At 39.8% G+C, this 57,671-nt stretch carries 50 protein-coding genes and 2 tRNA genes (2 of these 52 only partly in view); 20 read left to right on the top strand and 32 right to left on the bottom strand.

All coding sequences use genetic code 11. The features are described from left to right. On the top strand, positions 1 to 436 hold the 3' end of the coding sequence (locus tag AC0IWT_RS05660; RefSeq protein WP_471796361.1) for a GMC oxidoreductase. 1,001 nt of this gene lie to the left of the window's left edge; only the last 436 of its 1,437 coding nucleotides appear in the window; its start codon lies off the left edge, out of view; its stop codon occupies positions 434 to 436. A gap of 2 nt (positions 437 to 438) precedes the next feature. Next, a complete protein-coding gene (locus tag AC0IWT_RS05665) occupies positions 439 to 867 on the top strand; it encodes a hypothetical protein (RefSeq protein WP_471796362.1) in 429 nt (142 codons plus the stop codon). A 129-nt stretch (positions 868 to 996) separates the two neighbouring features. Here the strand turns inward: AC0IWT_RS05665 and AC0IWT_RS05670 are convergent, their stop codons facing one another. From AC0IWT_RS05670 to AC0IWT_RS05680, 3 genes are read right to left on the bottom strand one after another with little or no spacing between them, the layout of a single operon-like run. Beyond that, complete coding sequence (locus AC0IWT_RS05670; RefSeq protein WP_056872571.1) at positions 997 to 1,986, bottom strand: hypothetical protein; 990 nt, start codon at positions 1,984 to 1,986, stop codon at positions 997 to 999. 20 nt (positions 1,987 to 2,006) lie between these two features. Continuing rightward, positions 2,007 to 3,701, bottom strand: a complete 1,695-nt coding sequence (locus tag AC0IWT_RS05675) for a GMC oxidoreductase (protein ID WP_471796363.1) — start codon at positions 3,699 to 3,701, stop codon at positions 2,007 to 2,009. Between the two features lie 3 nt (positions 3,702 to 3,704). Further along, positions 3,705 to 4,277: a gluconate 2-dehydrogenase subunit 3 family protein gene (locus AC0IWT_RS05680; RefSeq protein ID WP_056872569.1), complete on the bottom strand. Its 573-nt coding sequence runs from the start codon at positions 4,275 to 4,277 to the stop codon at positions 3,705 to 3,707. 459 nt (positions 4,278 to 4,736) lie between these two features. Between AC0IWT_RS05680 and AC0IWT_RS05685 the strand changes: the two genes are divergently transcribed. Then, complete coding sequence (locus AC0IWT_RS05685) at positions 4,737 to 6,041, top strand: hypothetical protein (protein ID WP_471796364.1); 1,305 nt, start codon at positions 4,737 to 4,739, stop codon at positions 6,039 to 6,041. Positions 6,042 to 6,142: 101 nt separating this feature from the next. Here AC0IWT_RS05685 and AC0IWT_RS05690 read toward each other — a convergent pair whose 3' ends face one another. From AC0IWT_RS05690 to AC0IWT_RS05700, 3 genes are all read right to left on the bottom strand, one after another. After that, positions 6,143 to 6,580 carry a hypothetical protein gene (locus tag AC0IWT_RS05690; protein ID WP_471796365.1) on the bottom strand — a complete coding sequence of 146 codons (438 nt, stop codon included), beginning with the start codon at positions 6,578 to 6,580 and terminating at the stop codon, positions 6,143 to 6,145. A gap of 133 nt (positions 6,581 to 6,713) precedes the next feature. Further along, on the bottom strand, positions 6,714 to 7,595 hold the full coding sequence (locus AC0IWT_RS05695) for a glycosyltransferase family 8 protein (protein WP_471796366.1): 882 nt from the start codon (positions 7,593 to 7,595) through the stop codon (positions 6,714 to 6,716). 54 nt (positions 7,596 to 7,649) lie between these two features. Continuing rightward, a complete protein-coding gene (locus AC0IWT_RS05700; RefSeq protein ID WP_471796367.1) occupies positions 7,650 to 9,011 on the bottom strand; it encodes a lipopolysaccharide biosynthesis protein in 1,362 nt (453 codons plus the stop codon). Positions 9,012 to 9,622: 611 nt separating this feature from the next. On the opposite strand from AC0IWT_RS05700, the gene AC0IWT_RS05705 reads away from it, so the two are divergent. After that, on the top strand, positions 9,623 to 10,447 hold the full coding sequence (locus AC0IWT_RS05705) for a glycosyltransferase family 2 protein (protein WP_471796368.1): 825 nt from the start codon (positions 9,623 to 9,625) through the stop codon (positions 10,445 to 10,447). Here the strand turns inward: AC0IWT_RS05705 and AC0IWT_RS05710 are convergent. From AC0IWT_RS05710 to AC0IWT_RS05760, 11 genes are all read right to left on the bottom strand, one after another. Beyond that, entirely contained in the window at positions 10,444 to 11,577 is a 1,134-nt protein-coding gene (locus tag AC0IWT_RS05710) for a glycosyltransferase family 4 protein (RefSeq protein WP_471796369.1), read from the bottom strand. The genes AC0IWT_RS05705 and AC0IWT_RS05710 overlap by 4 nt on opposite strands. A 2-nt stretch (positions 11,578 to 11,579) precedes the next feature. After that, complete coding sequence (locus tag AC0IWT_RS05715) at positions 11,580 to 12,770, bottom strand: glycosyltransferase (RefSeq protein ID WP_471796370.1); 1,191 nt, start codon at positions 12,768 to 12,770, stop codon at positions 11,580 to 11,582. 3 nt (positions 12,771 to 12,773) lie between these two features. Beyond that, entirely contained in the window at positions 12,774 to 13,979 is a 1,206-nt protein-coding gene (locus AC0IWT_RS05720; protein WP_471796371.1) for a glycosyltransferase, read from the bottom strand. Between the two features lie 10 nt (positions 13,980 to 13,989). Beyond that, positions 13,990 to 14,769, bottom strand: a complete 780-nt coding sequence (locus tag AC0IWT_RS05725; protein WP_056872560.1) for a glycosyltransferase family 2 protein — start codon at positions 14,767 to 14,769, stop codon at positions 13,990 to 13,992. Continuing rightward, positions 14,769 to 15,404, bottom strand: a complete 636-nt coding sequence (locus AC0IWT_RS05730) for an acyltransferase (RefSeq protein WP_056872559.1) — start codon at positions 15,402 to 15,404, stop codon at positions 14,769 to 14,771. Before AC0IWT_RS05730 ends, AC0IWT_RS05725 begins: the two co-directional genes overlap by 1 nt. Before the next feature lie 112 nt (positions 15,405 to 15,516). After that, positions 15,517 to 16,629: an O-antigen ligase family protein gene (locus AC0IWT_RS05735; RefSeq protein ID WP_471796372.1), complete on the bottom strand. Its 1,113-nt coding sequence runs from the start codon at positions 16,627 to 16,629 to the stop codon at positions 15,517 to 15,519. Positions 16,630 to 16,847: 218 nt separating this feature from the next. Beyond that, entirely contained in the window at positions 16,848 to 18,986 is a 2,139-nt protein-coding gene (locus tag AC0IWT_RS05740; RefSeq protein WP_471796373.1) for an exopolysaccharide transport family protein, read from the bottom strand. 12 nt (positions 18,987 to 18,998) lie between these two features. Next, positions 18,999 to 19,679, bottom strand: coding sequence for a TolC family protein (locus tag AC0IWT_RS05745; RefSeq protein ID WP_056872556.1), 681 nt, complete (start codon positions 19,677 to 19,679; stop codon positions 18,999 to 19,001). Positions 19,680 to 20,157: 478 nt separating this feature from the next. Then, positions 20,158 to 20,231 (bottom strand) — tRNA-Pro (locus tag AC0IWT_RS05750). An 88-nt stretch (positions 20,232 to 20,319) separates the two neighbouring features. Continuing rightward, a tRNA-Ser gene (locus AC0IWT_RS05755) sits at positions 20,320 to 20,406 on the bottom strand. A gap of 79 nt (positions 20,407 to 20,485) precedes the next feature. Continuing rightward, positions 20,486 to 22,564: an HD family phosphohydrolase gene (locus AC0IWT_RS05760; protein WP_471796374.1), complete on the bottom strand. Its 2,079-nt coding sequence runs from the start codon at positions 22,562 to 22,564 to the stop codon at positions 20,486 to 20,488. A gap of 117 nt (positions 22,565 to 22,681) precedes the next feature. On the opposite strand from AC0IWT_RS05760, the gene AC0IWT_RS05765 reads away from it, so the two are divergent. From AC0IWT_RS05765 to AC0IWT_RS05800, 8 genes are all read left to right on the top strand, one after another. Next, positions 22,682 to 23,539 (top strand): SPFH domain-containing protein, encoded by an 858-nt coding sequence (locus AC0IWT_RS05765; protein WP_056872554.1) that lies wholly within the window; start codon positions 22,682 to 22,684, stop codon positions 23,537 to 23,539. Between the two features lie 4 nt (positions 23,540 to 23,543). Continuing rightward, a complete protein-coding gene (locus tag AC0IWT_RS05770; RefSeq protein WP_471796375.1) occupies positions 23,544 to 24,065 on the top strand; it encodes a hypothetical protein in 522 nt (173 codons plus the stop codon). Between the two features lie 3 nt (positions 24,066 to 24,068). Then, positions 24,069 to 24,236 carry a type II toxin-antitoxin system antitoxin gene (locus tag AC0IWT_RS05775; RefSeq protein WP_471796376.1) on the top strand — a complete coding sequence of 56 codons (168 nt, stop codon included), beginning with the start codon at positions 24,069 to 24,071 and terminating at the stop codon, positions 24,234 to 24,236. Between the two features lie 134 nt (positions 24,237 to 24,370). After that, positions 24,371 to 25,546, top strand: a complete 1,176-nt coding sequence (locus AC0IWT_RS05780; protein ID WP_056872552.1) for an acetyl-CoA C-acyltransferase — start codon at positions 24,371 to 24,373, stop codon at positions 25,544 to 25,546. 9 nt (positions 25,547 to 25,555) lie between these two features. After that, positions 25,556 to 26,449 carry a hypothetical protein gene (locus AC0IWT_RS05785; protein ID WP_471796377.1) on the top strand — a complete coding sequence of 298 codons (894 nt, stop codon included), beginning with the start codon at positions 25,556 to 25,558 and terminating at the stop codon, positions 26,447 to 26,449. A 147-nt stretch (positions 26,450 to 26,596) separates the two neighbouring features. After that, the gene (locus tag AC0IWT_RS05790; protein WP_471796378.1) at positions 26,597 to 28,192 is read left to right on the top strand and encodes a peptide MFS transporter; all 1,596 of its coding nucleotides are present in this window, start codon (positions 26,597 to 26,599) and stop codon (positions 28,190 to 28,192) included. 66 nt (positions 28,193 to 28,258) lie between these two features. Next, positions 28,259 to 29,740: a peptide MFS transporter gene (locus tag AC0IWT_RS05795; protein WP_471796379.1), complete on the top strand. Its 1,482-nt coding sequence runs from the start codon at positions 28,259 to 28,261 to the stop codon at positions 29,738 to 29,740. A gap of 113 nt (positions 29,741 to 29,853) precedes the next feature. Beyond that, on the top strand, positions 29,854 to 30,582 hold the full coding sequence (locus AC0IWT_RS05800) for a polyprenol monophosphomannose synthase (RefSeq protein ID WP_471796380.1): 729 nt from the start codon (positions 29,854 to 29,856) through the stop codon (positions 30,580 to 30,582). 1 nt (position 30,583) lies between these two features. Here AC0IWT_RS05800 and AC0IWT_RS05805 read toward each other — a convergent pair whose 3' ends face one another. From AC0IWT_RS05805 to dinB, 3 genes are read right to left on the bottom strand one after another with little or no spacing between them, the layout of a single operon-like run. After that, positions 30,584 to 31,093, bottom strand: coding sequence for a YdeI/OmpD-associated family protein (locus tag AC0IWT_RS05805; protein WP_471796381.1), 510 nt, complete (start codon positions 31,091 to 31,093; stop codon positions 30,584 to 30,586). Positions 31,094 to 31,118: 25 nt separating this feature from the next. Continuing rightward, on the bottom strand, positions 31,119 to 34,130 hold the full coding sequence (gene dnaE, locus AC0IWT_RS05810) for a DNA polymerase III subunit alpha (protein WP_471796382.1): 3,012 nt from the start codon (positions 34,128 to 34,130) through the stop codon (positions 31,119 to 31,121). A 4-nt stretch (positions 34,131 to 34,134) separates the two neighbouring features. Then, on the bottom strand, positions 34,135 to 35,418 hold the full coding sequence (gene dinB, locus AC0IWT_RS05815) for a DNA polymerase IV (RefSeq protein WP_471796383.1): 1,284 nt from the start codon (positions 35,416 to 35,418) through the stop codon (positions 34,135 to 34,137). A 156-nt stretch (positions 35,419 to 35,574) separates the two neighbouring features. Here dinB and AC0IWT_RS05820 point away from each other — a divergent pair, with 156 nt between their 5' ends. Together AC0IWT_RS05820 and AC0IWT_RS05825 are read left to right on the top strand one after the other, a co-directional pair. Then, a complete protein-coding gene (locus tag AC0IWT_RS05820; RefSeq protein ID WP_471796384.1) occupies positions 35,575 to 36,456 on the top strand; it encodes an SDR family oxidoreductase in 882 nt (293 codons plus the stop codon). A gap of 19 nt (positions 36,457 to 36,475) precedes the next feature. Continuing rightward, entirely contained in the window at positions 36,476 to 36,661 is a 186-nt protein-coding gene (locus tag AC0IWT_RS05825) for a hypothetical protein (protein ID WP_471796385.1), read from the top strand. A gap of 49 nt (positions 36,662 to 36,710) precedes the next feature. Here the strand turns inward: AC0IWT_RS05825 and AC0IWT_RS05830 are convergent, their stop codons facing one another. Continuing rightward, positions 36,711 to 37,358 carry a response regulator gene (locus tag AC0IWT_RS05830; RefSeq protein WP_471796386.1) on the bottom strand — a complete coding sequence of 216 codons (648 nt, stop codon included), beginning with the start codon at positions 37,356 to 37,358 and terminating at the stop codon, positions 36,711 to 36,713. 395 nt (positions 37,359 to 37,753) lie between these two features. Here AC0IWT_RS05830 and AC0IWT_RS05835 point away from each other — a divergent pair, with 395 nt between their 5' ends. Both AC0IWT_RS05835 and AC0IWT_RS05840 read left to right on the top strand, forming a co-directional pair. Continuing rightward, positions 37,754 to 38,284 (top strand): DinB family protein, encoded by a 531-nt coding sequence (locus AC0IWT_RS05835; protein ID WP_471796387.1) that lies wholly within the window; start codon positions 37,754 to 37,756, stop codon positions 38,282 to 38,284. A gap of 17 nt (positions 38,285 to 38,301) precedes the next feature. Further along, the gene (locus AC0IWT_RS05840) at positions 38,302 to 38,802 is read left to right on the top strand and encodes a GNAT family N-acetyltransferase (protein ID WP_471796388.1); all 501 of its coding nucleotides are present in this window, start codon (positions 38,302 to 38,304) and stop codon (positions 38,800 to 38,802) included. 127 nt (positions 38,803 to 38,929) lie between these two features. On the opposite strand, the gene AC0IWT_RS05845 is transcribed toward AC0IWT_RS05840, so the two are convergent. Then, positions 38,930 to 39,145 (bottom strand): hypothetical protein, encoded by a 216-nt coding sequence (locus AC0IWT_RS05845; protein ID WP_157274998.1) that lies wholly within the window; start codon positions 39,143 to 39,145, stop codon positions 38,930 to 38,932. 232 nt (positions 39,146 to 39,377) lie between these two features. Here AC0IWT_RS05845 and AC0IWT_RS05850 point away from each other — a divergent pair, with 232 nt between their 5' ends. Next, a complete protein-coding gene (locus tag AC0IWT_RS05850; RefSeq protein ID WP_471796389.1) occupies positions 39,378 to 39,725 on the top strand; it encodes a hypothetical protein in 348 nt (115 codons plus the stop codon). Positions 39,726 to 39,736: 11 nt separating this feature from the next. On the opposite strand, the gene AC0IWT_RS05855 is transcribed toward AC0IWT_RS05850, so the two are convergent. Next, complete coding sequence (locus AC0IWT_RS05855; RefSeq protein ID WP_471796390.1) at positions 39,737 to 40,774, bottom strand: glycoside hydrolase family 43 protein; 1,038 nt, start codon at positions 40,772 to 40,774, stop codon at positions 39,737 to 39,739. 286 nt (positions 40,775 to 41,060) lie between these two features. Here AC0IWT_RS05855 and AC0IWT_RS05860 point away from each other — a divergent pair, with 286 nt between their 5' ends. Next, a complete protein-coding gene (locus tag AC0IWT_RS05860; protein WP_471796391.1) occupies positions 41,061 to 41,924 on the top strand; it encodes a DUF808 domain-containing protein in 864 nt (287 codons plus the stop codon). 4 nt (positions 41,925 to 41,928) lie between these two features. Here the strand turns inward: AC0IWT_RS05860 and AC0IWT_RS05865 are convergent, their stop codons facing one another. Both AC0IWT_RS05865 and AC0IWT_RS05870 read right to left on the bottom strand, forming a co-directional pair. After that, positions 41,929 to 42,771 (bottom strand): metallophosphoesterase family protein, encoded by an 843-nt coding sequence (locus tag AC0IWT_RS05865; protein WP_471796392.1) that lies wholly within the window; start codon positions 42,769 to 42,771, stop codon positions 41,929 to 41,931. A 26-nt stretch (positions 42,772 to 42,797) separates the two neighbouring features. Beyond that, complete coding sequence (locus AC0IWT_RS05870; RefSeq protein WP_471796393.1) at positions 42,798 to 45,233, bottom strand: alkaline phosphatase family protein; 2,436 nt, start codon at positions 45,231 to 45,233, stop codon at positions 42,798 to 42,800. A gap of 272 nt (positions 45,234 to 45,505) precedes the next feature. Here AC0IWT_RS05870 and AC0IWT_RS05875 point away from each other — a divergent pair, with 272 nt between their 5' ends. After that, positions 45,506 to 47,089: a Na+/H+ antiporter gene (locus AC0IWT_RS05875; RefSeq protein ID WP_471796394.1), complete on the top strand. Its 1,584-nt coding sequence runs from the start codon at positions 45,506 to 45,508 to the stop codon at positions 47,087 to 47,089. A gap of 107 nt (positions 47,090 to 47,196) precedes the next feature. Here AC0IWT_RS05875 and AC0IWT_RS05880 read toward each other — a convergent pair whose 3' ends face one another. Continuing rightward, positions 47,197 to 47,343 carry a DUF2256 domain-containing protein gene (locus tag AC0IWT_RS05880; RefSeq protein WP_471796395.1) on the bottom strand — a complete coding sequence of 49 codons (147 nt, stop codon included), beginning with the start codon at positions 47,341 to 47,343 and terminating at the stop codon, positions 47,197 to 47,199. Between the two features lie 153 nt (positions 47,344 to 47,496). Here AC0IWT_RS05880 and AC0IWT_RS05885 point away from each other — a divergent pair, with 153 nt between their 5' ends. Then, entirely contained in the window at positions 47,497 to 48,528 is a 1,032-nt protein-coding gene (locus AC0IWT_RS05885) for a basic secretory protein-like protein (RefSeq protein ID WP_056872533.1), read from the top strand. Between the two features lie 23 nt (positions 48,529 to 48,551). Here the strand turns inward: AC0IWT_RS05885 and AC0IWT_RS05890 are convergent, their stop codons facing one another. The 6 genes from AC0IWT_RS05890 to AC0IWT_RS05915 form a co-directional block, all read right to left on the bottom strand. Continuing rightward, the gene (locus AC0IWT_RS05890; protein ID WP_471796396.1) at positions 48,552 to 49,742 is read right to left on the bottom strand and encodes a winged helix-turn-helix domain-containing protein; all 1,191 of its coding nucleotides are present in this window, start codon (positions 49,740 to 49,742) and stop codon (positions 48,552 to 48,554) included. A gap of 75 nt (positions 49,743 to 49,817) precedes the next feature. Further along, positions 49,818 to 50,456: a class I SAM-dependent methyltransferase gene (locus AC0IWT_RS05895; RefSeq protein ID WP_471796397.1), complete on the bottom strand. Its 639-nt coding sequence runs from the start codon at positions 50,454 to 50,456 to the stop codon at positions 49,818 to 49,820. A gap of 236 nt (positions 50,457 to 50,692) precedes the next feature. Continuing rightward, positions 50,693 to 52,528: a glycoside hydrolase family 13 protein gene (locus AC0IWT_RS05900; protein ID WP_471796398.1), complete on the bottom strand. Its 1,836-nt coding sequence runs from the start codon at positions 52,526 to 52,528 to the stop codon at positions 50,693 to 50,695. Between the two features lie 30 nt (positions 52,529 to 52,558). Beyond that, entirely contained in the window at positions 52,559 to 53,920 is a 1,362-nt protein-coding gene (locus AC0IWT_RS05905) for an alpha-amylase family glycosyl hydrolase (protein WP_471796399.1), read from the bottom strand. Positions 53,921 to 54,008: 88 nt separating this feature from the next. Next, entirely contained in the window at positions 54,009 to 55,481 is a 1,473-nt protein-coding gene (locus tag AC0IWT_RS05910) for a RagB/SusD family nutrient uptake outer membrane protein (RefSeq protein WP_471796400.1), read from the bottom strand. A gap of 7 nt (positions 55,482 to 55,488) precedes the next feature. Then, on the bottom strand, positions 55,489 to 57,671 hold the 3' portion of the coding sequence (locus AC0IWT_RS05915) for a SusC/RagA family TonB-linked outer membrane protein (protein WP_471796401.1). It continues 763 nt past the right edge of the window; only the last 2,183 of its 2,946 coding nucleotides appear in the window; the start codon falls outside the window, past its right edge; it ends in the stop codon at positions 55,489 to 55,491.

Genomic DNA, 57,671 nt, shown 5'->3' on the forward strand with positions numbered 1-57,671 from the left:
ACCATTTATCCGTTTTGAAAAAGACAAATGGCTCAATATCGCCAGTTTTCGTTTGGTGTTTGAAGATTTGCCTGAAGATAAAAATTACATCACAACATCTGCAAACAAACTGAAACCGGCAGTACATTATGAAGGCCGTTCGGATTATGCTGAAAAGGCTTTCGCTAACGCCAAAAAACAGTTGCCTGAAATTTTATCATGCCTGCCGGTTGAACGCTTAAAATATCTCGATCCGTTTCCAAACGAAGGGCATATTATCGGCGGAACGAGAATGTCGGCAAATGCAGAAACAGGCGTTGTAGATAAACATCTCGTACATCATAAATATAGAAATGTGTTTGTGCTGGGCGCTGGTTCATTCACTACCTACAGTGCCGCCAACCCGAGCTTAACGCTGTCAGCTTTATCTTTATTCGCTGCCGATAAAATGTTTTAAATATGGAAAGACGAAGCTTTTTGTTGTTATCTGGCGTATTGGTTGGCATGGTTACCATCCCCCCTTCGCTTTATTTTGTATCGCCTGGTATTAAAAGGTACGCAGCCAGGCTCATCGAAAAAGAACTATCCTACTTGAAATTAGATAAAGCAGGAGTAAGTAATTACATTAAGGATTATTTTAAGAATGGATCAAATAATGTGATGGCTAATGTAAAATGGAAAGTTTTATATTATAGCAGGAGTGACTCGAACAACTCCAACAACATTAATGACCTCTTGCGCTATTACCTGCTATCAACTGATTTTTTCCTAAATCAGATGGATGTGTCAAAGCCGGTAAATTACATTGGAATCTTCGATCCTTACAAGAGCCCGATAGCCAATCCATATTCGTATATATTGCTTCCTAAAATTGGTGTAAATAATTAGCCATAGATAGGTTGATGCTTGAAATAAACAATACTATGTGTTACTACTTATTAACTAAAAGCGTCTAAAAACCGAGTAGGTAAATCAGGCCCATAAATTGGACAGCCCGTTTCAGCAACGTAAGTTATTTTACGATGAGAAACTGATTCTTAACGCTTCGAGGATTTGTATGTAAGCGTACCGACTAAAAGGGTTTTTTAAAATTAGGAGCGCTATTTTTTTCGCCACGTATGCCTTATCATTAGCTTTAAGTGCGATCTCGATTTGTTCCATTACAACATCTATACTCACCTTTTTTTTAAAAGTTGCGATGGTTGATTTTATTCGGCTTTCTTCCTGTATTGTTTCAATTCTGGTGTCCAGGAGAAAATTACGAATTAAATTATCCACAAGTATTTTTTGTCTGTTCCCCCAATAATGCAGAATAAATTCATCTGTCGCCCTGATTTCTGTTCGCTTCTGGAGTATTAACGAAAAAGCGAGCTGCTCACTAACAAACCATTTCGAATTGGAATAAAATCGGTCAGTCAGTATAAATACATCTGGCATCAGTTTACAAAATCCCTTATTCAAACCCAAAACGCCAGAATTCCAGCTATAATCAGTTTCGGTGAAGTTCTCAACAATGCCTCCGATTTTAAACGACCTACTGGTTATGAACTTTATAAACGCCTCTGTATAGTCGCCTTGCTTGAAGGAACTAAATAATTCGAGGCCAGTCTTAAAATCATATTCCCTTTTATGCATAAAACTTTTTCCAGGCGCAAATCCATTCAGGATTGCTTTCGGATTTGCTATAAAGAAGGTATCAGAATCAACAAATAAAAGATCACTCTCTGGAAAATTTTTGAAAGTTAAATCGATTACCGCAACTTTTCTTCTGTGGAGAAAGCCAGTGCCCGCAAGCATATCTTCAAGTAATTCGGGCGTTAACAGGTAATACGTTATTTCCAGCCCTTTTAAATAGGGCTCGAAGGAGGCAGGTTTATCGGTATAAATAATAATACGGACGCGTTTCGGATCATCAACCCATGCAATGAAGCTCAAAACACAAAATATTGCTCTATAATATTCCGTTTCACGACCGTAGGCAAGCAACACCAAATTCTTTTGATTCATTCAATCGTATTTTAGTGCAATTAAATCTTTCCTTTTTTGAGCTCATTTACAGCATAAGCACAAGCTCTCGCGGTAAATGCCATATAAGTTAACGACGGATTTTGGCAGGCTGAAGAAGTCATGAAGCTCCCATCAGATATAAAAACGTTTGATACATTGTGCATTTGGTTGTAGGCATTCAACACAGAAGTTTTAGCGTCTCTGCCCATCCTAGCAGTTCCCATTTCATGCACTGTAGCCCCCCCCGGTTTATTGTAATTAAAACCAATTACATTTCTGAAACCAGCCTGCTCGAGCATTTGCACAGAGGTTTCTTTGATATCATTCATCATATCGCTTTCATTGTTCTTAAACGAAAAATTAATTTTAATAAGTGGTTGTCCCCATTTGTCTTTAGTCGAATTATCAAGGGATACCATATTCTCATAGTACGGCAAACACTCGCCCCAGCCAGCCATCCAGACGGTCCAGGCCCCAGGAGTGGTTAACTTGTCTTTGAAATCCTTCCCAATTCCGGTTAGATGCCCCGACTTATCACCCCATTCTTCGCGTTCTCCGTGTCCTTGTATGTTGTAACCTCGTTTGAAAGCGTGACTTTCGGAATCAGACAGGTTTCTGAATCTGGGAATCAAAAAACCACAAGGTCTTCTCCCTTTATAATACAAATCCGAATAGCCATCATGTGCGCCGCTTGCTCCGGCTGATGAATGGTGATCCATTAAATTATGGCCAACTTGTTCACTATCATTGCCAAGGCCGTTGGGAAATCTGTTTGAGGTTGAATTGAGAAGAATGGAAGCTGTGGCTATTGTAGATGCATTTATAAAAACAATCTTGGAATTGAATTCTAAAACCTCATTGGTTAAGGCGTCTATAATTCTTACCCCTTTAGCTTTTTTCTTCTGCTCGTCGTAAAGCACTTCGGTAACAATTGAATGTGGCCTCAAAGTTAAGTTCCCAGTAGCCATTGCTGCAGGGATTGTTGAACTATTGCTACTGAAATAACCACCGAAGGGACATCCCCGTTCACACAGATTACGATTTTGACAAGGCCCACGGCTATCCCACCCCCTTGTCAAATTGGCCACTCTTGCAATCGTGAGCAATCTGTTTTGATCATTTTTTTTTATGCTTTGTGCCAGGTGTTTCTCAATACAATTGAGTTCCATTGGACTTAAAAACTCACCATCGGGCAGGTGCTTTAGGTTTTCACGCTGTCCACTTACGCCGATATGAGATTCTACATAACTATACCAAGGCGCTAAATCCTTATATCGAACTGGCCAATCTACTGCAACGCTTTCCTTTATATTGGCTTCGAAATCGAGATCACTCAGACGATAACATTGCCTGCCCCAGGTTAAAGAACGGCCACCAACTTGATTTCCGCGAAACCAGTTAAAGGGTTTATCTTGAATATAGGGTTGATCTGCATCTCTAATATAGAAATGCTTTGAACCTGGATTATATGCGCCGCTTTGAACAGGATCTGATTTATTATCGGCGATGGTGTTGTTCATACCAAATTTAAAATCCCAGGGATTAAGCGTTGCTGTGGGATAATCAACGATATGCTTTACATCACGTCCTCTTTCCAGTAACAAGGTTTTCAATCCCTTCTTGCAAAGCTCCATAGCTGCCCATCCACCACTAATTCCAGAACCGATTACGATGGCATCGTAGGTCCCTCCATCTATATTGCTGTTAATGAACATAACTTATTTAGTAGCCCAGGATTTCTGGTTAGCTTGAATTGAAATACAGGCTTTGAAAGTTCCTGGTATGTAATCGTATGCAAGACCCTCTGTCGCACCCAATCTCGAGCCGCAATAGCCTTCTATAGTAAGGTTCCTAAACTTTGAAAAAAAACTTTCACCAAAAAACTTATTATTGATTTTATTTAGGATGGGATAACGATAATTTGCATTATCAGAAAAGTGCTGTACAATACTTCCCTTTTCTTTAGCAGTAAGTTCCAAAAATGGTTTACCGTAATTCGATGTGGAAAATTGTTCAAAATCATTCAGACCATCAACGAAGTGATTCTGAACATTTTTAGTCGTACAATTTGTTATAACATCGATAATATATTTATGCACACCGGCTGACTTTGCTCCCGGCGTTTCAGTTTGTGGAATTATCAGCTCCGCAATTTCTGCTATAAGCATCTCCTTTTCCTTTAAACTTTGCAAATTGATTGATTTGTTAAGTTTATACCACTTATAACCTGAAATAGAAGATGCAACAATTCCAATGAAAGCTAAACTTTTAAGATACGACCTCCTGTTCATCAACAAATACAATTTTGTCGCTAATATATGAAAATAAGCGTAGTATCTGAATGTATAAATACGTTAAGAAATTGTTCGACTGGACTGATGTTTTGATAAGGTTTAAATAGACTTACTTAATGAATTGAATTCATCCTAAAATTGAGTGTATTGAATGACTAGTCATACAAAACTTGGTAAGAAATGTGATACACAAATCATTTACGGTTTAATTTATACGATTAGAAGGCTTCCAAGGCAGCTTTTCAAATTGTCATATAATAGTCATAAAATTACTTTTCACGAAACAATTTTAAAAAAGAGTTCACAGGAATACTGCTAACCGGCACTCATAAGCCCGCTTTTCCATATACTTAGCATAATTGCGATTTTCAATTTAGAAAGTTTATATGTATTTATACATAATATTGTCGTTAGAGAAGTTAAACAAATTTACCTAAAGCGCTACGAGTTTAATTAATGAAAAGAAACCTAAGAATGTATTCTAAAATCTTCTTGTGCACACTTATTGGGATGAGTTCCTGCAAGAAAAATGATAATGCTCCAGAGCAAATTGCCGTTGCTCCTATTATTCCAATTACGCCCCCAACTTCTACGACCCCCACGGCAGTAATACCGGCTTATGAAGTTGGCACAGGCAGTGGAAATCTTACTATTGATGGCGCCAGCCTTGATTTCACTCGTATTAAATTAGTTAGAATTAAAGCAGGCACTTATAAAACTATTTACATCAAAAACCTCTCTGGAACATTAGATGCTCCAATCAACATTAAAAACAATGGCCAGGTTGTGATTACCGATGGGTTAGAGACAGACAACATTATAAATGTTTCCATATCTGGAGACAATGATATAGGCATCAAGTATGGCTTTTCGTTCGAGAATATCCCTTTTAGGGCCATAAAAATGAACAAAAGAATTTTTGGTGTAACCTTAAAAAGCTTAAGCTTTAGGAATGTTGCCGATTATTGCATTGCAGGGGAAAGAAGTAATGGCGACTTGGCCTACGACGGCGGAGAAAATACAAGAAATGAGCGGTTCAAAGTTATTAACTGTTTATTTGATAATACAGGTGCAATTGTATTTAATGGCTCCCTAAATAAAGATAATTCTCAGGATATGGGCTTATTCAAAGATGTAGAGATAGCTTACAACCAGTTCCAAAACACCAATGCTGGTGCACTATGCGTATTCGGCAATATTCAGGATTATAATGTACACCACAATGTTGTTAACAATGTCAACATGTCAAACAATAATCACAATGGTGTTTTCTACATGCAAGGAAATGGAACGTTTCATCATAACAAATTAACGAACTATCAAGGTAATGCAATAAGGATGTGGGTTTATTCCCGTGGGTCTAGTCCAGTAACAGTCGAGATTTATGATAACATTTGTTACAACACCAGAAAATACGGGGGCTTCGAAATTCAGGGATTCGATAGGAATATCTATCCTGGTAAAACGACCTATGTTAATGCCAAAGTTTACAACAATACAGTCGGCCGGATGAATACATCAAAAGACTGGGAAGGGGAAATTTTAGATCTTTACAATTATGGAGGTACACTCCAATATTATAATAACCTTGGGTTCGAACTCTATCACAACGGGTTGCCTATTGCAAACATGATCAATAATATGAGCGACACCAAGATAACATTGGAACAAAACAACAAGTATGTTGCCTCACAGCAAGATGCGGTAACCGATCTGGAAAGCTTTCTTTCAAAGATAACAGGTATAGGTGCATTGCTGTAGGTAGTGAGTTCTTCCAAACAATTTACAATTGAAGTTAGCACCTCATGCCTGCGGGCCTTTTAGGCCATGCTAATTGCAGTTACACTTAAGCAATTAAAAGCTCAGTTGTTTAGTGAATAGTAGCCGGAGTTAACCTCCTGATAGAAGCTCACGTCAAACACCAATAGAATAGGTGCCAGTGCGTTTGGCGCCAGGGTGTTGTTCAACGTGAAGCCTGGAGTGGCACTGTTGTTGGGAAATGCATCGGACTCACTGGTCACAATTGTCTCTATTCCTACTGCATCATCAAGAATAACTAATGCAGCACCTGCAGTAATTTTGTAATGGGTAGCGCCTTTTGGCTTATTCGGTTGCACGTCCGGGCTGATTTCTGGGATCACCACCTTAACCAGCCAGGTTAGCCGATCTATGGATGCAACCGCTACCACAAACAAGGTGTTGTTCAGTGGCGCTGCTTCATTGGAGTTGAAATCCCTTAGAACGTTAAAGTTTTCATACAATACTTTTCGCTCGCCCCTGATATTGACAATGTCAATCAAAACCGTTGCGCAGTTGACAAACAATCACACTAAGCCCTATTGGGCTTAGTGTAATGATCCTCTTGTGATTCGAGGCTTATGACTTAAGTAGCAGTGTTGCGTTTGTTCCAAAAAATAAGTGGATCTTGTTTAATCAGATCTTAAGGAGCATCTTTTTCAATTTATTAAAAATCTTTCGTATGTATCGGTTGTTGCCACTTATCGGTTTAAAATTTTTCCATGGTGTTAAAGCCAAGTACCTGAAGAATTCATCTTTATATACTGGCTTCGAATTGTAGGTATTAAAGATCGGTTTAATATCTAAGAAGTGAACTAATGATGGACTGTCATTCTCATTGAAAGCAAACCAGTTCCATTTTGGATCAAGTTGCAGCCATTTATTGGCGAGTACGACGTTTAAACCATATTGATCAGCTAACTGAACATACTTTTTGTGAATCCGCAAGGCATCAATCACTTTTTCCGAAATGCCCTCTACTTTCCACTTCTTTGGGTTTATTACCAAAACTCCTGAATTGAAATATTTAGTATCTGCCGTAAGGCCGAGCTCAGCATAATTGGCGATCCCGCCCCACTCGCAGTCTACTGTTTTACCAACATCTTGCGCAGCTGCAACGGTATATTCACCTAAGGATACATTCCATAATTTAGAGATATCGTCTTGAACAATTGTGTCAACATCAAGGTAAATTAATTTCTCTACATCTTCGTCGATTACATAGGGCGAAAATACCCGCATGTAAGCGGTTAATGGAAATGCCGAATTATCTACAGGGATGGTGATATGTGATGGCACAATTGCTTTGCTTAAAAACCACTTGATGGTTACGCGTGCAGGGTCTACGATCGATTCAAGCTTTTTTCTGAAACTTTTTGATATTCCGTCATCAATGATATGGAAATCTATATGCTCCGGTGTTTTATGATTTAGGTCGATAGATTTTAACAACGCGGCAATTAGTATTGCGTAATGGTTATCACTGGCTACAACAATTGAGATGTTTTCTTTACTCATGGGGATTTTATGTAAAACGCAAAAGTTTTTTAAATATCTATAATTTAACTACAATTACAACATATTTTTCGAGGTGCTGAAAAATTTATTTTTCTGTAACTTGTACAGGAGGACTAGTTCCTGAAAACCAACCTTATAAATGCTTAAAAAATTAAAATTATAATAATCATTTAAAGGTTTGTAGGTCATGTAAATGGCAACAATTATCGGTATTACTGATGCAAAAGCAATAGAATAAATGGAGTGGTAAATCCAAACTCCAATAAATATTGCGACAATATTGCTCAAAGACATAATAATGATCTTATAAAAGTTAATTTTAGGCCTGTGTATTACATCAACCCCGATTGCGAAAAATCTGTCGGCGGGATATAATAATGCAATCACAATAAATATTCTAAAAAGGTTTGGTGCTTCATTCGCAACGTAATTTTTACCACCTAACAAATGAATTATTGGTTCAGCAAAAATAAGTGATATAATGACTACTGGAACTAAAACGACGGTAAGCATCCCAACCAGTTTCTTTAATGTATAAATCATACCTTCCTTTTCGCCATTATTGTAATTACTTGATAGCATTGGCATACCACTCGTAACAAAACTTAACAACGGGATCTCTACAATCTGCATCAATTTACCACCCAAATTATACATAGCCAGTGCAGCAGGGCCAATTAGAAAATTGATGATGAATGTGTTTGTTACGCCAAATAAATTTGAACTGATGTTTGTCCCCATACTGTATTTACCGAAATGGAATAACTCCCAAACGGTATCTCTTTTCGCTTTAAAGATAGTACCCATCATGGTCCACCTTAAAATAATCACCATTATACTGGCAAATAAGTTTGAGGCAATGTAAGTATATAGTAACGTGGTTAAATTAAGTTTATGTAAGGATGCTAGGGTAAAAACAAGTAGTGTATATGACCCCTGGTTAAATATCCTTAACCACAACATCCGGTCGAATCTTTTTTTGGCTTGTACAATGCAATCGGCCATAAAACATGGTAAAGTTACTAAAGAGATGAGTGCAAAGTATTTCAGTATCAGCGCTAAGCCTTGATCGCTAACAGTTTTGGATATAAAATAGGTTGGAATATTTACGATAAAAAAAATAACTGCGATAATAGCCGAAAGCAGCCATGCCGAACCTGCAACCTCTCTTCCCCTTTCGGTAGATGTACCGGAAAAAAATTTGATTATGGTAACGGTTAAAAATCCGGCCCTTAAGTTATCTATTAACCCAATAATGCTAAGGAAAAAAATATAAACGCCAATATCAGTTACTTTGAGTGAACGATATACAATTGATAAAGTTATCATTCCAAATACAGACATTAATCCATTCGCGACTAGCGATTGAAAATGCATATTCTTAAAGGAACTAAGAATTTTTTTTACGAAGGACATTAAGCGTTATATTACAGGTATTTAATTAGGTTTGATACAGTTAAAAATGAAAGTTGTTCTTCTTTTTAAAAACAGTTTAAATGGGATTTTCCAATAAGCGCAAAGTTATTAAATATAACTTTAATAAGTTCAAAACTTGTAAAGAAACAGTTCGTTCCCAAAATATTTATAACTTTAATGCAAATATCTTACTTAAAAATATTTTTTAGCGACCTTTGTTGGTCGAAAAGTATTAGCGTTCGATTAATTTATCCTTAATGAAGATTATTAAACTTGAAGCTATTAGAGGCTTTGTGGCCTTGTACGTAGTTATTCATCATTTTTATATTACCTATGCCAACTAACAGACTCGGAAATTCGATTGTTGCATTTTTCTTATTTCTAGGAACAGAAGCTCATTTGGTTTTTACATTTAAAAACAAACTAAGGTGGTTGCAAAATCTACCAACTAAAATTGTTACGCTTTTTATATCTAAAAATAATTTCATCAACTGTTAAATAATCTAGCAACAATTAACCCTTTATGTTTTTATTGCACCTAAGCGATTTGAAACCAAAAACGCACTTAATTCTATTAGCAGTTCAAAAAATTTCAATTACCTAATCACTTCATGAGACCTCTATTTATCCCGAAAAACGTATCTAAAATTAATAAGAAAAAGGAATTACTCATGAATGAGATTCCGAACATTGCGAATAATTTTAAGCGAAAAATATCTTCTTCACCGTTAATTTCGATAGTTATACCCGCTTACAATGAGGAGGAAAATATTTTAAAAACGCTTTATTCTTTGTCGGAAACCACAACACAGTACAGCATTGAAGTTATCGTCGTGAACAACAATTCCAAGGATAGAACAGAAGAGCTGATTGGATTATGTGGTGTAACTTGCGTAAACGAAAGCAGGCAGGGTATAACCGTTGCAAGAAATGCAGGCTTGGCTGTGGCTAAAGGAATATATGTGATGAACGCCGATGCGGATACGATATACCCTAAATGCTGGATCGACGAGATGATAGCTCCATTAATTAGAAATAATGGAGTTGCGCTCACTTATGGAAAATTTTCATTTATTCCAGAAAATACACCAAGACTTTTATATTTTTTCTATGAACACCTATCAGACTTCAACAGGTTAGTGAACAAGCACTACAAGGAAGAAGCTTTAAACGTCTATGGATTTAATTCCGCCTGCAGACGGGCACAATGTGTGAGTGTTGATGGTTTTACACACCCCGAAGGCACAAATGAAGACGGATGGCTGGCAATGAAATTGCGCAAAGCAGGATATGGAAAGTTGCATTGGGTTACTGAAAACAGCGCTATCGTATGGACGGGCGACAGAAGGATTATCGCTGACGGCGGAATTTACAAATCAACTTTCGACCGCTTTATAAAGTATTTCAACTTCAATCACGTAAAAAAAACAAGCTAGCCCTTATTTTTAAAATTTCCCAATAAGTCTTCGTAAACTGACTCAATTTTTCTGGTCATCACTTCTACATTGAATTGTTCCTTGATTGTTTGCTCAGCTTTCAAACCAAATTTACTTGCTAGTGAAGCATTGCCTATTAGCAGATTTAGTGCTTCTGACAGGAGCTTGACATTTCCAGGCGGGACAAGAATTCCATTCTCATCTGGAGCAATCAAATCACTTATCCCATCGATATTGGAAGCGATAATGGCTTTTCGCATCGACATTGCTTCCAGCAAGGCAATTGGCAAACCCTCCCACAATGAGGGTAGACAAAATATATCTATTGCATTTAGTATGTCAGGAATATCTTCTCTAAAATCAATAAAAATGATGTTTTTCAAATTTAGCTCCTTGGCCAGGTCTAACATCTCCGGTTTTAACTCGCCATCTCCAACTATAAGAAACTTAACATTTTCCGGCGCTTTTGTTTCGAAAATTGCGTTTATAAAAGTAAGTGGTGATTTTTGATGGGTAATTCTGGCAATATAACCAACAACAATGTCATCTTTCTTAATATCAAATTCCTCTCTTATATTTTTGTAATTTTTATCGGGATCAAACTTCAACCGGTTAATTCCATTTAGTATAACGGAGGCATTCGGCATCGGAAATTTGCTTCTACCCTCTCTTAAATTGCTTTCTGAAACACAGATCGTTTTGTCAGCAACATTAACTAAAAACCTTTCGCTGAGTGTTCTTATTGTTTTAATAACCTGGCCCTGGTCAGGATGAAAAGACCAGCCGTGTACCGTATAAATTAAAGGTATCTTCAGTGATTTAGCACTTGAAAAAGTGTTCGAGTTCGCCCTGGTTCCATGAGCATGAATCAGATTAATCTTTTCATTATCAACTATCTTTCTAACTTTTTTCCAAACCCTGAAATCGAAAGGTGTTTCTGTGTTTACTACATAAGTTTTGTAACCTTCTGCCTTCAATTTTTCGACCATCGGCCCCTCGGTGAAAGATAAAATTAAAGACTCGTATTTTTGCTTATTAAGTTGCTCTACAAGATTTAGGACATGAGTTTCACCACCACCAATTTTGCCTTGCCTTATGGCATGTAAAATCTTTATTTTTTGAACGCTCATGTTTAATTGTTTTTATTTATATCGTCGATATTGCTATCGTAGTAATGCACTGTAGCAGTAGAGATTTTATTAGCTTTTCGAGCTTTAAAGAGTGAAATCATTTGAAGGAAAATAAAAACCGGAACCTTCATTAACGATGTATAAATGATTTTAGGCGCTTTGAAATAATTTAATGCTATAAAGAACACCAGGAAGAAGCTTAGTAGACTGATTAGCCAAAACAGCAACATCTCCGGCATAAACATTAGATCAGCGATGATGCTCAAAAATGTCAGTCCTCCAATTATAAAAAGTGGTGGTCTTGAAAAAATTAAGCCACACAAGAATTGATTCCAGTTTAGTTTTAACATACCAGTTAAGGTAAGTTTTAACCCTTTTCCAGCATATTTAAACCATGTATTTATCCATCTTGCCCGCTGCTTTACGAGCTGATCCGATTTGGACGTTTTTTCATCATAAACAATTGCTTTTTCAGCAAAAGCAATGCGTTCGCCACGATTTAGGATTTCCATTTGCAACACCTTATCAAAGCCAGCACCTTCTATATTTAGATGTTCTAAGCATTCACGGTAAAATGAAGTGGTAAAAGCCATACCAGAGCCGGCAAGCGAAGCAGACGAACCGGCATCAAATAATAGTTTCCGGTCGATAAACCTATAGTAAATATCACCTGCTTCGTCTAAACAGGCATAGGCAGTGTTTAAATTTTTTGCTCTTCTAACGCCTTGAACTCCAAGGTAGTGCTGAGCAAAGAAAATGTTTAGTTCGTTTAAATATTCTGCATCTACCAGGTTATCACTATCAATAATTGTTATATACTGATGATTCCGTTGGAAATTGCTCACTGCATGAAAGTGTGATTTTGTATTGCTTGCTAAAGTTTCTGTTGGTCTTAATAACACAACACGATCATCATCAAACTTCAAATTGCTTATATCACATTTATCCGCGACGACATACACAATGTAATTGCTATAATTTAGACTTAAAATTGAATTGACAACGGCAGGTAATAATACTGTTTGTTCGTATGCAGTTACAATTATAGCATAATCGTTCTCCTGCCCCACTGGCGAGACTGATGTTGGCCTGCCCTTGAAAAAGTGGAGTATGTACAAAAACAACGGAAAGAAGAGATTAAACCCAATTATTATTTGGATGACTATGAATAAAGATGAAATAAAATTAGCCATATACTATTCTTGTTCGACGGTTTTAATTGCACTATAAATGGCACCCACACTATTTTCCCAGGTATGTTCCAACGCGAAACTGCGTCTTTCGGATTGAAGATTGAAAGAATTCTCACGCAAAGCCTTTTCAATTAAAGTAACATAATCTTCTTTTTTATCTGCAAGGTAGACGAATTCTGAGAAGGTTTCCATTGCCTTAGTTGCAGTGGCAACTACTGGCTTACCAACTGCTAAATATTCATCTATTTTGCGGGGATAGTTACCAATTGTAACAAGGTTGATAAGCTGAGGATTTATACAGACGTCAAAAGCATTAATGTAATCTGGCAAGGTATTTACGGGTTTCATACCTGTGAATACGACGTTCGGGTATTTATGCAAATTACTGCTTTTAAAAATCTCATCTTCAGGCCCAACCAAAACAATAGTCCATTCCGGTTTAGAGCTGGCAATATGTTCTAGAATATCTTTGTCTAACCGAATGCTCTGCAGGGCGCCAACATAACCGATAATTGGTTTCTTTAAATTTAGTAAATCACCAGCTACCACATTTTGCTCGTTTGGAAAAAATATTTCTAGCTCGCAGCCCTGCCCTACATAAAACGAGTTTGGATTGAATTTAGCGCAGTAATCGGCAAGGAAGGTTGAATTTGCTACGCAAAGGCTATTTTTTGCAATGAGCCTAGGTTCCAATGTCTCACCATGTTTTTTCCAATAATCAACTGCAATCATGTAGTCTCTGGAATAATAAATACTCGTTTTGGGCTTTAAAAGATCATTAAGATAATAGCCCTTAAACATTTCATTATCATTGAAAAGAATAAAGTCTTTAAATTGAAGCCTTGATATGGCTTTCGCTATAGATTTTGCCAGTTTTTGATTATTCAACAGATTAAGCAAGTTGAATATTGATGTATTCGGGATCCAGTTGATGGACTCAACCATACAATCCGGATAAAAATTCCATAAATTTTCCTGAATTTCGATTAAGCCATCTGCTTCGCCCTTTATTATATCAATCCTTCTTTTGGTTTTTACTTCACCTTTGTTTCTGTACAGCGTGATCCTATCAAGCGGAGAGTTGACATACAGAACTCTATTGTTTTTACTGAATTCTAAGGCTATATTTTTACAGTTGCTGCCTATTTCTGTATCCCAGGGTTGCTGTCCCACTACAATAATATCTCGTCCGCGTAAGGTTTCGTACATGTTATTCTAGCTAAACTTTTCGCAGGTACAAACCCATATAACAGTTAAAATACCTGTAAACAGTCCTGATTTGCTTTATAAAAAAGTTATCACTGTTCCGCCATACATCCCGTGTCATTGTACTAGGCTCTGAGCTGGAATTTACCTGTTCTAAAACAGACTTATGTTCATCATAAAAGAACGCTTTGCCTCCTCTTTTGATAAAAGACATCATCATCGTAAATTCAGTTTTATCGCCAGAGGTACCTTCCAGATATCGACCGAACTTGTCAGCAAAATTACTACGTCTGAGATGAGGGTGATCACTATAGTAAGCGAACTTATCGAGGCCCGGGTACCACCATTTGAAAAGCATTTCTGAGAAACCATGCTTATAATATTTTAAGTAAGGGTATTTGTTGTAAGCGTAAAACCTAACCATGTCAAAGCTTTCGTTTCCTTTTAACAAAGCATGCCCATTTTCCAAATGCTTTGCGAAGCCCTGTAATGGGATAAAATCTTCCTGAATGTACAATGTGAATGGCGTTTTGACAGCATCCTGACCTTTGTTAAGGTTATTGCCGAGCCCCTTGTTAACCGGCCCAGTGACTAGTCTAAAATCATAGGCCTGATGCAAACTCTCGATATATTCCAGATGTTCAGGGGTACTGCTGTCGTCTGATACAACAATGTCATTAAATTTGCAGTTGGCTTTCTTTAACTCAGCCAGCAACCGCTCTAATGACCTGCTACGATTGTAATGGGTAATCATTAAAGTGATATCTGAAAAATATTGTGCTTGTGCTGTCATTAATCCTTAGTTACTTGAGGTAAAAACTTTTCCCATAATCCGGAAGTCTGATTGTATTTCTTAATAACTTTTGCTGGGTTCCCAACAGCAACAGCAAAATCAGGTACTGATTTAGTAACAACACTCCCTGCACCAATGATACAATGTTTACCGAGTGTGACACCGGCAGTGATTACACTATTTGAACCAATCCATACGTCGTCGGAAATATGGATCTCTTTGCAGCTTACATTCTGATGTGCCGGTGAAATGGTAACATTCTCATAATTGTGATTCAAACCGGAAATTACAATATTTTGTGCCAACATTACATTATTACCAATATTAACTGGCCCGATAATCACATTCCCTATACCAATCATTGTTCCGTCGCCAATAATCACATCCCCTACGCCGTTATTGATAGTTGCAAAATCTTCTATAACAGACTTTTTGCCTAACACAAACTGATTAAACGGAAAAACATCCAGTCTTGTACGACTGCGTATAATAGATCCGGATCCTCTTTTGTGCTTAAACGGATTTAAAAATAGCCTTACCCATAAACGCGGTCTATGCTCATTGGTTGGAATAAGCATTGAAAGCGCCAGGCTTTTCAATTTGGGATTTGACTTTATTTTCGTGATGATTGACATTTTTTATAAACTAGTTTTCATCTTCATTTTCTTTAGTACGAGAAATTTCCTTAAAGAAGCCAAAGGCAAAAAAAATTAAAGCAGGTATTGAAAAGATTTCCCAAGGCATAATTTACTCTATCAAAATTTTATTATCTGACAATTCTTTATCCAATTTCGGCATTATATACACAAATACAAGCGATGCACAAACTATAATTGCAGAAGGCATGGTATTGATTACCTCATTCCCATAACTACAAAATAAAATTCCACCAAATCCCGAAGTAAGTGCTATACCTTTTATTTTCAACCCCTCATCCTTAATTCGCCATACAATTCCGCAACATTTGCCAAGAATGTACATGTTCATGCTAATCCAGATTGTGAAACCAAATATGCCATACATCGCCCAAATTTTAACCCAATAGCTATCAGGCTGGATTTTAGATAAGAATTTATCTCGATTGTATTCCATGCCATTGGCACCAATTACACCCAATCCTCCTCCGAATGGCATTCCACTCATATAGTCCTTTAGTTTCTGTTGAGAAACCATTCTCACTTTCAGTGAAGGATCGTCAGGATTTAAGGCCGAGCGCAATCGGTATATCTGATAGTTACCATTGCCTAGATACGTAAATTTTAAAACACACAGGAATAACACGGCTACAGCTCCCCCGAAAATTAAAACTTTGAATTTTTTACTTAATATGATGGCTAAGAATGCGCCCGGCACCAATGCAAATAAAGCACCCCTGGTTCCTGATATCAGCATTCCATAAAACATTAAACCTGAACAGATAAATAATAATATTTTTATCTTTTTCTTTATTGGGCCAAGGGCCAAAACCAAAGCGACAAGGCACATATGCGCCTGAGATGCGCCAAATTGTGCAGCCTCCGAATAGAAAGAAAACACCCTGAGCCTGCCAAAGAGAATATGAGTTTGAGCTCCACCGCTATTCAAGAAGGCATTATCACCCCGTGATAAGCCAATATGAAGCTGTTTGACTCCATCTAGGGCAGCAATTGTAGAAAGCACGACAATAATTATTAGAAAATTATTTAAGTCTTTATTGGTAGTAAAAATTATAAAATAGAGCATAACGATAAGCATCGGATATTCTGCTGCCGATCGTATTTCCTTGAGCCAGCCCATTACATTTGCGCCAGCAGGGTTTGCTACTTCCAGTAAACTCAAAACGAACCAGAAAAGAAAAAGGTAGAATAAGTCGTTGTTCAAATTTTTCCAGTTCGCTTTTGGAAGTGTAAAAATTGCCACAATAAAGGCTAGTAAAAAAAGAACCTCAATTAATATACCCACCGGGAAGTTTATAGCCAATTCCCTGGCGAGTAGCCAGTAAATAAAACAATATACTAGGGCTATATATAAGATGACCTTCGCAACCATACTTATGCTGAATTATACTGAAGAATGAAATTTAGTGAAGGAAACACGAGTTAATTTTGAAGCTGTACCTTATTTAAAACCCATCCCAAGAAACCCGGAGTCTTTTTTATGTAGTCAACATATTCCCTATCTGTCTCACTTATGGTGGCACCATATTCGAAGATAGCTATGTTTTTCTCGGTGAAAAGAAGCCATTCTTTCGCTAAATTCATATCCCTTAAATTGTTAACATCAACTAAAATGATATCAAATTCGTTTTTGAGAATATCAAACCCGGCTTTCAAGCTCTTTATACTTTGAACTTCCAGTAAAGATTCTCTTGCAGTACTCTTGTTCATTACTGTAATCAAATCTTCAGTATGGATTTCTTTCTTAATCAAAAAAGTTTGAAAGTTTAAACTTTTAACCAGGCCTTTACTCTCAGATTTAACGACAGGCAATTCGTCAGCAATTAACAACACCTTTTTCCCCGTCATGGCAAAGGCATAAGCAAGGCTATAGGCCGTAAATGTTTTCCCAACCTCATTACCTAAACTGGTAATTCCTAAGATTTTACTGTCATCAACATCCAATGCACCGTTAATCTCAAACCTCAACGACCTTAACATATCTCGATAGAGTTCGTAATTTACGTTTCCCGTAGTGTCACTCCAGATTTCGCGTATACGTCTTTCATCGCCCTCTATTTGATTCAGCATGCCTATTGTTTTAGATTTTGTAGCACTAGCAAGTTGCTGGGAAGTGACAATCTTATCATCAAGAAAAAATATGACAAGAACAAAACCCAGGCAAATCGCAAAACTTCCAAAACCAGAACCGGCCAGATAAATAATACGCTTAGATGGCTCAGGATTTCCAGGCAAACCAATTTGCTCAATATGCAAATTTAAACCATTTACCTGTCCGCCCCTACTCTGGTTATATTGATCCAAGGCTGTCATATATTCTTTGGTCGCAAGGTCAGCTTCCCGCTGGTAGTTTTGTATGTCGGCATCAAACGGAACCATTCCACTGTATTTCGCCCTTAATGAAGCAAGTTGATCCTCGATCGATTTCATACTGCTTCTAGCCTGCTGCAAGCTAATTTCAAGATTGGTTTTTTGTGTAAACAAAGCTTGCTTCGAAGCTTTAGGGTCATAAACATTTTCATCAATGTTCTGATTGCTTTTTGTTTGCAGAATTCTCGTTATCGAATCAATTTTTTTCTGGTCAGAAGCTCTAAAACCATTCTCGACAAATGCACTGTTTGCACGCTGGAGTTCGCCTTTTAACCTAACAATGTCGCGATTATCAGCCCTGCTGCTACCGTTGATGTTTGGATCAGATCCTCCGAGCTTACGGTTAATTTCAGCAATTGCACCCTGGCTGGATTGGATTTGTCTGATTGTTTCGCTGCGCTGTGCTTCATATGTTGTAATCTGCCCGTAGACCGCTGCCGATTGCTCATCAAGATTTAGCACCCCTTTATTTCGTTTGAATGAAGATAAAGCGGCATTTTTGTCGTTCATAACGATTTCCTTTTGCTTCAGCAAAGAATCCAACATTACGTTCGAACTATTACGATTGGTACTAACCTCTTTACTATAATTCTGTATAAAATTCGTGGCAAGCGTATTCACCAAGTAAGCAGAAAGATTTGGATTCTCTGATTCATAAGCAATATTTATATAATCACTATTATCAGCATGGCTAATATCTATCCCCTTTTTTAGCACGTCTTCTCCGTAACCCATTGACGAGACTAAACTGTAAAGCTTGTATTTCCCGTTGTTATCAGCCAGTGTTAAAATTGCATTAGACTCAAGCTTTTTCTTGAAAAGGTCGATAACAATACTCTTATCCGCTTGCTTCAACGAATCAAGCGATTCACTGTACTTTCGAAATGAAATTTTAGGATTTTCAAGGTCATGTAAAATTAAATTGTAAGATAAGTTATTTAAGACTTTTTTCATCTTAAATTTCTCCATCATACCATTGATTTGTTGACTAATTCCAAAAAAATCAACGGTTTCATTGCTCAAAGACTTTTTTGTTGGGTCAAGTAATCCAGTAGAAATCTGGACTTCCGACCGATATTGTCTCGGTAGGTTTTGAACCAAAAAGTATGTAATGGTAACAGCAACAATGGGTACTATGATTAGCACCCATTTATATCTGGCTAATAACTTAATAAGTGACTTTATATCCATATATGAATTCTCTTACTTTACGTCGCTTAACTTGGAACCTACAACTTCTTCAAGTAAATCTTTTGCTTTAAGGTAAACACTTTCAGCTTGGATTTTGGCCTGGTAGGCTTGGAATTGCAATATTCTCGATTGATTATAAGTATCTAACGTAATTTCGCTTTTCTCAAATCTGTTCCTTAATGTCTCGGCAACACCTTTGTTATCACTGGCCATTTGAGTATTTATTTTTAAAAGGTTAATTGCCTGAATATAATCGTAATATCTGCTTTTAACTAAAAGCACTAATTGATTGTCATAGTCTTTAGCTTCCAGCTGGGCAATTTTATAATCATCCTTTGCCTTTTTAACTGTGAAAGGTTTACTGACAAAATTTCCAAGATTTAAACCGATTGAAAATTGAACACCGTTAACGTTGTACGGATTTATGGGATCAAGTACAGTTTTATTATCAGGGCGGATAAAATAGTTAGCACTAAATAAGTCCAGGTAAGATAAAGATGCAATTGTCACGTCGGCCTTTGTTTTACTTGTTTTTAATTCTAAGGCTTTTGCTTTAGGGTAATTCTGCCTAGCCATCTCAATATACTTTTCCAAGTCAGCATATTTAATTTCAGGAATCATGGTTTCTTGGGCAAAAGCGTTGACGCTCAGAAACATTAAAAATGCGAGCGTAATTTTTAGTAAAGTTTTCATTAAATAATAGGGTTGTTTATTATGATTATTTTATTTTAACAACAGGTGATGTAACAAGCCATGAATATACAATTGAACATAGTGTAGTCTAAATATGGTATGTTACAAAAAACGGATAAATATACAATTAAACTTGTTCCTTTTGAAAAAGTGCCGGAAAGTTTTAAGAATTATTTTCAACTTTAAGAAAATTCTGTCGCTATTTTTCTACAGCAATCCAATTATTTGAGCTCACGGAACACTATCCAATCATGCAAAGTCTTATTACTTACCACAACCTTTTACTTTATTGCCTTAGTAAGATAGGTTCCTGCAAACGCTCTGATAAATTCGTTGTCTTAGATGATCACTATACGCATTGGTGAGCAAAAAACATATCATCGAAAACTGATTACAGGTAAAAAATTGTAGTTCAGAGATGATAAAGACTATAAATAACAAAAAAAAAGCCCGTTTCTTTAGAAACAGGCTTATTTAGTCGGGGTGGCAGGATTCGAACCTACGACCTCCTGCTCCCAAAGCAGGCGCGATACCGGGCTACGCTACACCCCGAACTTGGTATCTGTTTCCCTTTTTGCAAGGGGTGGCAAAGTAACGGATTTAAAATGATATTTCCAGTTAATTTTGCCAAATTATTTTGCGGAGAGGGCGGGATTCGAACCCGCGGTACCGTTACCAGTACGACAGTTTAGCAAACTGTTCCTTTCGGCCTCTCAGGCACCTCTCCGTTCTCTCAATTCTTAATCCTACCGACCTTGTTTTGAGGTCTGCAAATATAGTAAAACAACTTATTCCACAAAAAAAATTTATAAAACTTGTTGATAATCTATTCGAACATGATAGATACTCATCAACATAGTCTTGAAAATCAGCTTAATAGTTTCGATATCTTTTAGTGTCAAATCGCAGTTATCAAGCTGATTTTGCTCCAGTTTGTAGTTAATTATACGTTCAACCAGGTCGTTTATGTTTTGCGCATCCGGATTTTTCAGCGATCTTGAGGCCGCCTCGACCGAATCAGCCAGCATTAAAACGCCCGTTTCTTTACTAAATGGAATCGGTCCCGGATAACGGAAAATGTTTTCATCGACAAATTTTTCGGGAGAGTTTTTTAAAAATGACTGATAAAAATAATCCACCCTTGTATTACCGTGGTGTGTTCTGATGAAATCAATTATCGCTTCCGGCATTTGATTTTTGCGCAGAATTTCAATTCCTTTATGAACATGCTGAATGATAATCTGAGCACTTTGTTCGTAGGGAAGCTTATCATGCGGACTAACGGCCGTATTCTGATTCTCGATAAAATACTGCGGATTATCAACTTTCCCGATATCGTGGTAAAGCGCTCCTGCCCTTACTAAAACTGAGTTACCGCCAATTTTGAAAATAGCGGCCTCGGCCAGGTTTGCCACCTGAAGCGAGTGTTGAAAGGTACCCGGCGCTTTAAAAGCCAGTTCTCTGAGCAGCTTATTGTTCGTATTGGTTAGTTCAATAAGTGCAACATCAGAAGTGATACCGAAAACGCGTTCGAAAATATAAATTAGCGGATAAGCCAGTAAGGAAAGCAGAACACTAAAAATAAATGGAACGAAATTTATCCACTCAATGTCTCGGAAAGTTCCTTCCCGAAGCAAGGCAATGCCCACGAATGCAACAAAATAGGCTGAGAGTATAAATAATGCAGACACAAGAAACCGCTCCCGCTTAACAAAATTTTTAATGCTGAAAATGGCTACCATACCGGCCGTTACCTGGTAAAAAACGAATTCGAAGCTGTTTGCAACGAAGAATCCTGCTATTAAAATAACCAGCATGTGCAGGTATAGCGCAAGGCGGGTATCAAAAAGTATTCTTATTATAATCGGGACAACGCAAAACGGTATGTAATACAGACTTGCAAGATTCATTTTTAACGCCCATGTTAAGGCGAGTAGCATGCCTGTGGTTACGATTAGAATCAGTGACAACTGCCTGTTATCAGAAAAAATATCCCTTCGGAAAAGAAAAAGGAAAGACATTAAAATAGTTAGTACAAAGCCAACGAGAACAACCTGACCCAGATAAATTAAAGTCCTGCTACCAATGGTTTTGGTCTGTGCATCGTACGTAGCCTTGTAAGATTCCAGTTTTTGATAGATTTCATCGTCAATAACATCATTCTTGGCAACAATGAGTTCCCCTTTCTGCACCATACCTTTGGTAGTGGATACATTACTTACGGTATTCTCGCGGATCACCTCTGTTAACCGTTCATTAAATGTGATGTTCGGCGTAATGTGGTCTTCGGCAAGATTGTTTATCAAATCCTGAACCACCTGGTTTGGTGCTTTAAAATTTGCTTTGAAATATTTTAGTGCAGTTTCTGCAGTAAAAATATCCTGCGTATTTTTTTGCTTCGAGATGTTGTTCTCAAGCAGCGCAAAATCATAGTTTTTTCCTGAAGTTTGATGCTTAACGTTGAGGCCAATAATGCCTTTTGCGTAAATATCTTGTAGAATCTTATAAGATAGGTTTTTATAAATCGCTTTTTCTTTTTCATCAAGGGCGCCAGTGCGCCACTTAATGTCAAATTCATTTAAAAAGCCATCCAATGCATCGGTGGTAACTTCTTTATCGAACTGATAAACCGGCAAAACATCACGAAGGGCATCCTTTTTATCTGTACTTACCTGCGGATTGGTCTTTAAAATGGCAAATGGAAAAGGCGATATCAAATCTTTATTCATCCAAACCTTATTTTTTTCAAATTCATATCTGAAACGAGGTTGCTTGGGCAGAAAAAGCGTAATAATGAAGACCGTAAAAATCATCATCACATATTTCAGGTTCGATGAATATTTACGGTATAGTATTTTATGTGAGTTTTTTTTGATTTTAGCCAAAACGATACATTTACTGTGCTGTCAAAAATAGCATTTTTATCTAATATACATTTTACTGAATTTGTTTGCAAAATCCGTTTTTTATATTTTACTTTATGATATCAAATCAATATCATTATGTATCAGGAAAAAATTATTAATCCGCCATCAGGCTATTTAACATTCGCATTGTTTTTGGTGCTTTTAGGCGCCGCTGTCTTTTGTTTCGTTACAGAAAGTTTTATTTGGGGCGGTTGCATTCTGGCCTTTAACTTTTTTCTAGTTTTGCCGGGATTAATCATCAACAACCCAAACGAATCTAAAGTGTTAACGCTTTTTGGTAAATACGTTGGCACGGTTAAAACCGATGGATTTTTTTGGGTTAATCCATTAACGAGCAAGCGTAAAGTTTCTTTAAGGGCAAATAACCTGAACGGACAACAGTTAAAGGTTAATGATAAACTGGGAAATCCGATTGAAATCGCCGCTGTGGTTGTTTGGAAAGTTAACGAAACCGCCAAGGCGATTTTTTCTGTAGAAAATTACATGCAATATGTTAATATACAAAGTGAAGCCGCGGTTAGGCACCTGGCGAATATCTTTCCATATGATCATTCTGAAGGCGAGGAAACCAGCATCACATTAAAAGATGGCGCAGAGAAAGTGAGCGAATTATTGGAAAACGAATTAAATGAAAGGTTATCAAGAGCGGGGATTGAGGTGCTTGAGGCCAGGATATCTCACCTTGCCTATGCACCAGAAATTGCGAGTGCCATGCTTCAGCGGCAACAGGCAACAGCGGTAATTGCTGCACGAAAACTAATCGTTGAAGGCGCAGTAGGGATGGTAGAAATGGCGCTTGAAAAGTTATCTCAGAAAGGGATTGTAGAATTAGATGAGGAACGTAAAGCCGCGATGGTTAGCAATTTGTTGGTGGTATTATGTGGGGACAGGCATGTACAGCCAGTTGTCAATACCGGTACTTTGTACAATTAAAGCGATGGAATTCGAAGAAAAGCAAAATCTCAACCTTTGGTGGCTTTATATTTTACTTGGCCTTGATGCTGTTATCGTTTTAAGCATTGTGCTTTTTGATAAGGGTGGTGTAGATTTTCAAGTCATGAAACAAGCCTACTTTGCTCCTCTTCTGGCTGTTTTGTTACCTTTCCTTGTCATTTTTGTTATTCAGAAGAATAAACTTAGTTTAAAAATAACGCCGGAAGGAATTTTTTACCGCTACTTCCCTTTTCAGCTGAAAGCTAAATTATTAGAGTGGCAAAGTATGGAAAGGGTTTACTTAAACAAGTTCGACGCTTTGGGAGATTATGGTGGCTGGGGCGTTCGTTACAGGCTTTGGTTCAAATTCAATGATAAAGCCTATATTTTAAATGATAAAGAACGGGGGCTGCAGATAGAATTTAAAAATGGCAAAAGGCTCCTTTTCAGTTCCAATAAACTGGAAGACCTGGAATTGTTTCTGATCAATTTTAAAACGAGGTATAATATACAAGCAATACAATAAAAAATGGCTGAGAAAGATAAAAAAGCTTTTGTATTAAGAATTAGTCCTGCATTATTAAAGGAAATAGAAATCTGGGCTGCTGATGAATTTCGGAGCACGAACGGGCAGATTGAATTCTTACTGAATCAGGCTGTAAAAACCCGAAAGAAAAATAAACCAAAAGAGGAATGAAGTTAAGGCACGGGTATTTATCCGTGTTTTTATTTTATATGTTATCGCAATGCTAAAATTTGGTTTATAGCGTTTATGCATTATTAAAAATACATAACTTAGCAGCCTAACCAAAATTCATAAAATTAGTTTACATGAGAGAAGTTGTAATTGTTTCGGCTGTGAGAACGCCTATTGGAAGTTTCGGCGGCTCATTAGCCCAATTTTCTGCCACCCAACTGGGCGGGTTTGCCATAAAAGCTGCTTTGGAAAAAGCAGGCCTAAAACCTGAACAGGTTCAGGAAGTTTATATGGGGAACGTGTTATCCGCAAATTTAGGCCAGGCGCCAGCCACACAAGCTGCAAAATTTGCCGGCTTGCCAGATTTACCTGCTACTACAATTAATAAAGTTTGTGCCTCGGGCACCAAGGCCATAATGCTGGCAGCGCAAAGTATTGCTAACGGCGATAATGAAATTATTGTTGCTGGCGGTATGGAAAGCATGAGTAATGTCCCTTATTACCTGGATAAGGCCAGAAATGGCTATCGACTGGGACATGGCCAGGTAACTGACGGCTTGATGAAAGATGGTTTGTGGGATGTTTATAACGACTACCACATGGGTTCTGCGGCAGAACTTTGCGCTACAGATTGTAATATTAGCCGAGAAGCACAGGATAATTTTGCTATAGAATCTTACAAAAGGGCACAGGCTGCTCAAACAGACGGGAAATTTACCGGTGAAATAATTGCGGTAGAGGTTAAAGACCGCAAAGGGGAAATCACTTTAATTGATACTGATGACGAACCCACCGCCGTTAAGTTTGATAAAATCCCTGGATTGAAGCCTGTATTTAAAAAAGATGGAACAGTGACCGCTGCAAATGCATCGACACTTAATGATGGTGCAGCCGCATTGGTATTGATGAGTGCAGAGAAAGCAGCTGCATTAGGCATTAAACCTTTGGCAAAAATAATTGGCTATGCAGATGCACAGCAGGCACCAGAGTGGTTTACAACTGCTCCATCCAAAGCAATTCCATTGGCTTTGCAAAAAGCAGGTTTAGATTTAAAAGCAGTAGACTTCTTCGAAATTAACGAAGCTTTTTCTGTGGTTTCAATCGCAAACAACCAGATTTTAGGTCTGGATGAGCAAATTGTAAATGTAAATGGTGGTGCAGTTTCTTTGGGTCATCCGCTTGGCGCATCGGGCGCCCGAATTGTGGTGACACTTTTATCTGTGCTTGAACAGAACAGCGGCAAAATCGGCGTTGCCGGAATTTGTAACGGTGGTGGCGGTGCAAGTGCGCTGGTTATCGAAAAAATGTAAATCTATCAAATGAAAAACATCAAATTTCTTCTTATTATTCTGGGGTTTTTGGCTACAAAACTACACGCTCAGCAAAATGCGACTAAACTTGATGTTTTTCAGGATAGCTTAAAAAATATAACGCTTCGCGTTTATAATGAGCAGCAAAGTGATGCAATAAAATTTGCGGAAAATGGCCGGTTTGTGAAAATGCTGGTTGAGGCATTAAAAGAACCAAATTCGTTTAATTATGGGTTCGATTCACTGAAAACAGTTTCGGTTGTTAAGTCTCCCGACCAGGTTTTCAGAATCCTCTCCTGGTATGTTCAGTTGGAAAACGGCACTTACAGATATTACGGTGCCATTCAGATGAACAGTAAAAGTGGATTAAAATTATTTCCATTGATAGACCAAACGGAAAACCTTACAGATGCGAACGCAATTACCACGAACCAAAAATGGTTTGGGGCACGCTATTACGAAATTATTCCGGTTACCACATCTGGCAGATTGCCGTATTACGTTTTACTGGGTTGGAAAGGGAATACTACCGAAACGACAAAAAAAATTATCGAAATACTCTCTTTCGATAAAGAAAATGCCACTTTCGGTATGCCTGTGTTCGACGGAAAGGACCTTAAAGGTAAAAACCGCGTTATCTTCGAATATCAAAAGCAAAATGCGATGATGATGAAAACGGACAAAAAGGCTGGCCTGATTGTGTTTGACCACCTGGCCCCTTTCGATGCTGAGATGGTCGGAAAATTTCAGTTTTACGGCTCAGATGGCAATACAGATGCATTTAAGATTGTGGGTGGAAGACTAAGACTGCAGGAGAACGTAGTTTTAAAAAATGAAGCAAGCCCAAGTGATGCGTTATATGCTGACCCAAGTAAAAATGTGAAACCAATCCGAAAATTTTAATGACTGCAGAAACGTAACTTATTCATTATTTTAGAGATAAGTTAAAAATTTGCTAGAATGCGCATCGCTCACTATATTGCGCCTTGTTATCAACACAAAAACAACACACAAATTTTGAAACCATAAACTAAAACCAACAAATGTTCTATGCAAACATCAGCTGAAACACTATCTATAAACCAGGAGAAGGAGCTGAATCTCCATTTGGAAAGTCAAGGGGTTTCTCCTGAAAAATTATTTAACCATCCGGTCGGGCTTTTCGTACTTTTTTTCACAGAGATGTGGGAAAGGTTCAGTTACTATGGAATGCGTGCCATTCTGGTTCTTTTCTTAGTAAGCGATTTAAGTAAAAATGGCTGGGGATGGCCAAGGCCGGAGGCACTACAACTTTACGCTTTATATACAGGGCTTGCCTATTTTACACCAATTATTGGTGGGCTGATTGCCGACAGGTGGACCGGTTACAGAAAGGCCGTTATCATTGGCGCTCTGGTGATGACCCTAGGACATGGCGCCATGGCTCTGGAAGGCATGAGCACAAACTTCTTTTATGTTGGCCTGCTTTTATTAATTTTAGGAAACGGCCTCTTTAAACCAAATATTTCATCAATTGTTGGTAAACTTTACCCGCCTATCAGCGATAAAAAAGACAGCGCATACGCCATTTTTTATATGGGCATTAACTCCGGGGCATTCATCGGGATGTTAATGTGCGGCTACATCGGTGAAAAAGTAGGTTGGCATTACGGCTTCGGCCTGGCTGGCATTTTCATGTTGTTTGGCATGCTGCAGTTTTACTTCGGTCAGAAAATATTTGGGGTAATCGGCTCTGCCATTCAGAAGGAAGAAAAAGTAGAGAAAGCTGATCCAACAGCGGAAGTTATGTCTCCTATTGTAAGGAAACAACGTTTATGGGTTGTGGGGATATTTTCAATTTTCACCATTTTCTTTTGGATGGTTTTTGAACAAGCAGGTGGCTCGATGACGATTTTTGCGAAGGATTATACGCTCAGAAATTTAACCGGAGGGTCTGCCCTAACGTTTAAATGGATTGATGCTATTTTAACAATTTTCCCTTTGGTTGCAGTTTCCTACGTGTTGTTTAGCTTAGCAACTAAAATTTTCAAAAAATATCCTGCTACAATCCTTTTCACGCTGTTAAGTTTTTTAATTATCTGGGGCATTGCCATTTGGAAGGTTACAAGAGAGTTTAGTTCGGTTACAACAGAAGTTCCGGCTTCATGGTTCAGCGTTCTAAATTCATTCTTCATCGTTTCTTTAGCGCCTATTTTCTCAAAAATCTGGGAAACTAAATTTAACCCAAGCGGACCTGTAAAGTTTGGCATTGGCCTTATTTTAGTTGGCGTTGGTTTTGCTGGCCTTGCCTATGGCGGTTCAAGCATTCCGCAAGGCGCTACCGCGGCACAGGTAAGTATGTTCTGGCTAATTTTTGCTTACTTCTTCCATACCGTTGGTGAATTATGCGTATCTCCTGTCGGTTTATCGTATGTTAGTAAACTTGCCCCTGCAAATCTTGTAGGCTTAATGTTCGGCTTTTGGTTTACCTGTACGGCAATAGGAAATTACCTAGCTGGAGCAACTGGTTCCTTAATCGATAAAATAAGCTCGCAATATTCAATTTCTATATTCTTTTTAATTTTTACAGGGATTCCGATTGTTGCCGGCCTGATTATGCTTTCGTTAAATCCATTATTAAAGAAGTGGATGCACGGCGTTCATTAATTTTTATACAAAATCAACATTTAAAAGCCCGGTTTAAATCGGGCTTTTGGCTTTTAACATTTGTTCATGAGTGAAACACAAACCTTAAGCGAGATTCAGAATTTCGAAGGAAAATACCCTAAACAACTCTGGTATTTATCGTTGGTAGAAATGTGGGAGCGTTTTTGCTTCTATGGTATGCGTGGTGTACTGGCATTTTTCATGGTTGATCAATTGCACCTTTCAGATCAGAAATCGAATCTTCAATACGGTGCAATCCAGGCCTTCGTTTATGCTTTTACTTTCATAGGCGGTATTTTTGCCGATAAAATCTTAGGATTTCGGAAATCGCTCTTTTGGGGCGGCTCCTTAATGATTATCGGCAACTTAATTTTAGCTTTCGATCCTCAGGATTTGTTTTACCTGGGCATAACACTCTCCATTATTGGCACAGGTTTCTTTAAGCCAAATATTTCATCCATGGTTGGCGAACTTTACCACGAAAAAGACAATCGCAGAGATGCTGGTTACGGCTTATTTTACGCCGGAATTAACGTTGGAGGCCTTTTGGGCGGAGCGATGTGTATTTATTTCGGTAAATATTACAGCTGGCACCTTTGCTTCTTATCTGCAGCCCTGGTAATGGCCTTCGGCTTAAGCACTTTTATTTTCACAAAGAAATACCTTGGCCCAATCGGCAATTCGCCATTACTTCATTTGGAAAAAACCAAAAGGACGGCCTACGAAATTATTGTTTATGTTGGCTCATTATTGTGTATCCCATTGATATTTATCATGGTAAAAAATACTGCCTTCACCGATTATTTCATGTACACAATCGGGGTGGTTGCGCTGATATATTTTCTCTATGAAATTTTTATGGTGAAGGAAAGAAAAGCACAATACAAGCTGTTTGCCGCTTTCGTTTTCATCTTCTGCTACTTCATTTTCATGGCTATTTCTGAACAAAGTGGCGGCTCGCTCTCTTTGTTCGCGAAAGATAATTTAGACCATAATCTTCTGTTTCTATCAATAGACCCGAATGTGGTTAACAATAGTGTAAACTCCCTGTTTGTGATTGTATTTAGTCCGATAGTTGGTATTTTATGGCTGTTAATGTACAAAAGGAAGATAGAGCCGAATACCGTTGTAAAGTTTGGAGTAGGCTTTTTGCTTTTAGCGCTTAGCTTTTACGTTTTTTACGCCACAAGGTTCTTCGCAAATGAGCAAGGCATCAGTTCGCTAAATATTTTTACGCTTGCTTACCTTTTGCTTACACTGGGCGAACTTTGTTTGGGGCCAATAGGCATGTCGATCATCACAAAACTTTCTCCTAAAAAGATGTTCGGTATGATGATGGGTCTTTGGTTCTTGTCGAGTGCTTTTGGCCAGCTCGCTGCAGGTAAACTGGGCGCAGAAATGTCCAGCATCGAAAACGCTTCACTGATGACAAAACTCATGTCGTACACAGAAGGCTATAAACAACTGGCCATTTATTCACTTATCGCCGGTTTGGCATTAATAATTGTTTCGCCGATGATTAAAAAGCTGATGGCTGAAGTTATGTAAATATCATTTTAATGGATTTTAGCCTGTTTGAAATGTATGATAAAGGTTTTTTCACATTAAATCTTTACTTTCGTGCCTTTCTAAACCAATAACAAATTTAATTGCAATAAAGCGTGTCTGATAGTTTAGTAATCATACCTACCTATAATGAAAAGGAAAATATTGAAAAAATTATCCGAAAGGTATTTTCTTTAACACAACCTTTTCATGTCTTAATTATCGACGATGGTTCTCCCGATGGCACTGCAGAAATCGTTAAAGCACTTCAAAAGGAATATGCCGGCAACCTGTTTATACAGGAACGTGCTGGAAAGCAAGGGTTGGGAACCGCTTATATTTTCGGTTTTAAATGGGCAATAGAAAAACAATACGCCTATATCTTTGAAATGGACGCCGATTTTTCGCATAATCCTGATGACTTGATTCGCCTGCGTGAAGCTTGCTTAAATGGAGCAGATGTGGCCGTGGGTTCGAGGTATGTTAAGGGCGTAAATGTAGTAAACTGGCCAATGGGCAGGGTTTTAATGTCTTATTTTGCCTCCATGTATGTTCGCATTATAACGAGAATAAATATTCAGGACGCAACTGCAGGGTTTAAATGCTACCGAAAAATTGTGCTTGAAACCATCCCTTTGGCAAAAATCAAATTTGTTGGTTATGCGTTCCAGATTGAAATGAAGTTTACGGCCATTAAATATGGCTTCAACGTAGTGGAAGTTCCGATAATTTTCACCGACAGAACCGAAGGAACTTCGAAAATGAGTACAAGAATATTTAGGGAAGCTTTTCTGGGCGTTATCCAAATGAAGGTGAACAGCTGGTTCAGAAACTATAAAAGATAGTTTATAATTCTTCTTTACCTGCTCTAATCATCGCACCAAAATCTTGCTTTTTGTACATTGCGCTTACCGTTTGCGCAAGTCGCCTGGTTCTCGTCGCCTCAGTTTTCGCCTCATTTATCCACCTGATGAAATAGTTCTGATGGGATTTGGGTTGCGCTAAAAATTGTTCCATAAGAAAGCCTTCTTCTGATAAGCAGAGTTCCAAATCTTCGGGCATTTCAACTTTAAAATCTTTATCTTCTTCTAAAAAGAGCGTTACTGCGGCGCCTTCTTCTTTGCCGAGTTTTTTGCGAAGCGCCCCTTTTAAGGCAATAATAAAGTCACCCGCCCCCATCGGGATTGTCGCGATGCCATTAATTTCTACCGAATCTATTTTTCCTTTTACCCTAAAACTCTTTTTACAGTCGGCTTTAATTTTGTTCGCCAAAGCCGCAGGAATGAAAATGTAACTCCAGCCGGTTTTTTCACCCATAGACTGAAACTTCTCTATTTCTGCTTTGAAATTAACCATGCTTTAAAGATAAAAATTCTTTCCTTTAACCAACACCAACGGGATTTAAATGAATATCCAGTTTGGCAAACTTCAATACTTCTATGCTCGGAAAACTAAACTCTTCCACAACTCTACCTAAAATCAAATAGCAGCCTTTACCTTTAAACGGATAAATAGGCGTAGTATTTGGAAAGTGTGTCGTATCGAAAAAATCACCATTTGCATCAAGAAAAGTTCCGAACCACATTTTCGTATTTTTAACCGTATGCACCGTTTTTTCACAAACGTAGTTTCCAACCATCTTTACAGTTTCACCAACGTGATTGTTTAAATCGCGAGCCATTATATCTCCACGATAACTTGTTTTTAGTAAATCGAACATGCTACAACTGAACGGAAAATTCAACAACTCGAGTTCGGCATAGGCATCTTCTACCGCCGAGTTTTCAAGTTTAGGCAAGCGGAAATCTATATGTTCGACACGAAAAAGTTCGGCATGGTTTAACATCTTTTGTTTGTGGCCCAAGTGGGTGTACACATCCCAGAGCAATGTTTTTTTATCCTTTCCCGTAAAACGAAGTGCGCCCAGTCTGATGAGTAAAATGGCTTGTTCGAGGGTAATTTGGGTACGCTTTAAAAATTGCTCCAGGTTTTGGTAAGCACCGTTTCGCCTGCGCTCGGCCGGAATAAGCGCAATGAACTTATTTTCAAGACCCTGTACACCGGCAAAACCTAGGTACGCTTCATTAATTTCAATATTCACAACTTCGTCGCTGTGGTTTACACAGGGAAGGTGCACGTTTGCACCGGTTTTTTTTAGCTCGTGTACATAAACCCAGCGACTGTAAAAGCCACCATAATTATTTAAAACAGCCACCATAAATTCCTTTGGATGATATGTTTTAAGGTAGAGACTCTGGTAACTTTCCACCGCGAATGACGCCGAGTGTGCTTTAGAAAAACTATAGCCGGCAAAAGATGAAATCTGCCGCCACACTTCGGAAATAAGGGCCTCCGAATGCCCTTGTTCCCTGGCAGAATTAAAAAATTTATTAACCAGCTCATCGAAAGCAAGCTTAGAACGGTATTTACCGCTCATTGCTTTCCTCAAAACGTCCGAATCGGCCAGGTCCAATCCTGCAAAGTAATGACAAACCTTAATTACATCTTCCTGGTAAACCATAACGCCGTAGGTTTCCTTAAGCTGTTTTTCCATCTCCTCACATAGATAAACAACCTTTTCCGGTGCGTGATAGCGCTCTATGTATGCCTTCATCATCCCCGAACTCGCCACGCCTGGCCTAATAATAGAACTTGCTGCCACAAGCGTTAAATAATTATCGCAGCCAAGCTTCTTAAGCAATTGCCGCATCGCCGGCGATTCAATGTAGAAACACCCAATCGGCTGGCCTTCCTTTAAAATGGAATTTAAGTTTGAGTCGTTCTTAAATGCTTTAAAGTTATGGATATCAACCTCGATGCCTTTATTTTTCTTCACCAACTGAACGGCTTCCCTGATATGGCCAATACCTCGCTGGCTTAAAATATCAAATTTTTCGTAACCGATAAGTTCTGCCTCATACATATCCCACTGTACGGTTGCAAATCCTTTAGGGGGTAGATCCAGTGCAGAATAGTAAGTTATTGGCTCCTCAGAAATCAGGATTCCACCGGCATGGATTGAGCGCTGATTAGGCATTTCCCGCATAAGACCGTGCACCCTTCTTATTTTTTGATAGGTTGGGTTTTGAATGTTAATTTTCTCCTTAGTCTGGTCGCTGAAACTATCGATTTCTTCGGTCGACAGTCCCAGCACCTTTCCTATCTCGCGGATGACGGCCTTATCCTTAAACGTGCTCATGGTACCCAAAAAGGCGACATGATTTTCCGGGTACTTCTTAAAAATGTAGCGCTGTATTACTTCCCGCTCATCCCAGGCAAAGTCTATATCAAAGTCTGGCGGACTGGTTCTTTTCTCATTCAGGAAACGCTCAAAATATAAATCAAGGTCTATCGGATCCACATCGGTTATGCACAAGCAATAGGCAACGATGCTGTTTGCTCCAGAACCCCGGCCAACATGATAAAACTTCTTCTTCCCCATTGCAAAGCGAACAATATCGAATGTGATTAAGAAGTAAGCGCAATAATTTTTAAGTTCGATAATTTTAAGTTCCTTCTCCATTCTTTGCCTGGCGACTGAATTATCCTTTCCATAACGATACTCCAGGCCTTTAAAAGCGATTCTACGCAACAGAATTTTATCAAATTCAGCGCCTTCTTTGGTGTACGCAAGCCTGTTTTTCGATTTTGTGTCAGTCTCGAAATATGCACTCATGTCACAAGCATTGAGCAGCGTTTTCGTGTTCATCAGCATAAAAGGATAAGCGGAATAATTTTGCTCCAGCTCAGCTTCAGCAATGAGCATTTCATCCTTTAAACATTTCGCTTCCTCTGGTACTTTCGTTAGCAGCGTATTCAATTCAATAGCCCGTAAATATTCGTGCAAACGATAACCGATCTTATTATTTATCGTAACAGGATGCCAGGCAACCAATTTTTCCTGCTGTTGCAATAAAGGATGTTTGTATAAATAATTGAGTTGACTCTGCCTTACACCCACCAACTCATTCCCTTTTAACTGGAAACTGAAATCCTTTTTGAAAGGATAAATTATAAAAGCATTTTCAAAAAGCGGAGCTGAATCAGGCAGCGGGACATCCTTTATGTTGTGCCAACTCAAAAATTCGTTTAATTCACGCATGCCCTCCTTATTTTTTGCAATTCCGATGTATAGAAGATCGCTGTTCTTTCGAAATTCGATGCCCGTTACAGGTTTCAAATGATACGGTTTGTTTCCCTTTTGCGTTTCATCAGATTCTTTATAAATGCCTTGTTTATAGCATTCGCGGATAAATTCTGTACAGCCTGTAGAATTATTAATATCTGTTAATACGAGCTCACTAATCTCGAGTTCGCGTGCGGCGGTGATTATGGTTGGAATATCCATAACGCCGTATTTTAAACTATAGGATGAATGCACGTTTAGGAACATAGCACTAACTATCGTTTTTTTTTGTCCCGGAAGAGATGTCCGAATTTATAAAGGTCCTTATTCTAGATTTTTTTCGCTCTTCATCTGCTTTGCTTCGGGGATTATACTTAACAACCTTGTTTTGTTCATCTCTTGCCGGTGTGGAAACAATGCATGCTTTAACAACAGATTCTACCCCGAATTGCTTTCTAACTCTATCCATTGCCTGGTACAAACCATATTCCTCCTCCGAAGTATGGTATAAACCGATTTGCTCGAAGCCATTAACCAGATGGGAAAACTTCACGCCAACCAATCGCAGCAACATGCGCTTACTGTACAACTTCTGAAATAAATCATGCGCCTTCGCGATTAAAAAAGAATCTAATGCGGTGTAAGGGATTCGGGCCTGTTGGGTAACCGTTTCAAAATTTGAGTAACGGATTGTAACAGTTATGCAGGCGGTGAGTTTTTGCTGGCTGCGCAGTTCAAATGTTAAGTTTGTAACCATACCGGTAATTATGGATTTCATCTTGTTCACATCCATACTATCGTTTTCAAAAGTAGTTTGCGTACCTATGGATTTGCGCTCACGATAAGGAACAACCGGCGATAAATCAATTCCCCTGGCTTTTTGCAAAAGACTTAAGCCATGGTCGCCTAAAATTTTAAACATAAGTTCCTGAGGGATGTCTGCCAGCGTTTCAATCTTCCTAACACCCATCTCACTCAGTTTACGGTAGGTCGCGTTCCCAATCCCTGGAATTTTATTCACCGATAATGGATTGAGAAAAGGCCTTACTTCCGGAAAAAGAATTTCCATTTCGCCGTTTGGTTTACATTCATTGGTTACCACCTTCGCCACAGTTTTGTTAACGGATAATCCAAAGGAAATAGGCAATCCTGTTTCAGTGATGATTTTTTGCCGCAGGTCTGATGCGAACTTCATACACCCAAAAAACCTGTCCATTCCAGTCATATCGATATAATGCTCATCTATACTTGCTTTTTCAAACAACGGAACCCGGTCTGCAATAATTTCAGTGATTTCATGTGAGGCTTTTGAGTAATCATCCATATTGCCTTTTACAAAGATTGCCTGCGGGCATAAAATTCTGGCTGTTCTACCGGGCATTGCCGCATGAACGCCAAACTTTCTGGCTTCGTAACTACATGAGGTAACAACTCCCCGATCCGAACTGCCACCAACGATAACAGGCTTCCCGATAAGCTTTGGGTTTTTTCTCAACTCAACAGATACAAAAAAAGCATCCTGATCCATGTGAATAATTTGCTTCCCGCGCTCCATAATCAATATTTTGGTAAACAAATTTATACTAATTTATTTAGCTTTAAAATAATTATAACCTTGATTTACTAACATTTTGCTAACATATTTAGTTTAAAGGATTTAATTAAACCTTTTTTCTTTTTATGCTGTTTTACTTAAACAAAAGCCAAGATTATGAAAAACGAAAATCCAGCAGATAAATATCCTGTACCACCGTTCCCCAAGCAGGAACAATCTACGCCGGGAACTGAAGCCGAATTATCTCCATTAGCAGACCATGGCGAAAAATCTTACCGCGGCTCCGGCAAGCTTAACGGTAAAAAGGCAGTAATTACGGGTGGCGATTCAGGCATCGGCAAGGCTGTTGCCATTGCTTTTGCACGCGAGGGTGCCGACGTATTAATTAGCTATTTAGACGATTCTGAAACCGTTGATGCAGAGGATACCGCCGAGTACATAAAGGCCGAAGGTAAAAAAGCGATTTTAATTAAGGGCGATATCAGAAGCGAAGCGCATTGCAAGGAAATAATAAACCTGGCTGTAGAAAACTTTGGCCAAATCGACATCCTTGTAAATAATGCTGCTTTTCAAATGGCTCGCGAATCTTTGGGAGAAATCCCTTCTGAAGAATGGGTTAAAACTTTCGAAACAAACATTCATCCGATGTTTTACTTAAGTAAAGCAGCAGAACCACACATGAAACCCGGAAGCAGCATTATAAATACCACTTCCGTAAATGCCTATTCTCCAACACCATTGCTTCTACCCTATGCGGCAACTAAAGGTGCGATACAGAATTTTACGGCAAACTTAAGTCAGATTTTATTAGAGGCAGGTAAAGGGATTCGAGTAAATGCTGTTGCACCAGGCCCTATCTGGACACCATTAATTCCATCTACAATGCCTGAACCTGAAAATTTTGGAAAAGACACACCAATGGGCCGCCCTGGCCAGCCAGTAGAGGTTGCGCATGCTTACGTGTTTTTAGCATCAGATGATGCGAGTTATGTATCAGGAGCTACCCTTCCGGTTACGGGTGGAAGAATCACAATTTAAAACCTAAAAATGAAGTATCATGGACAATAAAGATCAAAAGAACAATACAAACGAAGATGCTAAGAATTCGGGTACATCTGAAGAAAAGGCAAGTTTCGACCAGAATGGAGCAGGCGCTTCTGAAAAGTTTGGCCAGGCTGGCGAAAAACCTAACGAATCGGGCGAAGAAGGCCCGGCTACGGTAAACAAAGAAAAAAAACCATAAAAAAAAGAGCCTTAATGGCTCTTTTCTTATTTATAGCAAAGCGCTGAAACTACTTTTCGTAGATACTCATCTTTTCTGCCAGCTCGATAATGCTTTTTATTTTTAACTTCTGAAAAAGCCTCAGTTTATAAGTGCTAACCGTACCCATCTGTAAATTTAACTGGTTAGAGATTTCCAATACCCCAATTCCTTTTGTCAACAACTCAGCTACTTCCAGTTCTCTTGCAGATAGTTTTGTGAAAGGATTATCCGCATCATTACCTAAAATACTGTTGAACATATTCTCTTTAACATTACGGCTCGAGTACCTGCTCCCTGCCAGGATTGTGGTTATCGCCGTCACAATTTCCGATTCCTCGGCATTCTTCGTCAAATAACCGGAAGCACCCGCTTTTAAATAAGGAACCGCGTAAATGTTTTCATTGAGAGATGAAAATACCAGAACCTTAGCATTAGGCTGTACGAGTTTTATCTGGTCGATTACCTTTAAATTGTTCCCGCCAGGCAAATTTACATCTATAATAACAAGGCTCGGCGATTTTTCGGTTTCTACCAGGGCTTCTTGCATAGTTGAAGCATTTAAAATTTCGACACCCGCCCAGTAATCTGATATCAGGTTTTTTAGCCCTCGGCGGATGATTTCATGATCATCAGCAATAAGTACCGAAAAAGTACTTACAGTGTTTTTTGTTTTCATTGTTTGGATATTGGGATGAATGGGTGCTAATTAGTTTTATACTCAGGCATGATATTCCACTTTCGAAACAAGAATTTTTGTTTCTTCCGCTTGTAGTCGTAAATGTACAGAATTTATTAATTATGCTGAAGATAATAAACAGTATTTTTCTTACGCGATGCAAGTAATTACAAAAACTGTTTGACATTTATCATCATAATATTCAAAAACGAACGAAAATATTGTCTGCTGATTTTTATAACCATCTAAAATTTGCTGGCAACAAGTCGTTTTGCTGTATGTTTCATGCTGATGCCCGAGACAAGTCTGTCGTAACTTCGCTTCAACAATTTACGGGCTCCGTTATAAACTTGATGGTTTTTCTAACTTATATTTGTAACAAAACAAACCAAATTATGAAAAAATTAAAGTTAATGCTAAGCATAGCATGCTTGACAGCAATGCTGGCAACTACAAAGGCACAAGAAACCACAGCTACAAAACTTGCCGAGTGGGAACGGGCGAAAGCGTACACCAAGGAGTATCTGGAGGTGATGCCGGAATCGGGTTATGCGTTGAAGCCAACACCACAAATGCGTTCTTTTGCAGAGCAAATGCTGCATTTAACTGATGCAAACTATGGTTTTGCAGCAACTGCCACAGGCGAAAAAAGTCCGTATGGGCTGGGAGAAGTAGAAAAAATTCAGGACAAATCAAAAGCAAACGTTACCAAAGTTGTTCTGGCCGGATATGACTACGTAATTGCCGCATTGAAAGCAATGTCGCCTAAGCAACTCGGCGAACACGTAAAATTTATGAACCGCTTTGATATGACGAAGGAAATGGTTTTCACCAAGGATTTTGAGCACCAAACCCACCACCGCGGTCAGGCGACTGTCTACCTCCGTTTGGCAGGCGTAACGCCACCACAAGAGAAGCTGTTTTAAGATAACACCACCATCGAATGATAATCAGATTAGCCCAGGAGGAAGATATCCCAAGAATAATGCAACTCGTAAAAAAGGTGGTGCCAGTTATGCGTGCTTCCGGCAACTATCAATGGGGAGATGATTACCCAAATCCTGAAGTGTTTAAAGCAGATATTTCAATTAACCAATTGTGGCTCTGCGAAATTGATGAACAAATAGCCGGTATATCGGCAATTACGACAGACCAGGATCCGGAATATGCTGACGCTGGCTGGGACATCACAGAAACTGCTATTGTTACGCACCGGCTGGCAGTAGATCCGGATTATCAAGGCATGGGTGTTGCAAAGGCCCTGATGCAACAAGCGGAAAAAGTTGCAGCGCAATCTGGAATTAAAATTTTAAGAGTGGATACCAACAGCGAAAATATGGCTACCCGCAAACTTTTTCCGAAAATCGGCTATGAGTTTTGCGGCGAAATTAGCCTGGCCAAGCGCCCCGGACTTAAATTTTATTGTTATCAGAAATTATTATAAAGCTTAATGACGACACAATTTACAGGCCATCGCTCAGGTTGAGTATGCACTCCGGAACTTAAGTTCTATAAAAAAGCCCTTGTTTCAGCTGAAACGAGGGCCTTTTGTTATAACATATTTGGGATGTTCATGAATTGTAGATGTCGCCAATTACCGTTTCAACATCGTCTATCAGCTTGCGTTTGGCAATGTTCCAGGTATTTGGCGATGAAAAATCCTCAATAATTCTATCAAGGCTGTTTTCTGGAAGGTTTGTAAATCGCTTGAATTCGTTAACCAGGCTATATGAATCCATATCTCCGAAACCTCTAAGTTGCTGCACTTTTTTTAAAAATGAGCTCATTTGAGAAATTTTATTGGGCGTTTCCATATCACAAATATAATTATTTGTCTGTTTTATAATACCGTAAAATCACCTTTTTATCAATAATCCAACAATTAATAGATAAGGTATACCTATCAGTGGGTAAAGCGCAGAAAAAAGTCGATATCATAGCTAAACTGGAAACCTTAGCGATAAAATTGTTGAAAACATCATTGCCGAAATTCACTTTGAGGTGTTATTTTTGCCCGCAATGAACTCCAGCTATCAAATTCTTTATCTTTTTGAGAACCCAGACATCTTAATAACTGAAATTAAGCGATTGGATTTACCCGCCGACGCCAAAGCAGACGAGCTTTATCATTGGCTGTTTCTGGAAAAAAGCTCGTTATCGTTCATTAAACTTTGGTTCCGCTCAATGGATTCATCGTCGGAAATTGAAGAAAGATATTTTGAGCAGGGCTATTTAAAGTTTAACGAAACTGAGGCCACTTATATTGAAAAATATAACTCTTCGCAACACAAACTCATCAACCGAATTAAGGAAGCATCAAATCATGAAGTGCGAACACATATCGATGCCTATTTAAAACAGGTTTAAAGCTGGTAACATCAATTGGTTTTTTTCTCTGAAGGAATGTCAATCTCGGCATCTGTTTTTAAGGGCAGGCCAAAATTCGGCGTTCCGTCTGCATTCCAGCTAAACTTTTGCGCTCTGGGTGAACGAAAACTACCACAGCCTTGCCCTGGTTTATCATTGGCGTGATACAGAATCCAATCTTCTTTTCCATCAGGCGACTTAAAAAAAGAATTGTGGCCGGGAGCATAGACACCGTTTTCAACCGACTTTTGGAACACTGGTTTAGCAGATTTAACCCAGGCTTTAGCATTGAAGAAGTCGCTGTTTAAATCAGCGGAGAGCATACCTAAGGCATAAAAATCTGTCCAACAGCCACTTGCTGAGTAAATAATAAAAATTTTATTGTCGTGAATCAAAAACTGCGGTCCTTCGTTAACACTAACATGAGGTGGGTTGTTTGGATCGTTTAAATCGCCATGTTTTTCCCATTCAAACTCCGGCGAAGATATTTTCACCCGGTCACCATCTACTGTCCACGGGTTTTTAAGTTTAGCCATAAATATCTCCTGCTTTCCGTTTTTATCACCCTCCCATCCAGACCAAATCATAAAAAGCTGCCCTTTAATTTCTGCTACATCTCCATCGATAGCCCATTTATTTGTAGGGTCAGAAATTTGTCCTTTAAAAACCCAATCACCCTGCATTGGGTCGGCAGACGCATTTTCTAAAACATACATTCTGTGGTTTTCATTCCTGCCGTCGTCTGCAGCAAAATAAGCGTACCATTTCCCACGGATATACATCACCTCCGGTGCCCAGATATTTTTCGAATAAGCGCCGATTGCAGGCGCCTTCCAAATGGTTTTATGTGGCGCATCTTTTAAACCGGCCAGGCTTTTACTTTTCCAGAGTTCTACCCTATTGCCAGTACTGTTTGTGTAATAATAATAGCCGTCCTTATAAAAGCTATATGGGTCGGCGCCAGCAGGAAGCAATGGGTTTTTAAAAGTTTGGGCATTTAAGGTTGCGGCGATGAAAAGCGCTAATAAAAACAGGAATGTTCTCTTCATAAAAAGTAACTATCTAAAACAGGGATTTTTCTTTTTTCACATCTGTAGCCGCGTCAATCTTCGTATAACAGTAAGCGGCACCAAACAGAATTTTCTTAAAAACTAAGATAAGTAAAACATATTAAAAGACAAGAACCATTACTTCAAAGCAAATAAACATCGCTTTACTTGCAAATTAAAGCATCTTTCGAAATCAGAAAAAAAATTTAAAGAGAGAAAAAAATTATCGCCTGACTAGATTCAATTGAATTTCATTTCATAATTTGCGCTCTTAACGGATAAGGAAATGGCTTCAGGTTTTTTTGCAATTTTGGATGATATAGCAGCTTTGATGGACGATGTAGCGGTAACCGCTAAAATTGCCACAAAAAAAACAGCCGGAATACTCGGCGATGATTTGGCTGTAAATGCAGAAAAAGCGACAGGTTTTCTATCCTCAAGGGAACTTCCTGTACTTTGGGCAATAACAAAAGGCTCATTTGTAAACAAACTTATCATCGTTCCCATTGCATTGCTGCTCAATGCTTTTTTTCCTGTTGCCATTAAATTTATACTGCTAATCGGTGGTTTTTACCTCGCTTACGAAGGCGCAGAAAAAATTTTCGAATACCTCTTTCACCGCTCAGAGGCTGCGCCGCAGTCCACTGAAGTTATTAAGGACGACAAAGATGCTGAAAAAGCGAAAGTCAAATCGGCCGTTACCACAGATTTTATCCTCTCCGTAGAAATCGTAATCATTGCATTGGGCACGGTGCTTACTGAAAATCTTACCTTGCAAATTGTTACGGTTTCCATTGTGGCATTACTGGCAACCATTGGTGTTTACGGAATTGTTGCCATTATCGTTAGAATGGACGATACCGGCTACAAGCTTATCAAACGCTCACAAAATAAAGGGTTTTTAAATGCAGTGGGCAATTTGCTGGTTAAAGCTTTGCCAATTCTAATCAGAATTTTAGCCGTTGTTGGCACCATTGCACTCATACTGGTTGCGGGTGGCATTTTCGTACACAACATTGATTACCTTCACCATTTATGGCCTGCTCTGCCATCAATGGTTAAAGAATTTTTATTTGGCTTAATCGGTGGTTTTATTGCCTTGCTCCTTTTTACAATCGCGAAAAAGATATTCAAGCTTTTTAAAAAGTAATTATTTACAATTTCACTTCGTTTAGTATAGGACTCTGACTGGCATTAACCTGATAGGTACTTACCTTATTTTCATCAGAAACTTCTACAATCCGGTAACCTTTGTATGCCGTTCCCCAATTGCCTCCAATGTGCGAATCAAAGAAATGCGGAAGTTTGTTTGTATAAAAAACGCTATCCAAACTGTGGTCGTGACCATGAAACACAGCCTTAATATTTGGATACTGATGCAAGAGACTAATCGTATCCGGACATTCTACAAACGGACTTTCTGGCACCCAAAAATGCGGCGGAATATGTAAGATTACGAAAACAGTTTCGAGTGTTTTAAACTTTTCAAATTCCTGGTTCAAAAATTTGTTATCCGGGCAAATATATGTGCCTTTCGTATCAGAAGTATTTGCCAGCACAAAACCAGTTCCGTTCTTTTCAAACGAAAAATTGTCTTCGTAGCCGAATACAGACTTCCAGATTGTCGCATCGGCATGGTCGTGATTACCCGGAATTGCATAAAATGGAACTTTTAGCCGGTCGTAGTAATTCTTTTTCACTTCCGATAAAAGTTCAGGGCGGTCGTGTACGAGGTCTCCGTTTATAATTACGAAATCTAGTGGCGTTTGTTTATGCGCTTCATTTAACCAGCGCACAATATTTTCATGGTCATTTTTAAAGTCAGTTCCGGGTTGTCCATAGTGTCCGTCTGATGCAATTGCAAACCTTAATCTGGCCTTCTTTTCAGGATATTCTGTGTTTTGCTGCGTTTCGCTTGCCGCTGAAATAACCGGAGCCAGCCCAGCCATAACAACTGAGGCCAAACTACTCTTTATAAAAAATCTTCTACCCGACATGGTTGTGCTTTTAAGTTGAAACAATACTAATCATCATCATCTTTTTTCTTTTTCTCCAGGATAACAAAAGCGCTCCTTTTCGGCGCAGGCATAACAGCGTTCTCACCTTTTACAGATTTCCAGATTACTTCATTTAAATCCAAATCCGGAGCGGAGTCTTCTTTTGCGAAATTGAAAAGTTCCGACCGCTTGCTGCTTTCATTAACCGCTACATTTCTATTATCAAGGTTGATTAAAGGTGTTATCACGTTGTAGGGTGTAAAGTCTGGCTTATTGGTAAAGCATTCAAACAATGGCACCGCTGCTGCGTCATACTGGCTCATTGGCGGCAAACCAAGGATGAGTTCCATCGTTCTTAGAAAACCCGAAGTTGAATACATGGTATGAACTGCCGTTTTCTTTTTCACATAAGGCCCAACAACATAGGCGGGCGAACGGTGTGCATCAACGTGGTCGGGGCCGTTTTGAGCATCATCTTCAAGGATAAAAACAACAGACTCTTTCCATACTTCGCTGTGCGATAACCGGTCTAATATCCTGCCTACGGCCAGGTCATTATCAGCAACAGCAGATTGAGGCGATACTTTGCCCTTTTTCTGTCCGCTGGTATGGTCATTTGATACCCTTAAAGTACTAAATTGCGGAACTGATTTGTTTACTAATAAAGAGTCGAAATCTTTTATCCAGGCATCGGCACGTACCTGGTCGGTAATATCCATATCGAAGCCTGGCGAGCTTGCACACATGTGCCCCTGAAGCGATTTTATATTTGCTTTTCCATAATCGCCAAATTCCCCATAACTGCGGTAAGATATACCGGCCCGCTGGCAATAATCCCAGATAAAACCGCCTTTTGGATAGGTTACCGGGCGGCCGCCTTCATAATTGGTGGTCCCTCCGCGGGCGCCATAACTTGTTGGCCACGTTTTTTCAACCACATCAGTTGCGTAAGCCGCCATACTCCAGTTGTGTCCATCAGCACTTACTTCAGCATCAACATAAAAATTGTCGAGCAACACGTAATTTTCGGCAAAAGCATGCTGATTAGGCGTAATCTTTCTCCCGAAAAGTGTTAAGCTCGAATCGCCATTTCCCTGAGGCATATCTCCAAGCACCTGGTCGTAAGTCCGGTTTTCTTTAATGATGTAAAATACATGCTTAATCGGCGATTGCTCTCCTTGCCTGCGGGGTATCGGGTTTCCCTCCTCGCCATCGGCAATTAAGGTTCTCTTATCCGTAAAGGGCGTATTGGCATAAACCTGAGTGGTATATGCTTTCAGCTGCTCTACCTTTGGCACATCAATAAAAGATAATGTTCCCTTAAACAAGCCTGCTATATATTGTAACTTATTGTTTGCGGTGCTACCCATCTGGTAGCCACTATTATCTGCTTTTGAAATGGGTTGTGGTCCCTGCGGGTTTGCCATAGAGGTGTTCCCCTTTCCATTGCTAACCATAATTTTTGAACCTACAACTTTAACGCTTGTAGGATACCAGCCTACCGGGATAAAACCCTGACTCTGACTCGTTCCAGGTTTGCTCACATCAAAAACGGCCAGGCAATTGTTATCTGCATTGGCAATGTAAAGTGTTTTTTCATTGGCGCTTAATGCAAGTCCGTTGGTGGTAGAACCGGTTAGCTGCGTGGCATATAATGTTGTTGCAATGGTTTCAACTACCTTATTGTTTAACGTGTTGATGACAGACACGGTGTTATCATTTGCATTCGCCACAAAGAGGTAATTTCCCTTTTTGTTTAGCAAAAGTTCGTTCGGATGGTCGCCAACGGCTATTAGGCTGGCAATTTTTTCGGCTGCGAGGTTTACAATAGCAACCGCCCGGCCGCCCCAAAGCGAAACGTAAAGAGAGCTTTCATCAGGCGAGAGGATGCAACTGTAGGCAATAGCAGGCAACTGAATCTTTTTCAGAATTTTTTTCTCACCCGGATTTATAATATACAAGCTGCTGTCTTCTTTTGTTACCGTAAAAAGCCTGCTGTTATCTTTATTCACTGCAATACCCGCCGGACTGATTTTTCCTTTTGGCCACACCTCGCCCAGTTTAATGGTATCGATCTTTGCAAGCTTGTTGGCGTTGATACCAAAATCCAAAATAATATTATCATTTCCACCAGACACATAAAGATGCTTCTCATCCCTGCTGAATGCTAATCCGTACCAAGATTTCTTTAGTATTTTTTCATCAAGAATCTGTTCCGTTTTTGTATCAATAAGCTGAACCGACTGGGTGCTTTGCCCATTGTTCGTAATTGCCGCGAACTTTCCGGAAGCACTTACCTGCATGTTCAAAGGCAAATCGCCAAGCTGAATTGAATGCCCTGCCGGACTAAGTTTCCATCCGTTAGGCAACAAAATTTGTTTACCACCCTGAATTTTTCCGGGTTGCTGCGCCACAGCGCTGTTGACGCAAAAGGCTGTAAATAAAATGAAAAGATATTTCATTATTGAATGATTTTATTTAATGATAGAGCGCCATCAAAAGTAAGCAGATGATGTTAAGTTTATGTTAACCGGAAAATGAAAACACAAATATTACAAACCATTTTTTAATTGAATTTACTAAAATGCCCAACAATTTCGCAACGATATTTCTTATCGTTCGGTCATCAACTTGTTTGGTTTCTCTGCCAGGGTTAACCGTTACAGCTAACAGATTTGGTACTTAGCGCAAAAAATTTGTAAGTTAAACGGCAAAACATTTCTTCGCTTCGACCATGCATACACTGTTACCGTTTTTTTTGGCCATGATAGCGGCCATTGTTCTTTTAAATATGTGGGCAACGAAGCTCCGGGTAGCTTATCCGATACTACTGGTTGTAGCGGGCTTATTAGTTAGCTTTGTACCGGGCTTGCCAGTTGTTAAAATAGACCCCGACCTCATATTCTTTATTTTTTTGCCACCCCTTCTGTTTGAGGCATCATGGTCAATCTCCTTCAAAGAAATGAAAAAATGGTGGCGCATTATTGGCAGTTTTGCATTTCTTGTCGTTTTCTTCACAGCCCTTTCCGTTGCGCTGGTAACAAATCACTTCATTCCGGGTTTTAGCATTGCCATCGGGTTTTTATTGGGTGGAATTGTTTCACCACCTGATGCGGTGAGCACAGGCGCCATTATGAAATTTGTGAAAATTCCCAACTCTACTTCGGCCATTTTGGAAGGCGAAAGTTTGTTGAATGATGCATCCTCATTGATTATTTTTCGCTTTGCATTAGTTGCGGTTGGAACCGGGCAGTTTATATGGCAGGAGGCTGCAACGAGTTTTATATGGATGGTGGCCGGCGGCGCCGGAATCGGTCTTGCTCTTGCATGGTTCTTCGTTCAGGCGCATAAGCGATTGCCTACAGATGCCCCGTCAGATATCGTATTTACACTTATCGAACCCTATATTCTGTACTGGGTAGCCGAACAGCTGCACAGCTCGGGCGTTATGGCTGTAGTTTGTGGCGGGCTGTTTATGTCGGCCAGGCGAATGATTTTTTTAAACAGCGCCAGCCGGATTCGCGGTTACAGTGTTTGGGAAAGCTTTGTTTTCATTTTAAACGGAATCGTGTTTCTCATTATCGGATTAGAACTCCCTGAAATTGTTGCAGGCATAAAAGCCGAGGGAATTCCTTTGCGCCTGGCCATAGAATATGGTTTTTTGGTCACTGGGATTTTAATTGCAGCAAGGATGATAAGTTCTTACGCAGCGCTAATCGCTACAACGATTTTCAGGCCAGGCGTAATGCCGCATGCCTCGTCAAAACGAAGGCGTTGGATGATGCCGCTTTTACTTGGATGGACCGGCATGCGGGGTGTAGTTTCCCTTGCCGCAGCACTGTCCATTCCGGTAACCTTAAAAAGTGGCGTAGAATTTCCGCATAGAAATTTAATTCTCTTCATCACCTTTATGGTTATTTTACTCACCTTATTAATTCAGGGCCTTACACTTCCCTACTTAATTAGCCGAACGCACTTTTTCGATGGCCTTCTCAGTGAAGAATCCGAACTAACATCGCGAAACAAAATGAAGCAAGGCCTGAAGCAACATGTTTACGAAGTGCTGAAAAAGAAATATGATAATGGATTACAGGGTGATGCTGGCATCGAAAAAATATTAAAACAATGGGAAGACCGGGCGAAAGCCAGCGATGACAGCTGGATGAATGAGCAAACAAAAATGGTTTTTATCGAACTTCTGGAAAGTCAGCGGAAGTACCTCACACAGCTCAATAAAGACTCTTCCATTGATGAAGAAATCATTCGTCAGCAATTCTACCAAATAGATTTAGAGGAAGAAAGATTGAAAATCATTTAGCGCAAGTTACAGCGCAAAAAGAAACACCTTGCGTGTTGCAAGGTGTTTCTTAAATATTTATCAGGTAAATGTCTAGTAACAACCGTGGAAATCTGTAATTGTTTTCCTTATTTTTTATTTTTTTCATTTCTACAGCGTTCGCTGCAATACAACACTTCATCCCAGTTTTGGGCCCACTTTTTTCGCCATAAAAACGGACGCTGACAAGCTGGGCAAACTTTCGACGGAAGATTAGCTTTTTTAATCATTTTCATCAACCGAAGTTATTAAAAATTGCCGAGGTATAATTCTACCTTTTTGCAGGCTTTATATATAGCAAAATCGTTGCAAATTAACCAGGATTTGTAGCCTGAATTTTACAGCGCAGTAAGGCTGCATCGCTTATTTTAGCAAAAATTTTTAACCCTATGTTTAAATCTGTTTCATCTTTCGCATTTTTTGTAGCCCTAACCGCAACAACTTTAGCACAAACCACTACACCCGCAACCCAGACACCGCAACGCAGGCGCAACGAACCCCGCCCGTATACGCTAACTATCGTGAACAATACTAAAGTAGCGATAGATTCGGCTAAAATCAACGCAGCTTTTAAAGCAACCTATCCCGCCTTCGCAACAGCAGATGGCTACCGCACAAAACGAGAAGTAACCATGCGGGTAATTGATACAGCAAACAATTTTACATTGAAGGCCGTTCCCGGAGAAATTGTTGCCAACAGTAAATGGATAAAAAAGAAGAAAAACCTCGCCAATTTCCAAATGAACCTGCAAGATGCCCTGCATCAAAACTGGTCGTCTGTTGATACCATAAAGAAAGATGGCTATCAACTGGTTTTCATTAATAAAAATTCTGCTTTCAACCCGAAAATTAAACAGGAACTGATTGAAACTTACTTTAAAGTTTTTCCTGTGCTGGTGAGCACTTTCAATGATAAAACAACGCATGATGTTGTTTTCGTAACTGATACCGCCTACAAAGGTGTGGCAGAAGCGAGTGGAAACCGAATTCTGTTTAGCACAACATATATGAATGCGCATCCAACCGACATCGACATCGTAACTCACGAGGGCATGCATCTTGTTCAGGGTTACGGTTATGGCTCTGGCCCGGTATGGCTAACCGAGGGTATTGCAGATTTTATCCGCTATAAATACGGTGTTGACAATGTTGGCTCGAAATGGGCTTTGCCTGCACTAACAGAAAAACATAACGAAAAGAAATACGAAAACAGCTACCGCGTAACTGCACGCTTTTTTGAATGGATAGACCAAAAAGTTAAGCCGGGTATGATTATTCAAATCGACAAGGAATTAAGAAACCATACCTACACTGCTGATACCTGGGTAAAACTTTCGGGCAAAACAATAGATGAGCTTTGGAGCGATTACGCCAAAAACCCTGAGCTGAACCTTAAATATAGTGGTAAGGAAAGAATATAATCTGAAACAACATCTTGAGGCCGTTAAAAATGCCTTTTAATGGCCTCAAGATATTTTAGGTTATTCGTTTTCGCAAAGCTAATGTCGTGACATTGATTAAACTGCACGAATGCCTTGAGTGCGTCTGCAAACTTATCGATAAACTGATCATCCAAAATAACAGCTTCAAAATGAAGGTTGTGCACGAATAAAATATTTTTCTTTCGGTCGGCTTTTGCGTCCATACGAGCAATGAACCTTTCGCCGGCGAGTATTGGCAGACAGAAATAGCCATAAAGCCTTTTGGGCGCAGGCACGAAACACTCCACCTGGTAATCAAATTCGAAAAAATCATTCAAGCGGTGTCGAAAAACATTTAGCACGTCAAAAGGCGAAAGAATAAAAACATCGTCTGCTAATTGCACATTAGTATTTGTCCCGGCCAACATAAATAGCGGTCCTTTCACACCATTTACCTGAACGGGAAGAACCTCACCTTGCTCGAACATCTTTGCCAGTTCAGTTTTCACCAGATTTCCTTTTACCCTTCTCGCCCGCCAGTTCATTTCTTTTACAGAACATATTCCCAAAGCGCCTAGTGTTCTTTTAATGATGTAGCGGGCAAATTCTTCCGGAGCAGGCATTTCCATATCAATTTCCTGAGGAACCAGATTTAGAGGCACATCATAGCGTTTATGAAACTTATTATCGCGGCTAATCATTAAAACGCCCTGGAAATAGAGCCTTTCCAGCGCAACTTTTGTAGGCCGCCAATCCCACCAGCCCGTACTTGCTTCAACGCGGTCATCATCAAAATCACTTACTTTTACCGCCCCGTCCCGTTCCACCCGATCGGTAATTTGTTGCATAAGCTGGCTTTCGGGCTTACTCAAGTCGATTGCCTTTGCTTTAAAAGCCTCCTTAACTGGTAAAGAAAATCTATAATCATTCATTGGTAAGTAGCCAGATTCCGAACTAAAATATTCAAACACCTTTCCATCGTCGCAAAGTTCGGCAAGCCAGCTCGTTTCATAATCCGGAACCCTGGCAAACAGTGCGTGGTGGTGTGCACGCTCTACAACATAATTTGTATCCAGCTGCAAATAGCCCAGATGTTCGATAAAACGGTAAGCTGCGTCAATTCCGTAGCCGAATTGCGCCTTGCCGGCCAAACCTGCAGCATTTATGATAATTTTTCTTGCTTCAGATTTCGTTAGGATGATAGTTTGCATCATACTAAATTAAGAAATTTGTTCGCTGATAGTTAATCGGCTGAAAGAAAGAAATCTGGCGATTATCGCCAGCGGTTCTTAAAAGCCAAGCTTTACACCTGGTTGCTTGCGAAGGCACCAGGTTGTCATGCAACGCAGGTTTTGCACATTTGTCGTTTTAATGGGCTCAGTCAATTCGGCGCCAAGCTTGCTGGTCAATTCAAGTAACATCTCCTGGTTAACAAGAAAACGTTCTGAATCATCGGGCAAAAGGTAACGGCCATTTCCGGTTGCTATAACGGCAGATTCGATGCCGATATTGGAAGCCAGCCTGCAAAATAAATATCCGCCAGGCTTTAATACCCGCCAGATTTCATTCAACATCGCATCAAAATGCGCCCGACTTTCGGCAAAGTGTAGCACTGCACTGCTGATTACCAAATCAAACTTATGGTTTTCAAAAGGCAGATCTTCTACAGGTGAAACCAGAAAATTTGCATCCAGACCTTTTGCAACATATTGTTTTGCAACATGTTTCATTTCTGCAATGGCTTCAGGATTCTGATCCACACCATAAACATCGAAGCCGTTTTTTAAAAAATACAGAAGATTTCGCCCCGTTCCGCAGCCTGCATCTAAAACGGTTTTAGAATTTGCGTAAGTTCCCTTTAGCAACTGGTCAAAAAGATAAATATCGATGTTCCCGAAGGCATCCTGAAGATTATAACTGGTGCTCATTTAAGTGCAAATATAAAGAATGAAAGCATCGAAAATACTTTGGCTTTAGAAACAAATCTCTTTAAATTCTACAGAGTTATTTTCATCATCGTACAGAAAAAGCTCTATATTTCTTCACGATGAGCTGGAAAGATGGCAAGGGCATGCCATCCGGCTTTGCCCTTGTTGTTTAACCAAAAATACGGGTGGCTTCGAAACACCAAGATAAATGTTGCTAAATATTATTTCCTTTTTACTTACTTTAACTCAAGAATGTATTCGCCTTTTGCAGGTATCGAGATTTTTGAATCGAATGCAAATGTCTTTCCTGTGAGCACATCTTTTCCGCCTGTAAATCCCTTAGTGAGGTCGGTGAAGCGTTCCATGGTCACATCCTGTTCTTTAAGGCCGCTGTTCAACATCACCAAAACCACTTTTCCAGCCTTCATTCTTCCGTAAACATAGATACCATTCCGGGGTGCATAGTGCATCATTGTTCCCTGCGTTACCGGAATACTCGTTTTGCGCCACTGAAGCAGTTTTTGCAAATAATCCCATGCCTCATTCTGCAATTCGCTACGCCCCGCTTTTGTAAATTCATCTTTCTTATCTCCCGGCCAACCGCCCGGAAAATCTACCCTTAAGCGGCCATCCCCATCTTCTTTTGTACCAGCCATTAATACTTCTGTGCCATAATATATCTGCGGAATGCCACGGGTGGTTAAAAGCAAAGCCAATCCCTGCTTGTATCGTTTAAGATCAGTATCCTCCTTTCTGCTAAACCGGCTTAAATCGTGGTTATCCAGGAAAGTAAGCATGTTGTATGGGTCGGCATAAATAAAATCCTGAGCTATATCTTCAAAAATATCATTCAGATATCCGTTATCTGTCTGGCCATCAAATGCTTTTTGCATGGCAAAGGTGAGCGAAAAATCCATTGGTGTTTTCAGATATGGATTTTTCTTATTCAAGGCCGACTTTGCCTGCCACCACGCTGGCGATGTGGCTTTGTTATACCAGGTTTCGCCGACAATATTGAAATTTGGGTATTCATCATAAACTTCCTTGTTCCACCTGGCCAGAAAATCAAAATCCATGTATGAATAAGTATCTTGTCTTATGCCGTCGATTCTGGCATATTCAATCCACCAGATGCTGTTTTGGATTAAATAAGTTGCAAGATGAGGATTTCTTTGATTGAGATCCGGCATGCCTCTTGTAAACCAGCCATTCAAAAAAGTGTTTCTTTCGGTAGGTGATGCATGTATGTCCATAACGGAAACCGTAGCATGGTTGGTTTGCAGGAAAACACCATCATTGTTGATCCAGTTTTTGGCGGGCAAATCCTTCATCCACCAGTGCGAGCTACCGCAATGGTTTAGCACCATGTCCATCACCATTTTCATCCCTTTCTGGTGCGTCGTTTTTGTCAGTTCTTTAAACTCTTCATTCGTACCGAAGCGTGGATCAGAATTATAAAAATCGGTTATGGCGTAACCGTGGTAAGAGCCGCCCCGCATTTTGTTTTCCTGTATAGGATTAAGCCAAACGGTTGTAATACCGAGGTCTTTCATGTAATCTAATTTCTGGCTAACCCCTGCGTAATCACCACCATGACGGGCATTCGGGCTATTTCTATTCACCGAAACACTATCCCAGTTGTCATTCGCAGTGTTTCCATTTGCAAAGCGATCCGGCGTAATCAGGTACAGTACATCGGCAGCGTTAAAGCCCGAAGCACCCGATTTATCCGTACGGCTTTTTATTGGATACTTGTAAACGAACTGCTCGGCGCCTAAAGTAAAAGTGATGGGAACATTTCCGGCTTTTGCAGTTTTGGCTACGTTAACGTACAAAAATACATAGTTAGGGTTTTCTACCTTGGCCGCTGATTTTAAAGTGACCCCAGGATAGTTAATGCTTACTTTCGCATTCGCAATGCCCGGCCCGTAAATTAGAATCTGGAACTCTGATTTCTTCATGCCGGTCCACCAGTTGGCGGGTTCTACCCTGCTTATTGCAATCTTCGCGAAAGCACTTGCCGCATTCAGAAAAATCAGGAACAACAGCATATTAAATATTTTTCTATACATCGCTAGTGGATTTTTAATTTTTAAAACTTATTATTTTGTCAAAACCAGGTATTGATATGGTTGCATCTTAAGCGCAGCATTTAAGCTAACTTTAGTCCCGTCAAAAGCATTCTTCCATTGCTTACCCGCAATAGTTGCAGGCAAAGTGAAGTCCACCTCTTTGTTCCTCAAGTTAGATAAAACGAGCACTTGCTCTTTCCCAAGGGATTTGGTAAAAGCACAAACGTCATCACTGCTGTATGAGGCCAGTTCGCCCCTTCTAATGGCATTACTTTTATTGCGGAAAGCAATTACCTTTTTGTATTCTGCGGTTACTTCCTGGTTTGCATCGCCCAGCGCCCAATCTATTCTGCGGCCGGTAAACGGAAAGGTAAGGCGATAGGGTGTGCCTATTTCCTGCCCGTTGTAAACCATGGGGATGCCCTTCATATAGGCGACAACTACAAACGCCGCCATTGAACCGCTTTTACCGCCAAAAAGTTCAAGTGGTGTCCCGTCAGAACCATTTACATCATGATTGGTTAGGTAACGAACCACGGCCTGCCCTTCCTCGGCATCTTTAAAATCACGCTCGTTTAAAGCATCGATTGATTTTACCGATTTGTTTCTGTTGTAAATGCTTTTTAGATTTCCAAAGTAATTGAAGCCAAAGAAATAATCAAAACCCACGCTCAGGTATTTTGGGCTGCTGCCTTCGGCGAGCATTAAGAGCTTGTGCGTTTTAATCGTTTTCAAACTATCATTAACCTGTTTCCAAAAATCGAGTGGCGGACCATCAGCATAATCACAGCGGAAACCATCGATATTAGCTTTATAAACCCAAGATTTCATCGAATGGATAAGGGATTGCCTCACTGCGTCGTTTTTGAAATTAAGCTGAGCAACATCTTTCCAGGTTTCAGGGTATTTAATATTTCCAAGGCTATCCTTAACGTAATAATCTTTGTTGGCCATCCATGGATGATCCCAGGAGGTATGGTTGGCAACAATATCCAACATGACCGAAATCTTCCGTTTATGGGCGCCATCTACAAGTGTTCTTAAATCTTCAAGCGTGCCAAACTCTTTACCAACCGAATCATAATCGCGGGTTGCATAGGGCGAGTTAGCGCCCTTTAATACACCTACCGGATAAATCGGCATTAGGTAAATTACATTCACACCAAGGGCCTTGATAGAATCAAGTCGGGCAGTTACACCCGCGAAATTACCTTCTTTACTAAAGGAACGGGTGTTCACCTGGTAAAGCGTAACGTCTCGCCTGTCGGGCACACCATTAAAAGGCTTGCCATATTGTGGCGGATATGGTGAATTGTTCTGCGCAAAACTGGCAGAAACTTGTATCAGCCAGCAAATTGCAGCAATGAAAACACTTTGGAGATTTTTTCTCATGTTAAAAATTAAAATTTAATATATCGGCAACTTAACACATCGTACCATCAGGAGGTTTTTTATTAATCCTCCTGATGGCACCCGATGGCTAGTACCCAGGATTTTGTTTTAAATTAGGATTTGCATTCATGGCCGCTGTTGGAATCGGGAAAAGCTGCCAGTGGCTATCTACCGCAGGTACAAGGCCATGGCCAAGCGTAAAAGTACCAAAACGAATCATATCCTGGCGGCGATGTCCTTCCCAGTTTAACTCAAAGCCACGCTCATCGTAAATGTTATCAAGTGTTGGATTTGCAGCCAAAGGACTTAATCCTGCCCGCACCCTAACCTGATCGATAAATGGCTTTGCAGCCGCAGCGTTGCCTAAGCGTACGTTACATTCTGCAATCATCAACAACACATCCGCATACCTGTAAATTGGAAAATCATTCGAACTTCCGCTGCCATCGTTAGGTGCCACCGGATAAAATTTAACGCCACGAACGCCTTCTGTAATGCCTGCGCCAGGATTTATCAATGAAGTAACTTTCGGTGTATAAGTTACGCCACCGGGTTGAGGGCCAATTAAAAACTGTTTCCTTCTGATGTCATCGCTGGCGTATTTGTTGTACGTTTCTTCGGGTACAATGGTGCCATTCCACCCCGCGAAACCAAACATTGCTATCCCGTTAAGGCCGTTTACACTTCTTAATGCAAGCACATTGTTTCCAATAACGTTACGTTTTAACCAAATGGCCAGAATGGTTTCATCATCCGGACAAACATCGCCAAAGAGTTCAAAGTAGCGGTTACCAAGCGGACTCGAAGTACTTGCAGTACCCGGGTGTAAGGTGTAGCCGCCAGATGCAACTTTTGTACAGGCTGCAAGGCACTCCGCCCATTTCGTTGTTCCGGTATAAACACCGGCATTCAGGTACATTTTGGACAAAAAGGTGTAAGCTGCCCATTTGTTAAACCTTCCGTAGAACACGCCACCTTTTGTTTCTGGCAAAAGGTCGGCATTTGCAGTTAGCTCGCCTACAATCCAATTAAAAATTTGCGTCCTGGTCTGTGTTTTCAATTGAGCCGTTGTAATGTTATTGTCGGTATAAAAAGGCACATCGCCAAAATCATCTATCAGCAAATAATAAAACCAGGCCCTCAACACCTTTACTTCTGCCAGTTTTGCAGCCGGCGCATTTGCCTTTTCCAACTGTTCTACAGCGAGGTTTGCCAGATAAATGGAATTGTAACAGGCATTCCAGGTGGTATTGATTTGCCCGAGTGCCGGCGTCCATGCCCTTGTATATAGGTAGGCATTTTCCGGCCCCCAGTCTCCGCTTACACGATGCGGCACAACCTGCTCATCGGTACACATATTATTTGTGTCATAGTAGCCATTATCGCCACCACCAAACTGCGGCATACGGGCGTATACACTTGCAAGGGCAATATCCGGCCCTTTTGGATCTGCAAAGAACTGGTCGGCGGTGTATTTATCGTAAACATTTTCGTTTACCTTGGTACAACTCTGTGCAATTATTGCCGCCGCTATAATGGTTATTATCGTTAGTTTTTTCATGATGAATCTATTTTAAAATGATGTTAAGGCCCAGTGCAATGTTGCGTACCCTTGGATAAATTCCATTGTCGCCGCCTGTTTCTTCAGGGTCGATTCCTGAATATTTGGTAATAAGCCACAAATTCTGACCGGTTAGTGAAAAACGAACTGCACTGATGTGCTTCGATTTTGAAGTAGGAATTCTGTAGCCAAGGTTCACATTTTCCAACCGGATAAACTTGCCATCTTCCAGCCAGTAATCCGATGCCAGAGGATATGCAGAGGTGAAGATATTATCATCTATCGCACTTGCCAGTAGGTTCGACTTACCCAGGTTTTCCAGAAAACTCAGGTTAGATCTCAAAGAATTAAACAGCTTATTACCGCCAGATCCACGCACCAGAATCGATGCATCAAAGTTCTTATAACTAAAGCTAGGAGTAAAAGCGAAGGTATATTTCGGTTGCGTCTGGCCGGCAAAAATCCGGTCCGGACTGGTTGCTCCGGCGTCTATTCTGCCATTTTTATCCTGGTCTACAATCGTTTCAGCACCATTCGTGCCCACGCCCTGGTGCTGCAGAATGTAAATTGAACCAATTGCCTGTCCAACTACGAGGTAAGCATTCTGCCCGCCATAGCCAACATTGTTCGTAATAAGAGGTACGCCGTTTAAGGAGCCGCTCAAATTTAACACCTTCGAATCCATCAGGGTTAAGTTACCCCCAAGGCTTAACCTTGTGGATGAGTTGCGTATGAGTTCGTAGTTTAGGGCCATTTCTACACCCCTGCCCTGTATACTGCCAACATTTGCCTGAATAGAGCCTGTTGGAAACGGTGGCTGAGGAACGGTATAGCCATATAATAATTTATCGGTTACATTTTTATAAATGTCGAAGCTTCCGCTTAAACGCCCGTCAAACAATCCAAAATCCAAACCTATGTTAGTCGATTTCTTGCGCTCCCACTCTAAGTCGGCATTTGCATTCTGGGTAACTCTGAAATTGGTTTGTACGTTTCCCGCAAAATAAACTGTACCCGAGCCCTGAACAATTTGCAGTGATTGCAATACATTCAAAGGTTGCTGGTTACCGGTAATACCGAAACCACCTCTCAATTTTAAAGTGCTGAATATTTTCTGGTTTTTCATAAACGGTTCCTCGTCTATTTTCCAGGCCAATGAGGCAGATGGAAAATTACCCCACTTATGGTTGGCACCAAAAACTGTTGCTCCATCCCGTCTAAAGTTAGCGGTAAGCAAATAGCGATCTAAGAATGAATAGTTAAACCGGCCTAAAACAGACACTGTTCTACGTTGATTCCGGTACGAAGAATAGTCGCCGGCCTGAACCTTTGAAAAATCGCCCAAGCCCAGGTTATTATAGGTAGCCAGGTCATTCACAAAGCCTCTGGCAGCACTTCCACTACCCGAATCCATCTGCGCCTGCCATTCATAAACCGCAGCGGCGTCGATATGATGCCTGCCAAAATCCTTACTATAATTTAGCTGGAAATCCATCAGTTTATAGTCTGAATTGTTATTATTTACGCTGGCGTAACCTTTCTGGTCAATCGCCGCCGCTACTGTGGAAACTGCCGGAGTGTAATTGCCCGAAGTACCGTTCGTTTTCTGCCAGCTTCCAAAGGCTTCAGCCGAAAGGCCACTGATAATTTTGTAGTTTATGCGCATAGAACCAAGCAATCTATTCGTTTCGCTTTCGCTGATGATGGTATTCGCCGCAGCGAGCACATTCAGCGGCTGGAACAAATTCGGATCAGTAAAATAAGAACCATCGGCTTTGTAAACCGGATCGGTTGGCCGCGATATGTAGGCATTGGAAATTAAGTTAGACGTGAAAGCAGCCCTGCCAATTGAACCCGGACTACCATTATTTTGTGAATTCGTTCCGTTTAAGGTCATCGTTATAGAAAGCTTATTATCAAGTGCTTTCTGTGTGGCTTCAATCCTGCCGATAAACCGTTGGTTATCTGAATGAATAACAATACCGTTTTGAAGCACCATACCCAACGAAGCCCGGTAGCTAAAGTTGTCGCTGCTCCCGCCAAGTGTTAGGGTATGATTCTGGGTAGTTCCTGTTCTGGTTAATAGTCCGAACCAGTCTGTATCTGCGCCAAAATTTGAAGAAGCAGGAATGCCACGTGCAGCAGCCTGCTGGCTCCACTCAGCAGCTGTTAACATTTTCAGCTGCCTGG

The organism is Pedobacter sp. AC464, assembly GCF_979253075.1.

Coding starts and splice junctions, on each gene's coding strand:
- AC0IWT_RS05825 (WP_471796385.1), top strand. CDS start 36,476: ATGGACAATAAAGATCAAAAGAACAATACAAACGAAGATGCTAAGAAT.
- AC0IWT_RS05780 (WP_056872552.1), top strand. CDS start 24,371: ATGAGAGAAGTTGTAATTGTTTCGGCTGTGAGAACGCCTATTGGAAGT.
- AC0IWT_RS05740 (WP_471796373.1), bottom strand. CDS start 18,986: ATGGATATAAAGTCACTTATTAAGTTATTAGCCAGATATAAATGGGTG.
- AC0IWT_RS05890 (WP_471796396.1), bottom strand. CDS start 49,742: ATGATGCAAACTATCATCCTAACGAAATCTGAAGCAAGAAAAATTATC.
- AC0IWT_RS05685 (WP_471796364.1), top strand. CDS start 4,737: ATGAAAAGAAACCTAAGAATGTATTCTAAAATCTTCTTGTGCACACTT.
- AC0IWT_RS05840 (WP_471796388.1), top strand. CDS start 38,302: ATGATAATCAGATTAGCCCAGGAGGAAGATATCCCAAGAATAATGCAA.
- AC0IWT_RS05820 (WP_471796384.1), top strand. CDS start 35,575: ATGAAAAACGAAAATCCAGCAGATAAATATCCTGTACCACCGTTCCCC.
- AC0IWT_RS05700 (WP_471796367.1), bottom strand. CDS start 9,011: ATGTCCTTCGTAAAAAAAATTCTTAGTTCCTTTAAGAATATGCATTTT.
- AC0IWT_RS05675 (WP_471796363.1), bottom strand. CDS start 3,701: ATGTTCATTAACAGCAATATAGATGGAGGGACCTACGATGCCATCGTA.
- AC0IWT_RS05910 (WP_471796400.1), bottom strand. CDS start 55,481: ATGAAAAAACTAACGATAATAACCATTATAGCGGCGGCAATAATTGCA.
- AC0IWT_RS05790 (WP_471796378.1), top strand. CDS start 26,597: ATGCAAACATCAGCTGAAACACTATCTATAAACCAGGAGAAGGAGCTG.
- AC0IWT_RS05870 (WP_471796393.1), bottom strand. CDS start 45,233: ATGAAATATCTTTTCATTTTATTTACAGCCTTTTGCGTCAACAGCGCT.
- AC0IWT_RS05860 (WP_471796391.1), top strand. CDS start 41,061: ATGGCTTCAGGTTTTTTTGCAATTTTGGATGATATAGCAGCTTTGATG.
- AC0IWT_RS05705 (WP_471796368.1), top strand. CDS start 9,623: ATGAGACCTCTATTTATCCCGAAAAACGTATCTAAAATTAATAAGAAA.
- AC0IWT_RS05885 (WP_056872533.1), top strand. CDS start 47,497: ATGTTTAAATCTGTTTCATCTTTCGCATTTTTTGTAGCCCTAACCGCA.
- AC0IWT_RS05845 (WP_157274998.1), bottom strand. CDS start 39,145: ATGAGCTCATTTTTAAAAAAAGTGCAGCAACTTAGAGGTTTCGGAGAT.
- AC0IWT_RS05865 (WP_471796392.1), bottom strand. CDS start 42,771: ATGTCGGGTAGAAGATTTTTTATAAAGAGTAGTTTGGCCTCAGTTGTT.
- AC0IWT_RS05775 (WP_471796376.1), top strand. CDS start 24,069: ATGGCTGAGAAAGATAAAAAAGCTTTTGTATTAAGAATTAGTCCTGCA.
- AC0IWT_RS05900 (WP_471796398.1), bottom strand. CDS start 52,528: ATGTATAGAAAAATATTTAATATGCTGTTGTTCCTGATTTTTCTGAAT.
- AC0IWT_RS05720 (WP_471796371.1), bottom strand. CDS start 13,979: ATGTACGAAACCTTACGCGGACGAGATATTATTGTAGTGGGACAGCAA.
- AC0IWT_RS05715 (WP_471796370.1), bottom strand. CDS start 12,770: ATGGCTAATTTTATTTCATCTTTATTCATAGTCATCCAAATAATAATT.
- AC0IWT_RS05710 (WP_471796369.1), bottom strand. CDS start 11,577: ATGAGCGTTCAAAAAATAAAGATTTTACATGCCATAAGGCAAGGCAAA.
- AC0IWT_RS05895 (WP_471796397.1), bottom strand. CDS start 50,456: ATGAGCACCAGTTATAATCTTCAGGATGCCTTCGGGAACATCGATATT.
- AC0IWT_RS05765 (WP_056872554.1), top strand. CDS start 22,682: ATGTATCAGGAAAAAATTATTAATCCGCCATCAGGCTATTTAACATTC.
- AC0IWT_RS05725 (WP_056872560.1), bottom strand. CDS start 14,769: ATGACAGCACAAGCACAATATTTTTCAGATATCACTTTAATGATTACC.
- AC0IWT_RS05830 (WP_471796386.1), bottom strand. CDS start 37,358: ATGAAAACAAAAAACACTGTAAGTACTTTTTCGGTACTTATTGCTGAT.
- dinB (WP_471796383.1), bottom strand. CDS start 35,418: ATGGAGCGCGGGAAGCAAATTATTCACATGGATCAGGATGCTTTTTTT.
- AC0IWT_RS05835 (WP_471796387.1), top strand. CDS start 37,754: ATGAAAAAATTAAAGTTAATGCTAAGCATAGCATGCTTGACAGCAATG.
- dnaE (WP_471796382.1), bottom strand. CDS start 34,130: ATGTTCCTAAACGTGCATTCATCCTATAGTTTAAAATACGGCGTTATG.
- AC0IWT_RS05680 (WP_056872569.1), bottom strand. CDS start 4,277: ATGAACAGGAGGTCGTATCTTAAAAGTTTAGCTTTCATTGGAATTGTT.
- AC0IWT_RS05850 (WP_471796389.1), top strand. CDS start 39,378: ATGAACTCCAGCTATCAAATTCTTTATCTTTTTGAGAACCCAGACATC.
- AC0IWT_RS05695 (WP_471796366.1), bottom strand. CDS start 7,595: ATGAGTAAAGAAAACATCTCAATTGTTGTAGCCAGTGATAACCATTAC.
- AC0IWT_RS05745 (WP_056872556.1), bottom strand. CDS start 19,679: ATGAAAACTTTACTAAAAATTACGCTCGCATTTTTAATGTTTCTGAGC.
- AC0IWT_RS05770 (WP_471796375.1), top strand. CDS start 23,544: ATGGAATTCGAAGAAAAGCAAAATCTCAACCTTTGGTGGCTTTATATT.
- AC0IWT_RS05855 (WP_471796390.1), bottom strand. CDS start 40,774: ATGAAGAGAACATTCCTGTTTTTATTAGCGCTTTTCATCGCCGCAACC.
- AC0IWT_RS05670 (WP_056872571.1), bottom strand. CDS start 1,986: ATGAATCAAAAGAATTTGGTGTTGCTTGCCTACGGTCGTGAAACGGAA.
- AC0IWT_RS05905 (WP_471796399.1), bottom strand. CDS start 53,920: ATGAGAAAAAATCTCCAAAGTGTTTTCATTGCTGCAATTTGCTGGCTG.
- AC0IWT_RS05665 (WP_471796362.1), top strand. CDS start 439: ATGGAAAGACGAAGCTTTTTGTTGTTATCTGGCGTATTGGTTGGCATG.
- AC0IWT_RS05795 (WP_471796379.1), top strand. CDS start 28,259: ATGAGTGAAACACAAACCTTAAGCGAGATTCAGAATTTCGAAGGAAAA.
- AC0IWT_RS05805 (WP_471796381.1), bottom strand. CDS start 31,093: ATGGTTAATTTCAAAGCAGAAATAGAGAAGTTTCAGTCTATGGGTGAA.
- AC0IWT_RS05785 (WP_471796377.1), top strand. CDS start 25,556: ATGAAAAACATCAAATTTCTTCTTATTATTCTGGGGTTTTTGGCTACA.
- AC0IWT_RS05730 (WP_056872559.1), bottom strand. CDS start 15,404: ATGTCAATCATCACGAAAATAAAGTCAAATCCCAAATTGAAAAGCCTG.
- AC0IWT_RS05880 (WP_471796395.1), bottom strand. CDS start 47,343: ATGAAAATGATTAAAAAAGCTAATCTTCCGTCGAAAGTTTGCCCAGCT.
- AC0IWT_RS05875 (WP_471796394.1), top strand. CDS start 45,506: ATGCATACACTGTTACCGTTTTTTTTGGCCATGATAGCGGCCATTGTT.